Genomic DNA, 56552 nt, shown 5'->3' with positions numbered 1-56552 from the left:
CTCGACCGACCCCGGAACCTGGGGGTTCTCACTCGAAGCGGACACGCTCGGCCTCCGTCTCGAGCTGCGGGGGCAAGGCCGTGTCCAGCACGCCACGCGGGCTCAGGACTACCTCCTGCGGCGCCCCGGAGGACGAAGGAGTGGTGGCTTCCATGATCCCATCCGACCATCAAAGCCGGTTGGTCGCCTCACGTTCGTCGGCGTTCAGGCAGGCGGTGCAGCGCCTTGCACCCAGCCGACGACGATGACGGCGGCGGTTCGTCGTCTTCCAGGCCGGGCTCGAATCCACCTGATCGGCTCGGCGCTGGAGAAGGACAGCTCGCCGCGGGGCGGCAGCCTGTGCAAGCACCGATGCAAGCCGGGCCATTCCAGAGCTGGGGCTCGAAAACACCGGGATGGACAGGGCTCCCGGCTCGAGAGTGGCAGGGGATGACCGCGCAGCGGTGACTCCGACAGCAGCCGATCGCCTACGAAGACGTGTCCTTGGTCAGATGCCGAGCATGAGGTTGAGCTCGTCCAGGGACTTGACCGTCACGAGGCCGTAGCCGTCCGGCACCGGGTCGCAGCCACGGTCCAGGACCACCAGGTTGCGGAAACCCATGTCGTGCATCGGCAGAGGGTCATAGCGGGTGTGCGACGACACGTGCACGAAGTCCTCCGGCGATGCATCGAGCTGGTCGAGCATGTACTCGAACGCGGCGTACCGGGGCTTGTAGAAGCCTGCCTGCTCGGCGGTGTAGACGGCGTGGAAGTCGGCTCCGAGCCGGGGCACGCTCTCGGCGAGGAAGGAGTCGTCGGCGTTGGAGAGGATCACCAGCTTGTAGTGCTCGCCCATCTTCTTCAGCGGCGCGGGCACGTCCGGGTGCGGGCCCCAGCTCCTGACGCCGTCGGCGAAGCGCTTCCCGGCGTTGGGGTCGGCCTCGATCCCCCACTTGCGGCAGACCCGCTCGAAGGAGTCCTGCAGCACCTGCTCGTAGGGGTAGTACTCCCCGCTGACCTGGTCGTAGCGGTACCCGCGGAACTCGGCGACGAACTGGTCCCAGTGCTCCGCGGGGATCTGGTCACCGACCAGCTCCTTGGTGATGGGCGTCATCGGCCAGCTGATCAAGGTGCCGTAGCAGTCGAACGAGACGTACTTCGGCCTGAAGTTCGGGTGGCTCATCAGGGGGGTCCTCTCGGGTGCTGGGTTTACCGAAGGGACCGTATGGCCCTATCTCGTCGATTGTCAACAGTCCACAGTCTGCGGGCGATGTGCAGGTCCGGGGCCGCGATCCCTTGGGCTTGCCGCACCCAGGCGCCGCTGCGTCCCACGACAAACCGCGCGTGCTGCTGAAATTGTTGACAATCGACACCGACGCTCGTAGGTTGCGTTGGGAGCCCGGCGCGACCCGGCGGCCCGAAGCTCGAGCGCCGGCAACGAGGCCGACGGTGATCAGGGCGCCAGCGCCCAACTGTCTTGGGAGAGGACGAGCGGATGAGCACGAGTGGAGCCGACGTGGCCGTGATCGGCCTGGGGGCGATCGGGTCCATGACCCTGTGGCGCCTGGCGGAACGGGGCGTGACCGTCCACGGCTACGAGCGCTTCGGCATTGCGCACGACCGGGGTGCCTCTGCGGGTCAGACTCGCCGCTTCTCGGTACAGAGCCAGCGTGAGCCTCGCCTCACGCCGCTGGCCGTGGAGGCTCTCGGCTTGTGGCGCGAGCTGGAGGAGCACACCGAGCGCGAGCTGCTCCGGCAGACCGGCGGTGTGGTACTCGGGCCGGAGGGCACTCCGGAGATCCTCGCTGCGAACGCGTCCGCCCGGTACAACGGGCTTCCTCACGAGGTGCTCGACGCCGCCGCCCTCGGCCCGCGTTTCCCGCAGCACGTGATACGGGCCGGCGACGTCGGCGTGACCGACCCCCTGGCGGGATACCTACGGCCCGAGGCGAGCGTCGCCACCGCCGTGGAACGCGCGTCCGCCCTCGGTGCCGCCGTGAGCCCGTACACCGAGGTGGTCGCGGTCGAGCCGCGGGAAACCGGTGTCGCGGTCGTGACGCGGGGCGGCGAACAGGTCTACGACCGCGTCGTGCTCGCACCGGGTCCGTGGGCGGGCGAGCTCGTCCCCGGGGCGGGTCAGCGCGTCGTCCCCCGACGGATCGTGCAGGCCTGGTACCTCGCCCGGAGCCCGCGCGACTACCACCCGGACGTGTTCGGCGTCTTCGAGCGCGTAGGCGACATCCAGGCGTACGGGTTCCCCACGCTCGACGGTGCCACGGTGAAGGTCGGCATCAAGTTCGAGACGCACCCGGAGGTCCGCGATCTCGCCAACGTCGACCGCGTCGTCGACCCGGCGTTCGCATCCCGGGTGGCGGCCGCGGTCCGCGAATTCTTCCCAGGCCTGCACCCGGATCCGGTCAGCCTCCAGACGGGGGTCGAGGGGTTCAGCCCTGACAGCATGCCGCTGCTCGGTCCCGCCACCTCCGATGCTCGGCTCGTGGTGGCCTGTGGTTTCTCGGGCTCCGGCTTCAAGTTCGCCACGGTCATGGGCGAGATCGCCGCCGACTTCGCCACGAATGGTTCGACCGGCCGGGACGTGTCGTTCCTGGCGCCCGGCCGGCATCTGCTGGAGCCATCGACGAGCAGATGACCGGGATCCGGTCGTCCCGGGTGGCGCAGCGCAACGAAGTGACTGCCCCTTCCGGGGAGACTGGCCGGCGAGGAAGCTGCGGCTTCGAGCTCAGTCGCGACCGTTCAGGATCTCGATGACCCGCCTGGCGTTCTCCTCGACGTGGCTGCGAACCTGCTGGACTGCGGTGGCGGTGTCGCCGGACTCGATGGCCTCGAGGATCACCCGGTGCTCCGCGAGGATGTCGTCGGGGTGCTCGAACTCGCGATCCTCCAACGACAGCACGGTCAGGTAGAAGCGGAGCTCGACCATGAGCTCGGCGTAGAACTCGTCGAGGCGGCTGCTGCGCAACATCGCGACGATCGCGGAGTGGAATGCCAGGTCCAGGTCGACGATGCGAAGCGGGTCGTGCGAGGCCGCTGCCTCGACGAGCTCGTCGTACGCCGTCCTCAGTGCCGCCAGCTCAGGCTTCCCCGCCGGGCCGGAAACGGCCGCGGTCTCCAGCACCTCGCGGGCGGTGTAGAGGGCGTCGACCCTCTCCGGCGTAGGTGAGATGACGACGGCGCCGCGGTTGACCTGATACTGCACGAGCCCGCTCTGCTCGAGGATCCGGACCGCCTCCCGCACCGTGTTGCGGGCGACACCCAGCTCCGTCGCTATCGCGCTCTCCCGAAGCCGGTCGCCCGGCGCGAATGCGCCGGCGACGATGCGCGAGGCGAGGCCCGCGGCCAACTGCTGCGCGGCCGTGGACCGCTGTACCACCAGACCTTCGAGTGCTGACATGCCATGAAGAATAGTCCCTCCGAGGGTCTTGTGCACTACAGCGCAACTGTCCTACAGTTGCGCACATGGCAACGACGAAACCAACGGGCGACGCGCTCTGGAACCCGCAGGCACAGATGCCGACCGCACGGGCCAAGCGCCTCGTGCTGACGGGAGGTGAGGGTGCGTGGCTGACGAGCTCGACGGGGCGGCGACTCCTCGACGCCACCGCGAGCCTGTGGCACGCGAACATCGGCCACGGACGGGCTCGTCTCGCCGATGTCGCATATCACCAGATGCGGAAGCTGGAGACGTACCACACGTTCGGTCGCTTCGCGAACGAGCCTGCCCTCCACCTCGCCGACCGCCTCGCTGAGATCGGGCCGGTGCCGGACGCCAAGGTCATGCTCACCAGTGGCGGCTCCGACTCGGTCGACCTGGCGTGCAAGCTGGCGCGCCGGCACTGGCAGCTCGAGGGCCGCCCCGAGAAGACGATGATCCTCAGCCGCGTCGGTGCCTACCACGGTCTCCACGCCTACGGGACCAGCGTGGCCGGCCTCCAGTACAACCGGGACGGCTACGGCACCTCCTCGCTGGTCCCGGAGACGGCGCGGGTCGCCACCAACGACATCGCGGCGGTCCGACGCTCGGTCGCCGAGATCGGCCCGGAGAACATCGCCGCGATCATCGCCGAGCCGGTCATCGGCACGGGGGGCGTCATCGGTCCCGCCGAGGGATACCTCGAGGGGCTGCAGGAGCTCTGCCGGAGCCACGACATCCTGTTCATCGCCGACGAGGTGATCACAGGCTTCGGCCGGACCGGGAAGATGTTCGCGTCGCACCGGTGGGACATCCAGCCGGACATGGTGACGATGGCCAAGGGCATCACCTCCGGCTATGCCCCCCTGGGCGGGGTCCTCGTGTCGCCACGCATCTCCGAGCGGTTCTTCGAGGGCGCGGACGCGCCGATCTTCCGTCACGGCCTCACGTACTCCGGTCACGCCACGGCCTGCGCGGTGGCCCTCGCCAACCTGGACGTGATCGACGAGGAGGGCCTGGTCGAGCAGGCGGGCAGGCTCGAGACCGTGCTGGCGAAGGCGGTCGAGCCCCTGCGTGACCACGAGCTGGTCGAGGAGGTGCGTTCCGGAGCCGGCTTCATGGCGGGAGTCCACCTGCACGAGGGCATCAACGGCGACGCGATCGCCGAGGCCTGCACCGATGCCGGAGTGCTTGTCCGGGTCATCCACGACAACACCCTGCAGATCTGCCCGCCCTTCGTCACCACCGAGGACGAGGTCGAGCTGATCGCCGACACCATCACTCAGGCGCTCGACGCCTACCAGCACTAGGAGAAGAATCCATGCGTATCTCAGTGGTCAGGGAGATCAAGCCGGCCGAGCGCCGCGTGGCGCTGACCGACGCCGGGGCACGTGCTCTGGTCGCGGAAGGCCACGAGGTGCTCGTCGAGAGCGGGGCCGGCGTCGGATCGGGCATCCCGGACGAGGCCTACGAACGAGCCGGGGCCAAGATCGTCGGCACCGACGACGCGTGGGCGGCGGAGCTGGTGGTCAAGGTCAAGGAGCCGGTGGCCGCCGAGTACGGCCTGCTGAGCGAGGAGAGCGTCCTCTTCACCTACCTGCACCTGGCCGCCGACCGGCCACTGACCCAGGCGCTCCTCGACAACCGCGTCACGGCCATCGCCTACGAGACCGTTGTCGACGACCGCGGCGAGCTGCCGCTCCTCAAGCCGATGAGCGAGGTCGCCGGTCGCCTTGCCGCCCACGCCGCTGGGCAGTACCTCATGCATCCGTACGGTGGACCCGGCCTGCTCCTCGGGGGCTCGCCCGGCGTCCCGCCCGCCAAGGTCACCGTGCTCGGCGGGGGAGTGGTCGGCACCCAGGCGGCCTCGCTCGCCGTGGGCATGCGGGCCGACGTCACGATCCTGGACACCTCGTCGCGCCGGGTGCGCGAGCTCGAGGAGCACTTCGGGAGGTCCGCGCACGTTCTGCAGTCGGCAGGCGGACCGGCGATCAGCGCTCTTCAGGACGCCGACGTCGTGATCGGAGCGGTGCTCGTACCCGGAGCCGCAGCGCCGAAGCTCCTCACACGTAGCGACCTCGGCCTGCTCAAGCCGGACGCCCTCCTCATCGACGTAGCCATCGACCAGGGAGGCTGCTTCGAGACGTCGCGGCCCACCACCCACGACGCACCCACCTACGTGGTGGACGGCATCACCCACTACTGCGTGGCCAACATGCCAGGCGCCGTCCCGCGCACGTCGACCCGGGCGCTCACGAACGCGACGCTGCCCTACGTGCGCCGCCTGGCCGGGCTCGGCGTGGACGAGGCGCTGGAGCGCGACCCGGGCCTGCGGAGCGGCCTCAACACCCGAGCCGGGACCATCACCCACGACGCCGTCGCCGCGGCATTCCGCTGAGTGCGGAGAAGGAGACAGAAATGACCCGGACAGAAGTCGCCCCAGCACGCGTCGACGTGACCGACGTGCTGGCGGGCGTGCCACGAGACCTCTTCCTCGGCGGCAGGTGGGTGCCCGCCGCGAACAAGGATCGGATGCCGGTGGTCAACCCCGCCACCGAAGAGGTGCTGACGGAGGTCGCCGACGCCGGCGCACGGGATGCCCTTGCCGCTCTGGAGGCGGCCGAGCGGGCTCAGGAGTCCTGGGCCCGTACCTCCGCCCGGACGCGATCGGAGATCCTCTACCGCGCGTTCGAGCTGACCGTCGAGCGCACCGAGCAGCTGGCGCTCCTGATGACGCTCGAGATGGGCAAGCCGCTGGCCGATGCGCGCGGCGAGGTCGCCTACGCCGCTGAGTTCTTCCGCTGGTTCGCCGAGGAGGCGGTCCGGATCGACGGGGGCTACTCGCACCGCCCCGACGGGGCCGCGCGGAACCTGCAGGTCAGGCAGCCGGTCGGTCCATCCCTGCTGATCATCCCGTGGAACTTCCCGCTGGCGATGGGTGCCCGAAAGCTTGGTCCGGCGATCGCGGCCGGCTGCGTCAGCATCCTGAAGCCCGCCCCGCAGACGCCGCTCTGCTCGCTGGCGCTCGCGGAGATTCTCGCCGAGGCCGGCCTCCCGGACGGCGTGCTCAGCGTCGTGACCACCAGCCGGGCCGCGGACGTCGTCACGCCGATGCTGGAGAGCGGGGTCATCCGCAAGCTGTCCTTCACCGGGTCCACCGAGGTCGGCAAGCTCCTGCTCGCCCAGGCGTCGCGCAACGTCCTGCGCACCTCGATGGAGCTCGGCGGCAATGCGCCGTTCCTGGTGCTCGAGGACGCGGACCTCGACCGCGCGGTCGACGCGGCGTTCCAGGCGAAGATGCGGAACATGGGCGAGGCCTGCACGGCCGCCAACCGGTTCTTCGTGCACGCGACCGTCGCCGAGCAGTTTGCGGGACGGCTGGCCGAACGCATGGGCGCCCTGACGGTCGGTGACGGCACGCGCGACGGCGTCGACGTCGGACCGTTGATCGACGAGCCCAGCCGCGAGAAGGTGCGCGTGCTGATCGACGACGCCGTCGACCGTGGTGCGTCGGTTCTCGTCGGCGGCGGTCGCCCCGACGGACCCGGGTACTTCGTGGAACCGACGGTGCTGACGGGTACTGATCCCCGGAGCGCGCTGACTTCCACCGAGATCTTCGGGCCGGTCGCCGCGATCCAGACCTTCACGAGCCTTGACGACGCGATCCGCCGGGCGAACGACACCGAATGGGGCCTGGTCGGGTACGTCGCCACCCAGGACCTCGACAACGCACTCAACGTGGCTGAACGCCTGGAGGTCGGCATGGTAGGCATCAACTCCGGCGTCGTCTCGACGCCGTCGGCGCCGTTCGGCGGCGTGAAGCAGTCCGGTCTCGGGCGTGAGGGCGGTCGGATCGGGATCGACGAGTTCCTCGAGACCAAGTACATCTCGATCCCGGTGCGGCCATGAGCGGCCCGCGCGCGTACACCGTCGACGTGATCGCCGGCGACGGGATCGGCCAGGAGGTCATGCCCGCGGCGATCACCTGCATCGACGCGATCGCTCCCGCCCTGGGCTTCACGGTCACCTGGCGCGACCGGCAGTGGGGCTCCGACCACTACCGTGCCAACGGCCGGATGATGCCGGTGGACGGCCTCGACCAGCTCGCCACCGGTGACGGCATCCTGCTGGGTGCGGTCGGCGCCCCCGACATCCCGGACGACGTCACGCTCTGGGGGCTGCTGATCCCGATCCGCCGGGAGTTCCACCAGTACGTCAACCTGCGCCCGATACGGATCCTCCCGGGCGTGGTCTCGCCCATCGCCGGCCTGGACGAGCTCGACCTCGTCGTCGTCCGGGAGAACGTCGAGGGGGAGTACTCGGAGATCGGCGGCCGGGTCTACCGCGGGCGCCCGGAGGAGACAGCCATCCAGGAGGCGGTGTTCAGCCGGACCGGGATCGAGCGGGTCGCCAAGTACGCCGTCGACCTCGCGAGCCGGCGCCAGGGACGCCTCGTCTCCGCGACCAAGTCCAACGGCATCATCCACACGATGCCGTTCTGGGACGAGGTCGTCCGGGAGTGCGTCGACGCGAGCCCTGGCGTGACGCTGGAGAGCGTCCTGATCGACGCTCTGGCCGCGCGGGTCGTGCTCAAGCCCCGGACGCTCGACGTGATCGTCGCGTCGAACCTCTTCGGCGACATCCTCTCCGATCTGGCGGCCGCCGTCGCCGGGTCGATCGGCGTGGCCCCGAGCGCCAACCTGAACCCGCCTCGGCAATACCCGTCGATGTTCGAGCCGGTGCACGGTTCCGCGCCCGACATCGCGGGCCGGGGCATCGCGAACCCGGTGGGTCAGATCTGGGCATCAGCCATGATGCTCGAGCACCTCGGCGAGCCCCTCGGCGCCCAGATCCTGGTCGACGGCATCGAGTCGGCACTGGCAGACGGCGTCCGAACGGCTGACCTGGGCGGCACAGCCACGACGACCGAGGTCGCGGACGCCATCACGCGCCACTGCCTGGACGCGATCGCGACCAAGGGCGAGGACGCGCATGAGTACCAGCACTGATCTCGCCGACGAGGTTCGTCTCGAGCACGATCTGCTCGGCGGCTACGCCGTACCCGCCTCGGCGCTCTACGGGGTCCACACCGCCCGGGCGCTGGCGAACTTCGACATAACCGGTGACACGCTCGCGCGCTACCCGCTGCTGATCGAGGCGCTGGCGGCGGTCAAGCAGGCCGCGGCCGCGGCCAACCGCCGGTGCGGGCGGCTGGACCCGAGGATCGCGACAGCGATCATTGGCGCCTGCGAGCAGGTGCGCCGGGGTGAGCACCACGACCAGTTCGTGGTCGATCCCCTCCAGGGCGGTGCCGGCACCTCGACGAACATGAACGCGAACGAGGTCATTGCCAACCTCGCCCTCGAACGTCTCGGGCGGGACCGGGGCGCGTACGACGTCGTGCACCCGCTCGAGCACGTCAACCTCGGACAGAGCACGAACGACGTCTACCCCACGGCGGTCAAGCTTGCGCTGCACCGAGCCGCGGGAGACCTCCAGGAATCGTTGGAGCTCCTGCAGCGAGCCTTCGTAGTCAAGGCTGAGGATCTTGCGACGACGGTCAAGCTCGGTCGTACCCAGCTGCAGGACGCCGTCCCGATGACGCTGGGCCAGGAGCTCGGCGCCTTCGCCGGCATGCTCGCGAAGGAGAGAACTGCGCTGGCCGGTGCCCGCCGGCAGCTGTGCGAGCTGAACCTGGGAGGAACCGCGATCGGGACGACGCTCAACGCGCACCCCGACTTCCGGGTCTACGCGCTGGCGGAGCTGAGGAGCATCACAGGCATCCCGGAGCTGGGCTCAGCGGCCGACCTCGTCGAGGCCACCCAGGACACCGGAGCCTACGTCCACCTGTCCGGCGTCATGAGACAGGCGGCCGTCAAGCTCTCCAAGATCTGCAACGACCTGCGGCTGCTGAGCTCGGGCCCGCGTGCGGGTCTCCACGAGATCAGTCTCCCGGCCGTCCAGGCGGGATCGAGCATGATGCCCGGTAAGGTCAATCCGGTCATCCCGGAGCTCGTCAACCAGGTCGCGTTCGAGGTCATCGGCAACGACCTGACCGTGACGCTCGCGGCGGAGGCCGGGCAGCTCCAGCTCAACGCGTTCGGGCCCGTCATCGCACGTTCGCTGCTGGATGGTGCGGCGCATCTCGCCGCGGCCGTGCGTGCTCTCGCGGAGCGTTGCGTCGCAGGCATCACCGTCAATCGCGAGCACCTGGCGAATCTCGTGCCGGACTCCCTCGTCACCGTGACCCACCTCAGCCCGGTCCTCGGCTACGCGCGGGCAACCAAGCTCGCCGTCGAGGTGGACTCGGTGGGTGGGGGAGTCCTTGACCTGGCTGTGAGCAAGGGTCTGCTCGACGACGTCCAGGTCCGGCAGATCGAGGAAGCCGCAGCGGCGCTGCCTTGCGCCCCCGGCGCCATGGCGTGAACGCCATCTTTTGACGGATCGCGCCACTCGGGTGGGCAGCCACGTCACCACCTCGTAAGCGCGGCGTAAGACCGCCGTCATGGAACTGACGGCCCTCGCGCGGTTCGGTGGAGGAGGGCCGGCCACACGGGTCGGCCGGAGGGAGAATCATGAACCGCACACGCACGTTGACCGCCGTCGCCACCGCCGTCCTCGCGGCCGGAGCCGTGCTGCTGCCCGCCGCGGCCGCCCAGGCCGGTGTGAGCGGGGCGGCGTTCTACGTCGACGGAGTGGCGTACCGGACCGTCGCGACGCCGAACGACCTGTCCGGCACCGGGGCGCCGGCTCACTCGTTCGACGTCATCTACGACCTCGGCGGCCACCAGCTCAACGTGGCCCAGGCTGCGCCGGGCGACACCGACTACAACGGCGGCCGCTGGATGGTCCACGCCGTGTCGTTCCCGTCCGGCTACGACGACGCACTGGCGGCGGGCGACCTGGACGGCGACGACGTGCTCGGCAGCGCCGAGGAGGTCGCGGCCGCGATCGGCGCGGGCTTCGCCGTCGACGCCGGCGTGGTCGCGTCGTTCACCTGCCCGGTCATCCCGCTGTCGCGCGCCTGACCCGCTTGCGTCGGCGGCCTCTAACTACTGCTGCTGGAGGCCGCCGGCCACGTGCGCTTCGCCTCCAGTACCCAGAACGCTGAGAACAAGGCGATCTCCCAGGCCTCGAGCACGATCACCGTGTATTGCGATTGCAGAAACGCGAGAATAACGGCGAGCGGGATCCCGGCGAGCATCAGGAAGAAGATCGTGCGATAGCCGTTGACGCCCGGCCCTGTTCCGCCGAACGGGCCCGGCCAAGCGTGGCTGGCCACCGCCGCCGCGAGGCTCACGAAGAGCAATATGGCTGCGGCGACGTGCACGCCCTGGAAGCTGTCGTCCGCGAATCCGCGGAGGGCAATGAGAGCAAGAAACGCGATGCCGAGCACGTTCGTCGTTATGAACACCCATTTGGTTGCCCGCCGCTCCAGCAGGTTGGGGACAGTCCAGTGCCCGAAGCGCCATTCCAGGAGTGCGAAGACAACAGCGATCACGATGACAGCACCAATGGTGGTGCGTAGCGCGTATACCGCCTCTCGGCGTTCCTCGGTCCCGAGGGACGCGAGAGTCTCCGCGAGCCCCGTCGGCACGAAGGCGACGAAGATCGCATAGACGCCGGCGACATTGAGGGTGTAATCCTCGAATGGCGGAAAGCCTCGGTAGACGATCAGGCACACGCCGGTGCCCACCATGGCGCCAACAAAGACGTCGCGGATCGGACCCAGGTAGTAGGCGCTGATGGAGCCTTCCACCTGTCCGGCGAAGGAAAGGATCAGGATCGCGAGAAACATCAGCGCGGTCAGCGTCACCAGCATGAGTCGCAGGTGGCGGTAGGTCTCGCGTGCCAAAATATTGGCTGCGTCGCCAGCCGGGGGCTGAGCTGCGCTTGCCACAACGTCATTGGTGTCGGCCATGCATTGATGCTCACCCTGCCCGGCCGTTCTGTCCAGCGTGTCCGGATTAATCACCCGTCCACGCCGGATAAGTGTTCGTGATTCCGTCGCCCGGATTTCACCCGGGTGGTTGTGCATCTGGAACGGCTCACGACATTCTTTGTTGAGGCCGCCGACGCCGGGATGGGCATCGTCCTGTGGCTCGACTGAAAGTCGTCATGCCACAGTCGTGTGATCGCTCGCGCGGGGCGGCGGTCAGTCCTCGCGCCCGGGCTTCGACGAGCGCAGCCGCTTGGTCGCGGACCGCTGCTTCTTGGTGGTCAGCCGCCGCTCCTGCGAACCGCGGGTTGCACGCGTGGCGCGGCGGCTCCGTGGGGGAGGGGCCAGAGCGTCGACCACGAGGGCGGCCAGGCGCCGAGCTGCGGCGTCGCGATTGCGCCGCTGCTCCCTGTGCTCCGAGGCGACAACGGTGAGGACGCCGTCGACGAGGCGGTCCGCGAGCCGATCCATGATGCGCTGGCGCTGCACCTCGCTCAGGACTGCGGACCGGCTGGCGTCCCAGGACAGCTCGACGCGCGAGTCCGTCGTGTTCACGCCCTGACCGCCCGGCCCGGAGGAGCGGGAGAACCGCTCGGTGAGCTCGGCCCGAGGAATCGTCAGGGCGGGGCTGACCGTGAGACCAGGGCGGACGGGTGAAGGCATGTGCTCATCGTCTCGCCATCGGCGGCGTGGGTCACCATGAATTGGGCTCACTCCAGTCCCACCTGATCCCGGGCACTCCGAACCGTTCACTCCGGGCCGGGCAGGCCGAGGCGGGCCCTGGTACGGCACCAGGACCCGCCTCTGATGGATTCGCTCAGGATCAGGGCTGGATCGTGGGAACGAAGTTGTCCAGGAAGAACTGGCCCTCCGTGCCCGCGGGCACCTCGGCCATGAACCGGGTGACGACGCCCGTGCTCGCGGACCGGACGTAGACCTCGAACTGGATGGCCTCGACCGACGGGTCGGCCCAGCGCCCGTACTTCCCGGCCGCAAGTACGGCCTCCGAGGCGCCCTCGTGCGGGGTCGGCGACGGCGATCGTCGTCGAAACGGTCGTGAGGCCTACGACGAGGCCGGCCGTCAGCACGATGGAACGCCCCTTCGTATGTGTGTGTCTCATGGCTTCCCAGACGCAGCAGGCGGCCGGAGGGTTGTGCCCGTTCCAGAAGACGCCCCGAACGGTGCCCCGACGCTGCACGCGGTTCGGGCGGAGTTACTCCGACCGCTCATTTCGGGTGCACGGTTAGGGTAGCCTAACCTCCGGAAAGCTCCGTGACCGCGGGGCACTGCAACGAGATCAGGAGACCCCGTGGCCACCACTGGATCACGCACGCGCGCGGCGACGCTTGCCGTCGCTGTCGCTATCGGCCTCACCGGATGCGGTGCGTCTGAGGTGGTGGAGGCGGAGCGACCGGCCGCGACCGGTGAGGGTCGCACGGAGTACCCGCTCACGCTGGAGAACTGCGGTCAGGAAGTCACCATCGAGTCGGCCCCTGCCCGGGTCGTGTCCCTTGACCAGAACTCCACCGAGATTCTCCTGTCGCTCGGACTTGAAGACCGGGTCGTCGGTACCGCGTCATGGACGGACCCCGTGCTCGACTCTCTCGCCAAGGCGAACGAGGACGTTCCGAGGCTCGCGGACGATGCGCCGACCTATGAGGTGCTCCTCGGGGCGGACCCAGACTTCGTCACGGCGTCGTTCGGACGTCATTACAACGAGGGGGGCGTTGTCGAGCGCGAGCGTCTCGAGGAGACCGGTATCGGCTCGTATCTCTCGCCGACGGACTGTGACAACGGTCAGAGCATCAACGGTGGCGGCACCCGGACGGCACCGCTGACAACCGATGCGCTGTACCAGGAGATCCGGGAGCTGGCGGAGATCTTCGATGTCGCCGACCGTGGCGCGCGGCTGGTCGCTGATCTGCAGGAGCGCGCGGCGGCCGCCACGGAGGGCGTCGACTTCGAAGGGCGAACCGTCATGTTCTGGTTCGCCGACACCAAGACCCCCTACGTCGCGGGTGGGTTGGGCTCGGCGTCTCTTCTGGCGACGACGACCGGGATGGAGAACGTCTTCAAGAGCGAAGCGGATGACTGGCCGGCGGTGGGATGGGAGAGCGTGGTCGAGGCAGACCCTGACATCCTCGTCCTGGGCGACCTCCAGCGGGACCGTTTCCCGGGAGACCTCCTCGATGACAAGGTCGAGTTCCTCGCACAGGACGAGCTGACCAGCACGCTCGACGCGGTCGACCAGGAGCGGTTCATCGCGCTGCACGGCGCGGAGATGAATCCGTCCATCCGGTTCGTCGACGGTCTGGAGAAGATCCAGACGTGGTGGTCGGCGAACAAGGACGAGCTCTGAACGCCCTGACGCTGCCCGTCGCCGCTGATTCCCCTTCCCGGCGCGAACGGCAGTGGTCGCGCTACGGTGCGGCGTCAGTTCTGACACTTGGCGGGCTCATCGTCCTCGCAGTGTCGGTCGGTGTCGCTGTCACGTTGGGTCCGGCCGACGTGTCCCTCGTGAACGTGCGGGACATCCTCCTGAACCACCTGGGGCTGGCTGAGATCCCCGTGCGGGTCTCCGAGGACGCCATCGTGTGGCAGGAGCGACTGCCGCGGGCCCTCGTCGCCGCTGCCTGCGGCGCTGGGCTGGGCCTGTGCGGAGCGATCCTGCAATCCCTCCTGCGGAACCCCCTGGCTGATCCGTTCGTGCTCGGAGTCTCGTCCGGGGCCTCCACGGGAGCAGTCGCGGTGGGCATGCTCGGCCTCGGCGGGAGCTCGCTCGGGTTGTCAGGCGGCGCGTTCCTCGGCGCGCTCGTCGCCTTCGGCCTCGTTCTGCTGCTGGCACGCTTCGCCAGCAGCGGCACCTCCGGGGTGATCCTCGCGGGAGTGGCGAGCACGCAGCTGTTCTCGGCGCTGACCTCCCTCATCATGTTCGCGTTCGCGGACTCTGACGAGGCCCGCGGGGTGATGTTCTGGCTCCTCGGCTCCCTGGAGGGGATGCGCTGGAACGACGTCGGTCTCAGCACCGCCGTCGTCGGCGTGGGCGCCATCGTCTGCATCGCCTCGGCCCGCTCACTGGATGCCTTCGCCTTCGGTGAGGACGTCGCGGCGTCCCTCGGTATCCCGGTGGCACGGACTCGTGTGCTGCTGCTGATCCTCACGGCTCTGCTCACCGCGACGCTCGTGAGCATCGCCGGTGCCGTCGGCTTCGTGGGACTCGTCCTGCCGCACGCGGCACGGTTGCTGTTCGGGCAACGACATGCCCGGGTGATCCCGGCAACGATCGTCCTCGGCGCGGTGTTCATGGTCTGGGTGGATGCCGCCTCGCGAGTCGCTTTCGCGCCGACGCCGCTGCCGGTCGGTGTCGGGACCGCTCTCGTCGGCGTCCCGGTGTTCGTGCTGTTGCTGCTGCGCAGAAAGGGGCGCGCATGACGCTCAAGGCCCAACATGTCTCGTGGCGACGTGGAGGCACACTCGTCGTCGACGGCGTGACACTACAACCCGCGCCCGGGTCGACCGTCGGACTGCTGGGCCCCAACGGTTCGGGCAAGTCCTCGCTCCTGAGGCTGCTCCAGGGGATCGCCAAGCCCGACTCGGGGACGATCACGCTCGATGACACCGACCTGGCTCTCCTGCGCCGCCGCGAGGTCGCCCAGACCGTTGCGAGCGTTACCCAGCACGCCGACACCGATGTCGACATCGTGGTTCGCGACGTAGTCCGGCTCGGCCGCACTCCGCACCGTTCCCCGTTCGGCGGCGAGCTCGCGCGGGATGAACGCATCATCTCGGAGGCTCTTGAACACGTCGGACTCACGGCGAAAGCGGATCGCCTCTGGCACACGCTCTCCGGCGGGGAACGTCAGCGCGCGCACATCGCACGGGCGCTGGCCCAGGAGCCGCGGGAGCTCCTGCTCGACGAGCCGACGAACCACCTGGACATCCGCCACCAGCTCGAGCTGCTCGAGCTCGTTGCGGCGCTGCCAGTGACCGCGATCGTCGCCCTGCACGATCTCAACCTGGCCGCGATGTTCTGCGACACCGTCGTCGTGCTGCAACACGGTCGGGTCATCACCGCCGGCCCTCCGGCGGAGGTTCTCACCCCGGAACTCATCGCCGATGTCTACGGCGTCAGGGCACATGTGACTCGTGATGACTACACGGGCCGCCCGACCGTGACATTCCAGCCCGGACCGCCGAAGGGCGAGGTTCTGCGGCCCTTGCAGGCCTCGACGTCGGTCCGGAGTGCCTAGACGCGAGCTTGTCTCGGCAGGCCCACTCCTCTGAGCCGCCGCCTGGGCGCGCGAGCCAGCTCGCCAGAGGGGAACCTTTGAGCATGAGCGGCCGCCTGCCCGACGCGCCTGTGCGCCGACCGATGAGCCTCCAGCGTTGGGAGCACGTGGCGTTCGTCCACTGGCGATACCCAGCCTCAGCGCTGCGACGGTTCGTGCCGGCGGGCCTCGAGGTTCAGGAGATCGACGGATCGGCCTGGGTCGGGTTCGTGCCGTTCCTCTTTGCACGGCTGCGCGCGCCGGGCCTGCCGGCCGTCCCGGGATGGTCGACGTTCGCTGAGCTCAACCTGCGCACCTACGTGTCGGACGGCGAGCACGACGGTGTGCTGTTCCTGCGGGTGCTGTGCGCCCGGCGCCTCGTCGTCGGGGCGTTCCGGGCCGGCCTCGGCCTGCCGTACGTGCACTCACCGGGCTGGGTCGAGAGGACCGCGGACGCGACGTCGTACGAGGCGGCGGGTACGCACGCGCTCGTCGTGGTCGGGCCCCGGGAGGAACCTGACGCCCTCGTCACGTCGCTCACCGGCCGCTGGTCGACGTTCACCCGGCACCGCGGCCGGCTCTGGCGCGTCCCGGTCGAGCACCAGCCGTGGCCGCTGCACCGAGCTCGGCTGGAGCGCCTCAGTACCAGCATGCTGACCGACGCCGGGCTGCCGCCGCCGGAGGGCCAGCCGCTGGTCCACTGGTCCCCGGGCGTCGACGTGCGGTTGGGGGCGCCGCGGCCTGCGGCGTGACGAAGGTGGACCTGAGCTTTGGCCACGTTGCAGCCGAAGCGGAATGTGCGCGCTAACATTTCGCGCCGGCCAAAGCGGCCCGGCCACTTGAAGGTCCTGGGAGACCCCATGCGCACAACCCTGCACGACGGCGTGCCCGCCCGGCCGCGCCGCCTCCGAACCCTACTCGCGGGCGTTCTCGCCGCCGTCACGGCCACGATCGGCCTCACAGCTCTGCCCGGCGCTCCGGCCGCGGCCACGCCGACCGTGGGCCAGTGGTACGCCATCACCAGTGCCCACTCCGGGATGGCCCTGCAGATCTCAGGCGGCTCGACCGCCACCAGCGCCGAGCTGGTGCAGCAGCCCCGCACCGACGCGACGAGCCAGCAGTTCCGGCTCGTGGACTCCGGCGGCGGCTACTTCCGCCTGCAGGTCCGGCACTCGAACCAGGTGCTCGACGTCCTCGGCCGGAACGCCGCCGACGGCGCCACCGTCGGCCAGTACACGGACCTGAACGGCACGAACCAGCAGTGGTCGATCACCGAACAGTCGAACGGGACCTACAGCTTCATCAACCGGTTCTCGGGCAAGGCGCTGGACCTGTGGAACTTCTCGACGACGGCAGGCGCCCGAGTCTCGCAGTTCACGTACAACGGGCTGGCCGCACAGCGGTGGATCCTGAACCCGATCGGTACGCCCGCGCTGTCCAACCCGATCCGCTCCAACGGGGCCGACCCCTGGATCGAGTACTGGGACGGCTTCTACTACATGTCGACGACCACGTGGGACTCGACGGTGATCATGCGCCGCGCGACCACCCTGGCCGGCCTCAAGACCGCGACGGACACCGTGGTGTGGGACGACTCCGGCGTCTCGAACCGGTGCTGCAGCCACTGGGCTCCCGAGTTCCACCGGATCAACGGCACCTGGTATCTCATGTACACGTCGGGGAACTCGCAGACGGACTTCGGCGGCCAGCGGATGCACGTGCTCCGCTCCACCAGCAGCACGCCGATGGGTCCTTATGAGTTCATGGGCACCCCGCTGCCGAACCAGTGGAACATCGACGGGACCTACCTCGAGCTGAACAACAACCTCTACCTGCTGTGGTCCGAATGGATCGGCGACAACCAGTCGATCCGTATCGCGCAGATGTCGAACCCGTGGACCGTCTCGAGCAACCAGTACACGATCGCCCAGCCCAGCTACTCGTGGGAGACCGTGGGCGCGCGCGTCAACGAGGCCCCCGTCGTGCTGCAGCGCAACGGGCGGACCTTCCTCACGTACTCCGCATCGTCGTGCACCACGGCCGACTACAAGCTGGGGCTGTTGACCCTCACCGGGACGAACCCGCTGCTGTCCGCGTCGTGGACCAAGCGGTCCACGCCGGTGTTCCAGCAGGGCAACGGCACCTACGGGCCCGGGCACAACGGATTCTTCACCTCGCCGGACGGCACGGAGAGCTGGATCGTCTACCACGGCAACACGTCGTCCAGCCAGGGCTGCGGCTCGACGCGGGAGACGCGCGTGCAGAAGTTCACCTGGAACTCCGACGGCACCCCGAACTTCGGGACGCCGGTCTCGCGCGGCGCGACGCTGACGCCGCCGTCGGGCGAGTAGCCCGCGGGGGGCGGGGCGGTTCCGGGTCAGCGATCCCGGAGCCGCCCCGCCGCCGCCCGGTGTGCTCGCCCCACAGTGCGGACCAGGTCAGGTCGCGCGACCTGGCTACGCCGCCTCGGCCGCCGGGACGACGCGGTAGCGCAGGCACGTGCGCACTCCGACCTCCTGGACGCTCACCTTCTCCAGGGTCGCCGGCGGGTCGCCGTCGAACAGGCGCACACCGTCGCCGAACAGGACCGGCATGACGTCGACGGCCAGCTCGTCGACCAGACCCGCCGCCAGAAGCTGGTGGAACAGGTCGGCGCCGCCGATCAACGTCACGTCACGCTCCCCGGCAGCCTCGACTGCGCGCTTCACGGCCGCCTCGACACCGTCCGTGACGAACGTGATCCACAGCCGCTCGTTGCGCTTCGGCTCGACCGGCGGCGGGTTGTGCGTCACGACGAAGATCGGCACCTGGAACTCGTAGTCCACCGCGTAGCTGTCGGGGTCCTCGGCGAGGTCGAACGTGCGCCGGCCCATGAGCACCGCGCCGGTCTCGTCCTGCAGCGCCCGCATGTACGCGCTGCCCATCAGTTCGTCGTAGTCCGAATACAGCGCCGCGAAGCTCCCGTGGGCGTCCTGGACGAAACCGTCGAGCGAAACCGTCGCCCCCGCGATCACCTTGGCCATGGCGTTCTCCTCCTTCGCGCACGATGCGCGGTCAAGGGGAAGACCCGATCCCGGCGCACAACTCATCGGTCGACCTCCACTGCTTGGGTCCCGTGCCAGACTGCCGATATGCCCGTGCCCTCGTTGCTGCTCCCGTCACCGGTCGAGTTGCTCGAGGACGAACGTCTCGACGCCGCGGGTGTGCAGGTGCTGATCAAGCGGGACGATCTGATCCATCCAGATCTGCCGGGCAACAAGTGGCGCAAGCTGAAGTACAACCTCGAAGCAGCCCAGGCTGCCGGCGCCTCGCGCCTGCTGACGTTCGGCGGCGCGTACTCCAACCACATCCGGGCCGTGGCCGCGGCGGGCGCGTTGTGCGGGTTCGAGACGATCGGCGTTATCCGGGGCGAGGCATACGACCCGCTGAACCTGTCGCTGCGGTTCGCTGTGGACCACGGCATGCGCCTGACGTACCTGGACCGTCAGACGTACCGGCGCAAGACCGACCCCGACGTGGTCGACCGCCTCCACGCAGAGTTCGGCGAGTTCCACCTGGTGCCCGAGGGCGGCACCAATGCCCTGGCCGTACACGGGTGTGCCGAGATGGTCAGTGAGATCACCGAGGGCTTCGATGTCGTCTGCTGTGGCGTCGGCACTGGTGGGACCCTGGCTGGCATAGCAGCAGGGCTCAGGCCCGGACAGCGGGCGATCGGGTTCTCCTCGCTGAAGGGCGGGGACTTCCTGTCCGACGACGTAGGTGCGCTCCAGCGTGACGCGCTCGGAGAGGTGACCAGAAATTGGGAGATCGAGACCGGTTACCACTTTGGCGGGTACGCCAAGTCCAAGCCGGAGCTGGTCGCGTTCATCGACGACTTCCAAGCCCGCCACGGACCGCGGCTGGACTGGGTTTACGTGGCCAAGATGATGTACGGCGTCCATGAACTCGCCGCTCGGGGGAGGTTCCCCGCGGGGACGAGGATCGTCGCGGTGATCACCGGTCCCGACTTCGATACTCAGACCCGCTCGTAGTACTCCCGCTGTCGAGATCGAGCGGCCGCCTCTCGATGCGGTTCCCGGACCGCCGGTGCGGCACCGTGGATGAGGGTGCGCAGTGGGCACCCGGGTGCGACGATCGGAAGGCGGGGGCTGGACCGTCCCGAGAGGATGATGATCACGATGACCGCGTTCACCGTTTGGAAGTTCGACGATCCCGGGGGCGCCGAAGCGGCCGCGGCGAACCTCAAGCAGGCGGCGTCGGAAGGGCTGATCACCGTGGTCGATCACGCCGTGGTGTCCTGGCCCGAGGGGCAGGCGAACCCGACAACCAAGCAGGCGCACGACAGCGAGTGGCGCGGCACCGGATTGGGCGCGTTCTGGGGGCTGCTGCTCGGCACCTTGTTCTTCGTGCCGATCATCGGCGCTGCTGCCGGTGCGGCGATCGGCGCCCTGGCCAGGCACACCGAGGCCGTCGGCATCGACCGGAAGCAGCTCGAGACGATCCGGGAGCAGGTCACGGCCGGCACGTCCGCGCTGTTCGCCGTGACCCAGGAGGGGGACCTCGACCGCGTCGGCGAGCGGTTCCACGGCTTCCGCGGCAAGCTGATCGCGACCAACCTCACCGAAGCTGAGAGGTCCACCCTGCTGGAGACGTTCGGCCCCTGACCTGGTTGATCCGGCTGGAGCCGGCCGACGAGGTCCGGCTGTCCAGGGTGGGGCTTGAGCGGCGGTCGGCCGGGCGATCCCCGGCGCCGACCCGTGCTGACGCGCTACTTGGAGCGCTCGCGTGGCCGTCCGATGCGCGTCCAGTCACCCCTCGATTCCGGCACCTGACCCCGTGACGATCGGTGACGCGAGTCAACCGTTGTCGCAGGTCAGGTGCCGGGCAAGTGGTCCGAACGTCAGGGCTCCTGGGGCGGTCGTGGGGAACCCGGCGCCGTCGTCTCGGCCAGCCTGGCGGTGCGCTGGTACCGGGACCACAGGATGAACGCCGTGCCCGCGACGATCAGCAGGATCGCGACCAGCACCGCAGAACTGGTACCTGATGGGCCGGTCGCGGCGAGCTCACCGTCGTCGGGTCCGTCCGCGCCGTCCGTGGGCCCCACCGGGTCCTTCGTCGGCGACGGCTCGGGCTCCCGTCCGTCGCCCATGTCGGGCGGCGGAGCCGGGGTGGGCGGACCGGACGGCGGGGGCGTCGTCGGGCTGGGCGCCGGGCCGGGATCGGTCACGACCGCGGTGTCGCCGCCGAGATAGCCGGTGGTGCTGTCGATGTCGCCGTACCGCACCGTCTCCTTCGCCGACTGGCTCGTGGTGACCGGCATCTCCGGGTGTTCCGCCTGGAAGCGCAGCCGGTTGATGTTCTCCTTGGGCTGCTTGTCGAACATCACCCCGCCGGTGTAGAACTCGTACTCGAGCACCACGCCGTCCTCCTCGTACTCCCGCGTGAAGTGGAAGTCGCCCTCGTAGTACGACTTGCGATACTCGGCGAAGATCGCGTTCCGGTCCCATTCGACGCGTGACGGCCACGCGCTAGCGTCGTCGGAGCCGATGATCGAGTTGTAGGCACCGGCACGTTCCGCGTTGCGCTCCTTGACCCACTCCGCCGCCACGCGGGACGTGTAGACCGTCCGCAGGTCGGCGTACCGCAGGTCGGCGTTCACGATCTCCTCCACCTCAGGGGCGATGATCTCCTGGATCTGGCGGTCGTTGTGGTCCTGGACCCACTGCGGCTGGTCGCACGCCTGGCCGGGCAGCGAGTCCCACGGCTCGACGCTCACGTTCAGCGGGGCGTCGATGATGTAGAACCGGCCGTCCTCCTCGCGGACCTGCGCCGGGTGGGGCTCGATCCACATGCGGTACCCGCTCCAGCACGGGGCCCCGTTCTCGTGGGCGAGGGAGTCCCAGAAGCGGTCGCCGACCGGGTTGCCCGGCGCCATCAGCCGGGCGAAGTCGTGCTTCATCTCCAGGTCGGCCTCCAGCAGGACACGCCCCGCGTCCGTCTCCGCGAACTTGTCGTCGACGATCACGTCCGGCTGGTCGGGGTGCAGGTTCACCCAGAACCGGTTCGGGTGCAGCGCGAGCCAGGTGAAGAACGAGTCGGACGCCAGGTCGAGCTTGGCCTGGCCGCCCCAGGACGGGTTGGCCTCGTCGTCGTTCAGGCCCGCCTTGAAGGAGTACTCCATGCCTTCGCCCGCGGCGGGCTCGGTGATGTACCGCAGCTCCAGCGAGGTCCAGTCGATGCCACCCGGGGCCCGGACGGCGTTCATCGCGTTCGGCGCCCTGCGGAACGCGTCGGCGATGCGCCGGGCGTCGGTGGGGGTCTTGCCGGACTGGCGCGCGAGGTCGGCCACCGGGCTCTGGGGGAACATGTGCAGGTTCCCCCCGGGGATCCGTCGTATCTGGAACGCGCTCGGCTTCGCCGTGGAGCTGGTGGGCGTGTAGACCCTGCGCTCGACCGGGGCGTACGTGTGGTGCCCGATGCCCCGGCTGGCGAGCCGCTGTTGGTCAGCGGGGGTGATGCTCCGTCCGACGACGGTCGCTCGGGCACCGGTCTCCTTCGCGAGCTTCTGGTCGAACCGCTCCTGCCACGCGTTCGGTACCTTGCCGGCCTTCGCGTCCATCACGTGCTTGATGTTCTTGGTGGTGTCTCGGCGGGCGAAGTCGACCACCCGGTCCTTTTTCACGAACTTGTCGGCAAGCTTCCTGGCCTCGGCGTCGGTCTTGCCCGCCCGCTTGTGCCGGTCCATCTCGTCCTTGTGGATCTCGTCGCGGATCTTCTTGAAGAGGTCGGGGTGGTTGTTCCTGATCGAGTACTGGCAGAACCACTCGTCGCCGCCGAGCTCCATGAACTCCGCGACGTCCTGCTCGTATGCCGGGCCGCGGCGGCCGTTCCCCTCACCGTTGATGTAGCTGTGCGCGAGGTAGTCCTCCCACGTGCCGGGGTCCGTGCCCTTCTTCTTGTGCGCGTTCAGATGCTTCTGCCAGTACTGGTAGGCGTGCTCGATCGTCGCGTTGTCATACTTCTTCTTCAGGCTGATGTTGGCGAGATCTGCGGCCGTGGGTGCCTTCAGGCCGGACAGTGTCAGACGGGGCCAGTTGAGGTCGTACGTCCTCGCGACGTCCCCCCTGCTGCGGAACTCGTAGGCGCCCGGCGGGCGTTCGCCCGGCAGGGTGCCGGGCCGGGGCGGGTTCTTGATGTTGTACGTCTTGTCGCAGGTCCGGGGTACCTTCGGGGCGGCGAGCGGGTCGACGTCGTCCGGGTCGTCCTGAGCCGCGGGACGCTCACGCGTCCCACCCGGCTCGGTGGTGCCGTCGGTCGGGTCCGGCGTGCTGCCGACCGCCGGTTCGCCCTCGCTGCCGGAAGGGCTGGGAACGGTGGAGCCGTTCCCCGGGTCCGGCTCCTTGCCCCCTGGCCCGACCAGCCCGTCGAGAAGTCCGTCGAGGAGACCGTCCTGGTCCCCGCCCTGGTCGTCCGAGGCCGTTGTCTGCACCGAGCCGGAAGCTGACGCTGTCGCGACGCCCGGCGAGAGCACCAGCGTCGCTGCCAGGATGCCGACGAACCACCGTCTTGGCCAGCCGTCGGACCTGTCACTACTCCACACCATCACGCGCCCCTTTTCGAGGGCACCGCCAAGTCGCGCGCGATGTGCGTGCCCCCTCAGACAACACCGCCGCGAATCAAGTTAATGTAGAAATGACCGCATTGCCACGATATTGAAGGCTGCTCGACTGAACCGCGAATGCCTAGCAGAACACCTGCCGTTAGCTGGCAGACGACCTCGTACCCGGACGGGAACACATAGGCGCACGAAATGCTGCGCCAGGTCAGTGCCGCTCCGTCGTGTGGAAGCTGAACCGCGCCACCTCGCGCACCCACGCGCGGTAACTGCCCACCTCGGCGGGGACTCCCGCGGCAGCTGCGCGCTCCGCGACGCCGTGCATCCGCCGCCATGCCGCGCACGCGGCGCACCGCTCGTGGCCTGCGGACGCGTGCTGGCCGCCCAGGGTCTCGATCACGGCGGTGAGGTGCGCGGCGTCGGCCCGGTCCTCGAGCTCGCCGAGTAGTTGCGCGGTCTGCTCGGGAGCGCCCACGAGCAGGGCCAGCAGGAGGGCGGCGGGCCGCAAGTCGCCGTCGGGCCTCGTCGCGAACCGGACCAGCTGGTACAGCGTGAGCAGCTTCTTCGCCGCGCGCGGCGTGGTCACGGCCCCGTAGACCAGCGCCAGGAGCTCCGCCTCCCGGTCGCTCAGGGTGCACCCGGGGACACGTGTGGCGTCAGTCGAAGAGCGGCGCGACGGCGCCTATGACCGGCCACGCGCCCTCTGAGGTGTTGCCGACGACGGTGGCGGTGGTCCGCGTCCGGGGGTCGTGCGTCGAGCGGAACGAGACGCCGGCGTCGTAGCCCTCGATGACCAGGGCCGGCCCGCTGTGGTGCAGCCACAGGCCCAGGCCGTAGCGGAGGTTCTCGGCCGGCACGTCGTGGCGGGGCCGGCTCATCTCGGCGACCGTCCCGGGCGACACGATGCGGCCTGCCGTCAGTGCCTGCCAGAACGTGTGCAGATCGTTGGCGGTGGTGTAGATGCCACCGTCGCCGTTTCCGCGGACGGGAAGGTGCAGCACGTTCGTGCGGTAGCCGGTGGCGTGCAGGTAGCCGAGCGCGGCGTCGCCGGGCAGCTCGTCGGAACGCAGGAACCGAGTCGCCGCCAGCCGCGCTCGGTCGCACACGTCCTGCTCGACGAGCTCGTGGAAGCCGCGCCCGCTCGCCCGTTCGGCCAGCAGGGCCAGGACTACGTATCCGCCATTGTTGTAGGCGAACCGCTCGCCGGGCGGGAACGCCTGCGGGTAGCCGTCGAGGACGGGCACGAACGCTTCCGTCTCGGCGAGCGTGTGCACGGGCACCGGCAGGACGTAGTCGGCGGCGTCCCATTCGGCCTCCTCGTCGAGGTAGTCGCCGATGCCGGACGTGTGGGTGAGCAGCTGCTCGACCGTGACGTCGTCGTCGATGAGCGGCAGATCGTCGCCGAGCAGCGGGCGAACGCGGTCGCCGAGGCCCAGCACGCCCTGTTCGACGAGTCGGAGGACGGCGAGCGCAGTGAACACCTTGCTGCCGCTGGCGATGGCAAACCGTGTGCCGGCGGTGTTCGGGACCCGCAGCGCCCGGTGGGCGAACCCGTAGCAACGCTCAACTTCGCGGCGGTCGCCGACGTCGACGGTGACGATCCCGCTGAACGACGCCTTGGCCGCTGCCTCGTCGAGCACCTGCTCCTTGAGCTCCATGCCGCCGACGCTACGCGCGCAGCTCCATCCACGGATCCCTTTAAGGCTGTCGGGCAGGTCGGCACGGGCCCGAGAAACCACCCGCGATCCGGGCCTCCAGTGGTGGCGCCAACCTCTCGACTCCGGTTGACTGGCTTGCGCCGCTCTATCCCGACACGTAGAGATTGAGGCCATATGTCCGTCACGTCGGAGACTGATCCGCCAACCGCAGACCCGCCCGCGGGCGATCCGCCTCCCGTCAAGCGGCCGAAGGGCGGCTCTGCGGAGCCTCCTCGGCGCCGATCCAAGTTTTCCGAGCAGACGATCGGTGGCCTCATCGGCGCTGCGGCGACCGCGGTCGCGACGATCGTCGCTGCGTTCATCGGCATCAGCAACGAGACCATCATCGTGCCCGCGGTCGACAACCGGCCGATCGACGTCTTGAACGAGAAGATCGACGATCTCCAGACTTCAGTCGAGGACCTGTCCGGAGAGAACGAGGGACTGCAGGCGGAGGTCCAAGAGCGTGACGCAGAGATAGCCCAGCTCCAGACAACGGAACCGACGTCGCCGCCGAGCACGCGACCTGTCGAACCCGCGCCCGCGAGTACCGTCTACGCCGACCAGCGGGTCGCCCTGGTCGGTTCCGACGAGAGCGGGCGTATCGCCTTCGTCGAACTTGATGACGCTCCGGCCGCGGACACGATGCTCTCCTCCGAGTGGGACGAGACACGGTCGAAGGGCGGGCCCCTCGGCGACATCGGTACTTACGGCACCTTCCACGGCGACGAGCTCGCCTGGTCCCGAACCGGCACGTGGTACAGCAAGGTGAGCGCGCCGGCCGACCCCGCGGAGTGTCGGGAGGGCGCGAACGGCTCGGACGACTCTGACGTCACGCTCGAATTTCTCGCGGTCGGCGACGTGATCTGCCTCCTCACCACGGAGGACGGAGTTGCGCGGCTGACGGTCACGAAGGTCGATGCCGAGAGCTCGCCCGGAAGCGTGGAGTTCTCCGCGACCCTCTGGAAGTAGTCAATCGGGAGGCGCGTGTGCGCCGGCGCTGCGCGGCGCTCAGGACGGCGAACGAAGCGGCATCCCAGGACAGCTCGACAGGCGAATCCATCGTGTTCACCCGTTGGCCGCCGGGGGCGGAGGAGCGGGAGAACCGTTCCTTGAGTTCGGCCCGGGGATCGTCAGAGCGGGACCAGCCGCGCGACCGTGGCTGACGGGTGAGGAAATTCGCCCATGGCCCCATGGCCCATGGCCCCATGGCCCCATGACCTCGACCAGTGATGAACCGTTGGTACCCTTTGCGCGGCTTGTGGTCAGTGAACTGCGCAGCGCCTACTCGAACGGACCAGCATGAAGACAGTGAGGCACGCCGCGCGGCAAGGCGGGCGCAGATACCGGCTCATATGGGGCGCCGCGGTCGCGCTGACCGTCGTGGGCGTTCTCTTGTACTCGGTCATGACGCCGCTATTCGACGGCGCGGTCGACACCGCGCGGACCGAGGTCGTTCCTGTCAACGGCACCCCGCAGGTGAGCGACCCGACCACCACCGCGACGGGCACACCGACCCCCTCAGGCAGCCCGACCCCCACAGCCAGCCCGACTCCGAAAGCCAAGGCATCCGCCAAGGCGGCGCGGCCGTCGCCCACCGCGACCCCGCCGCCGCCGTCGACCACCGCCGTGTCCGCGGGACGGATCGGCCCCGGGACCACGTACGAGGGCGACGCCACCGTCTACGAGGCCGGAGACGGCAACGGCGCCTGCAGCTTCGGCCCGAGCGACGACATGATGGTCGTGGCGATGAACGAGACCGACTACGAGACCTCCAGGGCGTGCGGCGCCTACGTGCTCGTCCGTGCGGCGAACGGCAACTCCGTCACGGTGCGCGTCACCAACGTGTGCCCCCTGCCCTGCGCACCCGGGCAGCTCGACCTCAGCAAGCAGGCGTTCGCCGAGCTCGCCGATCCGATGCTCGGCCGGATCCCGGTCACCTGGAACCTGCTGAGCCCCGGTTCTGCCGGCACGATCTCCATCCGGTACAAGGACGGGTCGAGCCAGTGGTGGTGCGGCATCCAGGCGATCGACCACCGGAACCCGGTCGCGAAGCTGGAGGTCGACGCCGGGGACGGCTGGCGGGCGTTGCCCCGTACCGGGTACAACTACTTCCTCTCCGAGAACGGCAGCGGTTGCGGCGGCGATATCAGGATCACGGACATCTACGGCGAACGGCTGACCGTCAGAGGACTCCCGGTGCGCGCGGACGTCGTGCAGCCGACCGGGGTCCAGTTCGCCCAGCACTGAGGACGCGCCCCGCCCAGCACCGCGAGGCGGTGGCAGAACGGAATGCTTCGGTCATACCGCGAGCAGACTTCCGCGGCGGGCGAGGCCGCGCACGTGCGGGCGGGCGCGGGCGCGGTCGCGAACGATCAGCTCGTGCAACAACTCACGGACGATCGTTGAGTTGTGGACCCCGTCTGACGAGACCCTCTCGGCCTCCAGCAGGACCAGCGCCGCGGACTCGTCCTCACCACGTCGCACGAGACTGCGAGCCATGGAGATCAGCGCGGCCGACCTGCGCTCCACGCTCGGCATGCTGTCCAGGTCGAGCCGAGCTGACAGCTCGACGACGTCGTCCGGACGCCCGAGCGCGGCGCTGATCGCCAGCGCATGGATGTCGACGTTCCCGGAACCGAACTTGGTCCACGGGTCGCAGTAGTCCCGCCCGAGGGCATCAGCGGCATCCCGCGCGACGCGGTGCAGCGCCCAGGCGCGGCCGTCCTGAGCGGACTGCGCGGCGCAGACCGCCGCTGCCAGGTGCAGCATCCCGTACGCGCCAAGGAGGTCCTTGCGTGGGTTCGCCGGGTCGATGCGGGCGTGGAGCTCGTCGGCGGAGACGAGGCAGATCCGGGTCGCCTCGTCGTGGTGACCGGCGCTCCGGTACGTGCCCGACAGGGCCCAGGCGGACAACGCGATGAGGTACGGGTCGTCCGCCGCGCGGGCTATGTGGGCGGCGCGGTCCGCCACTACCCATCCCAGGTCTCCGGACGGGACATGGTGCAGCCACTGTCGCGCGATCTGGTAGGCACCCGCCAGGGTTCGAGCACCGCGCGCCTGGTCCGAGGACGTCGCATGGGCGGCGTGAGCGTCAGCCACGAGCGCGGGAAGGACCGCGCCTACCGCACGGTGCGCGGACGGCGACTCGTGCCAGATCCTCCAGGCCTCGTCGACGCGGGCGGCCACCTCAGCCAGGTCGGGTGCCGGGTCAACGACGGAGATCGGTCCGGCCGAGCGCATGATGACCTCGCGCAGCGCGGTCACGGTATCGGCCTGCGAGTGGCCGGCACCGGGAGTCAGGGTGTCCAGGGGCCTGCCGATCAGGTCATCGAGGGTGCAGCCGACCACCGATGCGATCTGGACCAGGTCCGTGAGCCGCTCGGCGTGCCGGCGGCCCTGCTCCACGGCGGAGACCCACTGGACGGACCTGCCTATGCGCTCGGCGAGCGAGAGCTGCGTCACGCCTACGGCGCGACGGTGGGCGGCGATCGCCGCTCCCACGCCACGCAACAGGTCCGCATCCCCTGCCATGTCTTCAACGATAGGCGGGCTGCGGGCGGACGAGGATAACGAAAGGGGCCTCAAACTGCTACGTGTGTAGCAGCCCGCACCTCCCTGGTGCCCTAGCGTCGTTCGCGATGGAAGCGCTACCACGGATCGGACGTGCCTTCGGCCGGGAAGGCTGGCCCGAGATGTTAACGCTCACCCTCGCGGCCCTGGTGATGACACTGGGCGCCGCAGTATGGCAGGCCGTGCGTCACGAGCTCACCGCAGCAGAGCGCCACGCGCGGAACGTCTATCCGCACTGAGCAAGGGAAGCAAGAACCATGTGGGAAGTCACAGCACACCGCGTCACCACGAACGGCGAATTCGAGATGCCAACGGCCTATCTCAGCGCACGGGTGTACGACATCCGGAACAACCGCGACGCGCGTACTGCGGCTAGCCACCTCTTCGGCCCGGACGTCCGCTTCGAGGTTCGCGCGATCGGCGTCGACTCGTGAACGCGCCGAGGCCGGTCGCCATCGGACACGTCTACGGTGCCGATGACCTCTTGGTGAAGCGGCAGCGTGCGGAGGTGACCAGGTATGTCGTGGCCGAGGGCCTCGCCCTGGCGGACGTCCTGCATGACCACGGTGACCGGCTGACCACCAGCCAGGTCGCGGACGCAGCCCGTCAGCTCGGCGCCGCTGTTGTGGTCCTCCTCAGCAGGTCCCGGCTCGCCGCCGCCTCCACGCGCCTGGCCTCCGAGCTCGAGCAGCACGGCATCCGATGCGTGCTGCTGGGAGCGGTCCCACGGCCGACCGTGCGGCCCGGTCGGCCCAGAAGATCGTGCTCGAGGTCAGCCGTGGCGGGGCTGGCTTCCGCATGAGCAGCACGCCCACGAACGCCTGGACGACGCCGAGCCTGGTGGCGCTGGACATCGACGGCACGCTGATGCACCCCAACGGGCACATCAGCCGCGAGGTGCGCCAGGCGATCGACCTGGCCCGCGCCGCCGGACATCACCTCGTCCTGGCGACCGGCCGGTCGCTGGCCGGTCTCATGCCCGTCGCCGCCCGGCTCGGACTCACCGACGGATACGCGGTGGCGTCCAACGGTGCGCTCGCGATCCGCCTCGACCCCGACGCGCCGGACGGGCACCGGTACCTGCGCGCCCGGTTGTTCGATCCCGACCCTGTGATCCGTCGCGCGAAACAGCTCGCACCGGAGGTCTGCGTGGCGGTCGAAGAACCCGGTTGGGGATGGCGGGTCAGCGGGCTGTTCGACCCGGACGCCCTCCACGGAGAGCACGAGAGCACCTCGGTCGCGGACCTGAGCGCGGCACACGCCGTGCGGGTAGTGCTGTCCGGTTCCGGGATCAGGCGTCATCTGGACGCGCTGCGCACAACCGGGATGACGGTCACGCCGGCCGGTCCGGACTGGCTCGACGTCACCGGCGTCGGCGTCTCGAAAGCCACGGCCCTGGAGTTCCTCCGGACGAAGCTCGGAGTCCCGGAGGAGGCTACGGTCGCGGTCGGCGACGGGGCCGACGACGTCGAAGCCCTGATCTGGGCCGCCCGTGGCGTCGCGATGGGCCACGCGTCCGCGACCGTCCGCTCGGCCGCCGACGAGGTCACCGGGACGATCACCGAGAACGGCGCCGCGACCGTGCTGGCCTCGCTGCTGCCGACGCCTGATCATTCGGCGGGTCGCACCCTCTGAATGCCCGCGGGCGCTCTTGTCGCGTCACCTCGTGCTCGGTGTCGCTAGCCTGGTGCGATGCTGATCGAGGGAGTGCAGGTCAAGCCCGCCCTGGTCGAGGAAGGCGTCTGGCCGTGGACGGTCCCGGCCGTTGCTGAGATCGCTGCCCACGGCGTGCGCCTCAACAGCAGCATCGTGGTCCTCATGGGCGCCAACGGCAGCGGCAAGTCCACCCTGCTGGAAGCGATCGCCGAAGGGTACGGGCTGGACGTCCGCGGCGGCCATGGCGGCCGGAAGTACGCCAGCACCCTGGAGAGGAGCCCCCTGGGCGAGGCGATCATGCTGGACCGCACCTCGGTCGGGTCGGGGATGACCCGACGCAACGCAAAGGGTTTCTACCTGCGGGCCGAGACCGCCTTCGGGATGCTCGAATACATGACCGGCGCCGGAATGCCCGGCTACGGCGACAAGCCGTCCTGGGAGGTCAGCCACGGCGAGTCCTACCTCCAGGCAATCCTCGGGCGGTTCAGCGGGCCTGGCTTGTATCTCCTGGACGAGGCCGAGGGACCGCTGTCGTTCGAGTCGACCCTGCAGCTGCTGTACCGCCTGCAGGACGTCGCGGCCGAGCGTGCCACGCAGGTCATCTACGCGACGCACTCGCCGATGGTCGCGGCTCTGCCCGGGGCGCAGATCCTGGAGATGACCGAGCACGGTGTCGCCGAACGCAAGTGGGCAGAGCTGGAGTCGGTGGCTCTGTGGAAGAGATTCCTCGGGCGGCCCGATCGGTTCTTCGACGCTACCTGATCGGTTGGTCGGATCAGCACCCGCTCCCAGTGCAGGGGACGCGGTCCGGCGCCGTCCGCGGAGACCGTCGATCCGGATCTGCACCTCGGATCGATCGGGCGACTGGAAACGTCAGATGTATATGGTCGCGTTGTCAGAGTGTGCGATCCGCACACGTCCCGATCGCCGCAGTGCGGGACGTGAAAGATCTGATGAAACTTGCGCCAGATATTGAAACATGTACAACGCGGGGATATCGTTATCCCAGGCGGCGTACCCGTGTCGACCGTCCTAGGACTGCGGTGGCCGGCGTCGTTCACCGCATGGCGCAAAGGAGCACCATGTCCGACCTACATCAGACCGAGTCCGGCCGCGGCCCGAGCTTCGGGCGGCGGAACCTCTTCAGGGGAGCGATCGTCGTCGCCGGCGGCTTGGCGGCCGCCGGAGCCGGCGGGATCGGTATCGCCCAAGCACAGTCCTTCACCCACCCCGGGCTGCTGCTCCAGGCCGACGACTTCGACCGGATGCGGAGCACCGTCCAGGCGAACCGGGAGCCGTGGATCTCCGGCTGGAACCGGCTGACCAACAACTCGCACTCCTTCTCCAGCTGGCAGCCCCGGGCGGTCGAAAGGATCATCCGCGGCAACAACGGCACCGATCCCGAGAACTATTGGCTGCTCATGAACGACATGCACGCGGCCTACCAGAACGGGCTGCGCTGGAAGATCAGCGGCGACACCGCCCACCGCGACGCGGCGATCCGGATCCTCAACGCCTGGTCGGGGACCCTGAGGGAGATCGGCGGCTGGACCGAGACCTCCCTGGCGGCCGGCATCTACGGCTATCAGGCGGCCAACGCCGCCGAGCTCGTGCGCGGCGAACCCGGTTTCGATCGGGCCCGGTTCCAGTCGATGCTCGCCAACGTGTTCTACCCGTTGAACAACGACTTCCTCGTCCGCCGCCACGGCACCTGCGACGGTCACTACTGGGCGAACTGGGACCTGTGCAACATGGCCGCGATCCTGGCCATCGGCATCTTCAACGACGACCAGGCCAAAGTCGACGAGGCGATCGAGTACTTCTGGAACGGCAAGGGCCAAGGCTCGATCCAGCACGTGGTCCCCTTCATCCACGGCGACCTCGCCCAGTGGCAGGAGTCCGGTCGCGACCAGGCCCACTCGATGATGGGCATCGGATTGATGGCCGAGTTCATGGAGATGGCCTGGAACCAGGGCGTCGACCTCTACTCCGCCCGCGACCACGCGTTCGCCAAGGCCGCCGAGTACGTCGCCCGCTACAACAACGGGCACGACGTGCCCTTCACCAAGTTCGTCTGGTACAACGGCCACAACTGCGCCTACAACGAGCAGACCGTGATCGGTGAAGGGGGACGCGGCCAGGGACGGCCGGTGTGGGAACTGGTCTACTCCCATTACTACGGCCGGCTCGGCCGCGCCATGCCCAACGTGTGGGAGATGCTCGGCAAGATCCGGCCCGAAGGCGGCGGGGGCGACTACGGCTCCACCTCCGGCGGTTTCGACTCACTCGGCCTCGGCACCCTCGCCTACGTGCAAGAACGGAAGCCGGTCGCGCTCAACCGGTTACAGTCCTACAACCTCCAAGATCGACACGTGCGGCACGCCTACTACGACGTCCGCTTGGACGCCTCGATCAGCCCCGCCGCCGACGCGCAGTTCCGACTCGTGCCCGGCCTCGCCGACAAGACCGGGGTCTCCTTCGAGGCGGCGAACGTCCCCGGCTACTACCTGCGCCACTACAGCTACGACTTCCGGCTGGATCCCAACAACGGCTCCTCCGTGTTCGCCGCCGACGCCACCTTCCACCCCGTGCCGGGCCTGGCCGACGGCTCGTGGACCTCGTTCCGGTCCCACACCCACCCCGACCGGTACATCCGCCACTACGACTACCTGCTGAAGCTCGACCCGATCACCACTACCACCGGCCGCGCCGACGCGACCTTCCGAATCACGAGCTGACCGGGCTGGACCTGCCCGAGGCGGACGTCGCCCGCGAGCTCGGCATCGCCGTCGGCACGGTGAAGGCGGCGAACTCGCGGGGGCTCGCCCGGCTGCGCGACCTGCTCAGGGCGGGCGCGGAGGCCATCGAGCCGCCGGCGCTCGACGAGCGCGCCGTGCTCGACCGGAGCCGCGCGGCTGTGGGGCCTGACCCCTGGCGCCGGCGTAACCAGCACGACGTCGATCCGGCTGTTCGACGACCTGGCCGGCGGGGAGGTCACCGGTACCGTGCTTCTCGAGATCGAGCACGACTCGTCGTCCGAGGTCGCCGTCTCGGACGACGTCATCGCGTGGACGGTCATGCCTGTCGGCGCCGGATCCGGTGCCCTCTACGTCTTCGACCGTGTCGGTGACGGCGACAGCGTCGTGCAGCTCCCCGACGGCGTCGTCGACGACCTCCGCGCGTCGGGCGGCCTGGTCTCGTGGACCAGTACCGACACCGCGGCCGAGAACCTGGCGGACGTGTCCTACCTGTATCGCGCGACGGCGTCGGCCTCCGGATACGACGGCCCTGACCTGGCCGGCTTCCCGGGCGGGTCGGTGACGGCGAGCCTGGCCGGCGACCGCACCGCTTGGCTCGAGAACGCGGGTACGCGCCAGTGGCTCGTCGGGGGCGCGGTCATCCCCGTCCTGGAGCGCGGCTGAGCCGGCGAGTTGACAGGGCTCCTGCCCGAAGGCTCAGCGCAACGTCGGCCCTTCCACCACCACCGGCCCTGGTGCGATGGGATGCTCGATCTGCAGGTTGAGGGTGCTGCGCGACGTCGGGATCACGGCGAGCTGGGCTTCGTTGCCGCTGTTGTCGATAGCGCGCACGTGCAGGTGCCCGTCCTTGAGGCGGATCGCGAACTGGTCGTCCCCGGCGACGAAGCGCACCTCGCTGTCGTCGTTGATCACGGTGGGGCCCGAGGGCAAGGTCTTCGGCATGGGTACAGCATGCCTGGCGCGGCGAGGAGGGCCCGTCGACGTGCCCGGCGGCTTCGTACCTATGCAGGGCAACGATCTGTATGACCCGCCGTCGATCGAGCTGCCCGGACCTTCAGGCAAGCTGGTCACCTTCCGGTTCGCCGACCAGGTCCCCGACGACTTCGCGGTCACCGACGATGTTCTGGCTGCTGAGCCCGCGGAGGCATGGTCCGGTTCGGGCTTTCGCCCGTGGTCCAGACGCCGCCAGGAAGCAGGGTCTTCGTCGTGGCCAGCCATGCGGGCGGTGACGGGGGCGAAGATCTGGTAGCCGGCCTGGTCCTGGATGACGTGGCGGCCCAGGGCCTGCCACTTGCTCGCGGCCCCGCATGGCCGAGGCCATGCTGCACTCGCACTTCCCGCTGCAGGCCCTGCTGTACGGCGTGGTGCTGCACCGCTACCTGCGCAGGCGGCTGCCCGGCTACGACCCCGACACCCACCTGCTGGACCAGCGACGACCCCCACGACGCCCGCCGGGCCCTGGGCGCGACGGGGCTGTTGCGCACCTTCAACGACGCCGGCGTACTCACCGCAACCGACGTGCACGTCGCGCGCCGCGCACGGCCGACGTCGTCGGCGAGGACGACGAGACCGTGCGGCTCGCCGTGGCGCTCGCGGTGCGCGCGGTGCGGCAGGGGTCGGTCTGCGTGGACCTGGGTGCGTTCGGGCCAGTGGGCTTGGTGCGGCTGCGGGGCTGAGGTGCAGCTCAAGACATTGACGACACTCGTCACATGTCATACCTTTGACGCGCCGTAGCCGACCCACTGTGCTCTCCCGGACGTCAAGGCCGGGGATGACACGTGCGACCGCGGCTGCCCGAATCAATGGAGATTCTCGAGAGGAACCGATATGGCTTCACTTTCTCGTGCCAGGCGGACACTGTCGTCGTTGCTGGCGTTGACGTTGTTCGCGCTCTTCCTCGCGGGTTCCGCGCAGTCGGCGGCAGCCGCCCCCCAGGCGACGTACTACGTCTCGCCGTCCGGCAACGACACCAACGCCGGCACCATCACGGCGCCGTTCCGGACGGTGCAACGTGCGCGGGACGTGGTTCGCACGGTCAGCTCGAACATGACCGGCGACATCCAGGTGTACCTGCGTGGCGGGAACTACCCGGTGACGAGCACGATCGAGTTCGGGTCGCGCGATTCGGGCACGAACGGCCACCGGGTGCTCTACTCCGCCTACGCCGGTGAGACACCGGTTCTCAACGGTGGCGTCCAGGTGAGCGGGTGGACGCAGCACAGCGGGAACATCTGGAAGGCCCCGCTCAACCGCGCCAACAAGCTCCGTGCGCTCTATGTCAACGACAAGCGCGCGTCCATGGCGTCCGAGACGATCACCTCGGCCGGCTGCTACGGGACCTACTCGGTCATGGCCGGCCAGGCCCCCTGGGCCTGGGAGTCGGGTTCACATTGCGACGGGGCCAAGTACAGCCTCTCCGACCTGCCCGCCGTCGCCGCCAACCAGGACGACGTCGAGATCAAGTCGGCCACGACCTGGACCACGGCCATCGTGGGCGTCCGTCAGATCACCACGAGCTCGGACGGCGCCAACCGTGTGGCCCTGTTCCAGCAGCCGGGTGCGGCCATCGCCCAGGCACCGCCGTACGGCCCGTTCAAAGCCGGCGGCAGTCATACGTTCATGAACGCGTACGAGTTCCTGGACGAGCCGGGCGAGTTCTACTTCAACAAGACCACCCACACGGTGTACTACTACAAGTCCGGCTCCGAGGACATGACCACGGCGGAGGTCTTCGCGCCGAACAACGTTTCCACCCTCCTCAAGATCGCCGGCACGTCGAGGACCGACCACGCGCGGAACATCACGTTCTCTGGGCTCACGGTCGAGCACTCCGACTGGAACCTGGTCAACGTCGCGGGCTCCGTCTTCCGGCAGTCAACGCAGGGCAACACCATCTCGACCGTGTACGCGAAGAAGAACTTCCACGCCTACACCTACCGCAACGTCGACCTGCCGCCGGGCATCATCCAGATCGAGAACGCCGACGGCATCACCCTGCGGGGCAACACGGTGCAGCACACGGGCGCCGACGGAATCAACATGATCAACGACGTGACGGACTCGCAGCTGACCGGCAACGTCACGAATGACATAGCCGGCTCCGCGATCACCGTGGGGCACCCCCAGCACGTGTACATCGGGGACTACACCTCGACCAACAACGAGAAGTACCTGGTGAACGTCGAAGGGATCTGCAAGAACATCTCGATCACGAACAACTACCTCTACGACAGCGGGGCGTTGTTCGAGGCCTCCGGCCCGGTGTCGGCGTACTTCGTGGACTCCCTGTCCGTGGAGCACAACCGGATCGAGAAGTCCCCGTGGGCGGGTGTCACCCTCGGCTGGGGCTGGTGGAACTTCGACGGTTCGACGAACTCCATCAATCCCGGGAACCCGACCAGCACGGCAAAGAACAACACCGTCCGCTACAACCAGATCGTCGACACGATGCAGACGCTCGGCGACTCCGCCCCCATCTACACCCTGGGAGAGCAGCCGGGAACCGATATCAGCAGCAACTACATCCAGGGCGTTCCGGCCGGCCACAAGTACGGCCTGCACCCCGATGAAGGCTCCGCCTTCATCAACTACCACGACAACGTGTTCGACGTCGACCCGGGCCTGGCGTACACCGTCAACTCCGGCACCTGGGGCCGGCAGCACGACCTGAGCATCACCAACAACTACGGCACCGTCAACAAGATCGCCGGCAGGAACGTCCCGAACAGCACGATCACGGACGTGCGGGGGTACGGGGACAATGTGTGGCCGTCGCAGGCGTACGGCATCGCCCTGAACGCGGGTCTGGAGGACGCCTACAAGAACCTCGTCCCCCAGAGCAGAGTGGCTCTCCAGGACTACACCCTGCCCGCGAGCACGTTCGCCGGCACGGGCGTGATGACCATTCCGGTGCGCAGCCCCAAGGACGCGACCAAGACGCTGTGGCTGGCTCCCGCCGGTACCACGACGTTCGCCGCCGGTCCCACCATGACCAGCGCGAGCGGCACCTCGACGAGCATCCGCGTCCCGCAGACGGCGGGTGACTACCGGCTCTACGTCGTGGACGCCCAGGGCAACGCGTCCCCCGGGTCGAAGGCCCTCGTGCGGCAGCGCTGGAACCACGTCGACGACAAGGCCGCGGGCGTGACCTACTCCGGGACCTGGTCGAACTGGAACGACACGAAGGACATGAACGGGTCCGAGAAGGTCACGAGCACCGCGGGCAACTACGCCGAGTTCTCGTTCACCGGCACGGGCGTGCGGTACCTGAGCATGACGCAGCCGAACATGGGCAAGGTGGACGTCTACATCGACGGCACCCTGGCCCAGGCGGGCATCGACGCCTACGCCCCGACGGTGACGAAGCAGGTGCCGCTGTTCGAGAAGACGAACCTGGCCGCGGGCCCGCACACGATCAAGGTGGTGTGCACGGGGACGAAGAACACCGCCGCCTCCAGCACCGTCTGCGCACTGGACGCGTTCGCCTCCATCCAGTTCCCCGCGAAGAACGCCAACTACAAGGTGGTCAACAAGAGCAGCAACAAGGCCATCGATGTGTCAGGCGGATCGCTGACCGCCGGAGCCAACATCATCCAGTGGACCGACTCCGGAGCCGGGAACCAGAACTGGCGCTTCGTCCCGGTGGGTGACGGCAGCTACGAGATCGTCAGCCGGAACAGTGCCCTGCTCATGGACGTCAGTGGTGCTTCCACCGCGGACGGCGCGTCCGTCATCCAGTCGTCCGACACCAACGCCGCGAACCAGCACTGGACCTTGGTCGCCACCGGAAACGGCTACTACAAGATCAAGAACGTGAACAGCGACAAGGTGCTCGACGTGTCCTCGGGCGGCACTCAACTCGTCCAGACGACGGACACGAACGCCGACAGCCAGCTGTGGAAGGTCGTCAACATCGACTGATCCGCGAGACAAAGGGGTGCGAGGGACGGTGCCGGCCAAACCCGGACCGGCGCCGTCCCCGCGTACCTCCATCACCGTGCATTCGAATCGAGCAGTACCACCTCACATCTGATGACCCCTACCAAGGGACGGGACTTGTGGACATAACCAGACGACAGCTCGGCCAGCTCGCCGCGGTCGGCACCGGGGCGCTCCTCCTGCCGAGCCTGCTGCCACCAACCAGGGCGGCGGCAGCCGTACCTCCCGCCGGCACGTGGGGTGACCAGGGCGACGGCACGTACGCCAACCCGATCATCCCCGCCGACCTCAGCGACTGGGACTGCATCCGGGTCGGCTCCGACTACTACGGCATCACCAGCACGTTCGGGTACTCGCCCGGCATGGCCGTCCTGCACTCGAATGACCTGGTCAACTGGCGCCCGATCGGCGGCTCGGTCGACGACGTCACCCGCATCGGGCCGGAGCTGAACTGGGACCGGATGAACCGCTACGGCCGCGGCGTGTGGGCCGGTGCCATCCGCTTCCACGCGGGGCGGTACTGGGTGTACTTCAACACGCCCGACGAGGGCTTCTTCATGACGTCGGCCCCGTCGCCGACCGGGCCGTGGGAGCCGTTGCACTCGATGTGGCGGACCTCCGGCTGGAACGACGTGTGCCCGTTCTGGGACGATGACGGCCAGGGCTACCTGGTCACCACGCACTACTCGGACGCCTACAAGATCCACCTGTACAAGCTGTCCGAGGACGGCAAGTCGCTGGTCGGCCCGGCCCCGGTGATCCACCAGTCGAACCGCAGCGAGGCCAGCAAGCTGTACAAGATCGACGGTGTCTACTACCACCTGTTCAGCGAGGTGAAGCCCGAGGGCCGGGTCCTCATGATGAACCGCGGCTCCAGCATCTTCGGCCCCTTCGAGACCCGGCAGCTGCTGCACGTCAACACCTCCGTCGACCGCGAGCCCAACCAGGGCGGGCTGGTGCAGACCCCGGGCGGCGACTGGTACTTCGTGACCCACCACGGCCACGGCAGCTGGGAGGGGCGCGTGCTGTCCCTGCTGCCGGTGACCTGGGTGGACGGCTGGCCGATCCTGGGTGAGGTGGGCGCGGACGGCATCGGCAACATGGCGTGGACGGGCCAGTTGCCCGCCGCCGGCACCCCCGGCCTCCCCGTCGACGCGCTGCCCGCCGTCGTGACCAGCGACTCGTTCACCGACACCCGCCTCAAGCCGCAGTGGGAGTGGTACTACCAACCCCGCGCGGGCTACTGGTCGTTGACCGAACGCCCCGGCTATCTGAGGCTGAAGGCGTTCGCACCGCTGGCCGGGGACAACCTGATGAAGGTGGGCAACACCCTCACCCAACGAGTGCTGCGCACCGCGGGCGGCGCCACGGTGACCGTCCGCCTCGAGCTGGCCGGCCTCGCGGACGGCCAGCACGCCGGGCTGTGCCACTACGCCGCCACCTACGCCGGACTGGGTGTCCGACGCTCAGGGACCACCACCACGATCGAGCACAACGCCGGCGGCACCCTGACCAACGGTCCGGCGATCACGCAGAACGCCGTCTGGCTGCGCACCTCGTGGGACGTCAACGGGGTCAGCCGGTTCTCCTACAGCCTCGACGGGAACACGTTCACCTCGTTCGGCAACACCTACCAGCTCACCTGGGGCGGTTACCGCGGCGACCGCGTCGGCCTCTACACCTACAACCCGAACGGCACCGGCTACGTCGACGTCGACTCGGTGCAGTACGCCATCGCGCCCACCAGGGCCTACACGTGCGTCAGCGTCCGCAGCGGCAAGGTCGCCGACGTCTCCGGTGGGTCCAAGGCGGACGGCGCCACCGTGATCCAGTGGCGCGACACCGGCGCACCGAACCAGCAGTGGGCCTTCCAGTCCACCGCGGACGGCTATCACACCATCACCTGCGTCAGCAGCGGCAAGGTGCTCGACGTGGCGGGGTCCTCGACGGCGGACGGCGCGGCGGTTGTGCAGATGACCGCCGACGGCCGGGCGAGCCAGCAGTGGCAGCTGCGCCCGCAGGCCGGTGGCGAGTTCGTCCTGGTCAACCGCAACAGCGGCAAGGTGCTCGACGTCAAGGGAGGCAGTACGGGCGACGGCGCCGCGCTGATCCAGTACCGCGACGCAGGCAGTTCCAACCAGCGGTGGACCTTCCACCGCGTTACCTCATAGGGGCGGTAGCAAAATGGCACACACATCGGGATGGTCGCGCCGGGGTTTCCTGGCGGCCACCGGTATCGCAGCGGCCTCGGCCGCGGTACCGGGTTTGACGGGGCACGTGCCGCAGGCTTGGGCGGCGGACCCTCAGACCGACCTGTCGAGACTGGTCGACCTGCGGTTCGGCATGTTCAACCACTTCAACCTCGGCACGTTCACCAACGAGGAGTGGGCGGCGGGCGGCCAGAGCCCGTCGAAGTTCGCGCCGCCGTCCGTTGACTGCGCGCAGTGGGCGGCGGCCGCTGCCGCCGCGAAGATGAGCTACGGCGTGCTCACCACCAAGCACCACGACGGCTTCTCCTTGTGGCCCACGGCGTTCGGCACCCAGAACGTGGCCTACTCCGGCTACCGGCAAGACGTCGTCCGCCAGTACGTCGATGCGTTCCGCGCCCGGGGACTGCGGGTCGGACTGTACTACTCGGTCTGGGACCGCACGCACACCATCGAGGCGTACGGCGGCTATCACGGCAAGGATCCGCTCCAGGCCATCGAGCCCGGCGACATGACCGTGGTGCTCGGCCAGATCCGCGAGCTGCTGACCAACTACGGCACGATCGACGTGTTCGTCACCGACGGCTACGCCTGGCAGATGGGCCAGCAGCAGATCTCCTACCAGGAGGTCCGCAACCTGGTGAAGTCGCTGCAGCCGAACTGCGTCATGGTCGATCACGGCGCCCTGTCGCAGCCCTGGCTCGGCGACGCGATCTACTTCGAGGCCCCGCTGGGCTACCGGGCGCCGGCGGGGAACACGTTCGCGGGCATCCAGGGCGAGACGATCAGCCGTGGTTGGTTCTGGCACCCGCACACGCCGACGGAGGCACCGCGCAGCGTGGACGCCATCGTGGCCGACCTCAGGGACCTGGAGCCCAAGTACACCTCGTACCTGTTGAACTGCCCGCCCAACCGCCAGGGCAGGCTGGACACCAACATCGTCGACCGGCTGGCGGAGGTCGGCGCGGCCTGGAGCCCGGACACCTCGCGTCCGCCGCTGCCCGCCCAGCCGCTGCGGGTCGAGTGGCCGGTGAACGCGGTGGCCGCCTACGCGTCGTCGTACAACTCCGGCGAGTTCGCGTACAACGCGATCGACAACCGCAGCGACAACAAGCTCGAGACCTGCTGGTCGACCTGGGGCGGCGGCCGCACGCTGCCGCAGACGATCACGATCGACCTCGGCGGGGTGTGGAGCAACGTCTCCACGCTGGAGTACCTGCCGAAGCAGTGGAACCGCAGCAACTCCACCGACGGCGATATCACCGCGGCCACCATCGCCACCAGCACCGACGGCGTCACTTTCACCACGGTGGCCACCGTGAACTGGGCGGCGGACGGGCGGTTCAAGCTCGCGGAGTGGGCCAACCGGGACGTCGGCTTCGTGCGCATCCACGTCACGGCTGCGTCCGGTGGGTACGTCAACGTCAACGGCGTGCATGTCGGGGGTCGCAGCGTCCGGCCCCAGCTGGTCTCGCGTTTCCCTGTGGCGAACACTGTCTACCGCATCGAGTCGAGGAGTAGTGGCAAGGTGCTCGACGTGCGGTCTTCCGGGACGGCCAACAACACCCCGGTGCACCAGTGGCCGTGGTTGAACAGCGCGAACCAGAAGTGGACCTTCATCTCCACCGGGGACGGGTACTTCAAGATCCGTGACCAGAACAGCGGCAAGCTGCTGGAGGTCGGTGGCCGGTCCCGGGCCAACGGCGGAACCATGAACATCTGGGGTGACGCGAACGTCCACCAGCAGCACTGGGCTGTCACGCCGGTTGGCGGCGGGTACTTTCTGCTCACCAACCGGCTGAGCCAACGGGTGCTGGAGGTGCCGGGCGCGTCCACGGCGGACGGCACCGTTCTCGACCAGTGGGACCACAACGGTGGTGGGCACCAGCAGTGGCGGCTGATCCCTTAAGAGCACGCTGGAGCGCGGACTGACCCGCAACGAGCTGTGCCCCGCGGTCACGGGAACGCGGGGCACAGCTCGTTGCGGGTACCTACCGCCCGAGCAGGCGCCAGATCTGGACTGGGCGTCTTGGTCCATACGCCGAGATCAGGCCACGAGCAGACCGCCGCGGCGGGCGAGCCCGCGCACGTGCGAGCGGGCGCGGGTGCGGTCGCGAACGACCAGCTCGCGCAGCAGCTCACGGGCGACCCTCGAGTTGTGGACCCCGTCGGAGGAGAGCCGCTCGGCCTCCAGCAGGACCAGCGGACAACAGCGAAACTCCTGTGAGACGGCTTGTCTTGGCGGACAGACCTCACTTAGAGGAGCTTCGCTGCTATGACCAGCACAAACACGGACTTGACACTCAACACCGGCCACCTAACTTCCCGGCATTGGTAATAGAACCACAGCGTGGCTCACCTCGCCCTGGTTCTACTTCGGCGCATGGGGAGGGCCGGGCGGGGTCGAGGCGCCAGACCCCGCCAGGTCGAGGCCGCTGAACACATTGATCGCGGCAGTGGTCGCGTCGTGCGACGTCGAGAAGACCCCGCCGTCCTGGACCTCAGCCGCGCCCGGGAGCGTCACCGGTGACCCGACCTGCCGGTAGTTGACGCCGTCGTAGGAGTAGGACGCCGCCACCTGATCGCCCGCGCGATCCAGCCGGACCCACACGGCGCGGTGCGTGTCGACCCGCGCCTGGCCGGCGCTGTCCAGGTAGCCGTCGCCATCCGAGTCCCACTGGAAGACGACGCCGTTGCGCGGCGTCACGGCAGCTATCGCATACCCGGACGATGCCCCGGGCGCGGTCATGTCGTTGCGGACCATGACCCCGCTCTTGGCCCAGGCGTTGGCGTCGTTGATCGTGTCCACGCGGACGGACACGCTCGACCCGGCCGAGAAGGAGCCCGCCCGGTAGATCGCTCCGAACTCGTCGTCCCGCTGGCCGCCCGCTCCCCACACGTCCGCGCCCGCGGCCGCTATGCCGAACGCGGTTCCCCGCTGCCCGAAGTAGCTGTCGCTCGCCGACGCCGCCGTCGTCTCGTACTCGTTGCTGACCGGAGCCTCCACCGGGCACTGGGCGAGACCGAACAGGTTGGCGTTCAGCGTCGTGCTGTACTCGGGCGCGACGCCGGCGTAGCACATGACCTCCAGCGCCCCTTGCGGCCAGCTGGTGCCCGAGACCGAGACGTTGTCGATGAGCTGGTTGTTCCGCTCTTCGGCGTTCGGGATCTGGGCGCCGCCGGAGTTGAACCAGTTCTCGCGGATCATGTTGTCGCTGGTGTTGTTGCCGTCGCTGTAGGCGTTGGTGAAGATCCACGGGCTGGTGCCCTGGAGCACGTTCTGCCGGTAGGTGGTGTACCGCGTCCCCTCGTCGAGGTAGAGGCCGACGCCGGAGACGTTGAACAGGTAGTTGCGCTCCACCACGGTGCCCGGGCTGGCCGAGAGGTTGTACAGCGACCCGCCGTCCGCGAACCGTGCCTTGGTGTGGTGCACGAGGTTGCCCGCGACGAGGTTGTCCTTGAGCGTCGTCGGGGTCGTGTACAGGGGGTGCCAGTTGTAGTAGCCGCGGCGGACGTACTCCTCGGAGCCGCCCGCATCGTTGATGCCCCAGCCGTAGCCCGTGTCGATGCCGTCGTAGGCGACGTTGGCGATCTCGTTGTGCACGATCTGGACGTTCGTCGCGTACGTGCTGAGAATGCCCGAGTTGTCCTTATACTCGATGGCTACCCGGTTGACCGTGTTGTTCTCGATGCGGATGTCCTTGTTGATCATCCGCGGGTCGCTCGGGTGGTGCGCGTCCTCCCGGACCCCGCCGACGGCGATCCCGTGCCCGCCGACCTCGTTGAAAATGTTCCCCACCACGTTGATGCCGCTGGCGCCAAGACCGACCCCCGAGAGCATCGCGTTGGCGTCGTTGCCGATGCCGAGCGCGGTCTGGCCGAGGTTCGTGAAGCGGTTGTTCGTCAGGGAGATGTCGTGGGCCGCGGAGACCTGCACCGCCGCCGGCTCCTGGTACCAGGCGTCGAAGCGGGCTCGTTCGAACATCTCGCAGCCCCGGGAGCAGCTCGTGAAGGCGTCGTCCGGGCGGTACTCGTACGCGTCCTTGATGAACGCGCCGTTCTGCTGGGTCGCGTAGCCGTGGGTGGACGGGCCCAGCCACGAGGTCCCGGTGAACTCGATGCCGTCGAACGCGAGGCCGGTCACCGGCTCGTCGTACGTGCCGCTGATGCTCACCAGCGACTCCACCTGCGGGAGCTCGACGTCCAGGTCGTCGGGGTCGACGCCGTCACCGGGCTTGTAGTACAGCTTCCCCGCGGACGGGTCGAGGTACCACTCGCCGACGTCGTCGAGGAACGCGAGGGAGTTCTCCAGGGACCACGTGGGCCGGGCCAGGAACGAGTTCTGTACGGTGTCCCAGCCCCAGGTGTTGTTGTCCCATGCGGGCTGCGCCATGGTGATCGTCGAGCCGTCGATGGACTCGACGGGGGAGTAGCGGTTGGTGAAGTCGCCGAGCGACTGGAACTCGATCCGTCCCTGGTCCGGCAGGCCGCTGAGGTAGCCGAGCTGCTGGTTGTTGATGGTCATGCCGGTCGCGGTGGGCGTGACGTCGGAGTTGGCCAGCGGCAGGGAGGCGCGCTGCGCGATGATCCCGTTCACGTAGAGCTGGCGGCTGTCGACGCCGCGCGGCGTGTCCGCGACGTAGATGCCGGCGTCCTCGTCGTGGACCGACCACCCGGAGATCGCGGTGGAACCGGAGATCACAGGGTGGGCACCGGGCGCGGCCGTCCACCGCACGGTGTGGCCGTCGCGGCCGCCGTCCTGCGCGCTGAACTCGAGGGGCTCGGTGACCCGGTAGGTCCCGTCCCCGAGCACGACGGTCACGTCCCTGCCCTTGCGAGCTTCCTGCCGGACCAGCTCCTGCGCGCGCTCGAGCGAGCACGCGTGCCTCACCTCGCAATCACCGATCTCCAGTCCGTCTGCCGCGGCAAAGTACGTGCGGTCCTTGCCCGGTGGCGCGGCCTGCGCTGCCTGAACGGGAACCAGCGTCGAGACGATCACTGCTACGGCACTCAGGGCAGCCATGGCTCCCGCTCTCTTCAATCGATTTCGGAACCGCGGTGTGCGTGACTTCAGTGTCATCGTTCCATCGCTTTCTGCTGAGGCGATTGGGCTACCTTGCCCGCCGCGAGAGTAGTCACACATATGATGTGTCCGCAATGGTCGAACAGGCCTCGAGGGATACCCGGGCGATACGATGAGCGATCGTGCGGCCCCTCGAGATCGCGCGCCGGAGAAGGAGAAACACGTGGTTCAGCAGGTACCGACCAGCACGCAGGTGACCCGAAACAGGCCGGCGCTCGCCGAAGCGGTCATCCGGGCGCTGGTGCAGGACGTCGTCACCGAGAAGTACGCGCCGGGTACCGCGCTGCCCTCCGCCGCCGCGCTGTGCGAGACGTTCACGGTGAGCCGCACCGTGATCCGCGAGGCGCTCACGGCGCTGGCGGAGAAGGGGCTGGTCGCCGCGCGTCAGGGCTGGGGCACCGTCGTGCTCGACCGGGAGTCCTGGGGACTGCTCGACCCGATGGTCCTGGAGGCGATCTTCCAGCGCGAGGACAGCCTGTTGTTCATGGACCAGCTCATCGGGATTCGAACGGCGCTAGAAGGCCTCATGGCCTCGTCAGCAGCCAGGCAGATCACCGACGAGGCCCGTGCCGACCTCGCGCGCCAGTTCGAGGTGCTGAGCGGTTCGCTCGACGAACCCGAGAGGTACGAGGACGAGGACATCGCGTTCCACGCCCTGGTGCACCGCATCTCCGGCAACGAGTTCGCGCGGGCGATCATCTCCAGCATCCAGGGCAAGGCCCGTCTCGTGGCCCAGTACACCGGCGCACCGCCGCAGGGGCACATGGAGCTGACGCACGAGGAGCACCGGCACATCTTCGAGGCCGTCGTGGGTGGCGACACAGAGGCATCCGCGGAGCTCATGCGCGCGCACATCTCACGGAGCTGGGCTCGCCGGCGACCCAAGAAGTAGATGTCATTCGTATGATAAGTTACCACCCATGAAGATCACGGGGTACCGGAGCCTGCTCACCGTGCACCGGTGGGGTCGGCCTGTCGGGGACGTCAACGGCGTGGTGCGCAGCGGCGTGACCGAGGTCCCGGTCGTCCTGGTCGAGACCGACGGCGGTCTCACGGGTGTCGGCCTCGGCAACCATGACGCGATCGACCGAGTCTTCCCGGCGATCGAGGGGGAGGACCCCCGCGCGGTCACCGCGCTGTACGACCGGATGCTCTCCTGGGTCTTCAAGGCCAGTCACGCCGGATCGACCTTCGCCACGATCGGGGCGCTGGACATGGCGCTGTGGGACCTCAAGGCGAAGATGGCCGGGGAGCCGCTGTGGCGCCTGCTGGGCGCGCGGGACAGGTTCGTGGCCGGGTACGCGTCGGGCCTCGAGTACGGCCTGGACGACGACGAGCTCGTGGACCTGTACTCGCGGTTCGCCGACCGCGGGTTCAACGGCGCCAAGGTCAAGGGCGGGCTCGACCTGCGCCGTGACGTGGCTCGTCTCGGCGCGGTGCGCGAGGTGCTGAGCCGCAACAGCGAGAACCCGGCGCTGATGTACGACGTGAACGAGAGCTGGGGCAGGCACCAGGCTCGGCGGCTGCTGGCGCAGATCGAGGCGCAGGTCGACCTGACCTGGATCGAGGAGCCGGTGCGCCGCTGGGACGTCGAGGGGCACCTGGCCCTGGCGAGGTCGACGTCGACCGCGCTCGCCACCGGCGAGAACCTCACCGGGCTGGAGCAGTTCCGGCCGCTGGTCGAGGCCGGAGCCGTCGACGTGGTGCAGACCGGGAGCGGCTGGGGCCTGACGCACTTCATGCGCGTGGCTGCCTTCGCCCACGCCCACGATCTGCCGGTCAGCCCGGTCGCGTACAACTGCAACCCGCTGGTCCATGCGGCCGCGATGGTGCCCAACCACCTCGTGACCGAGGTGCAGGACCTGTCGTTCCCCGTGGGCCTGACGGTCGACCAGTCCTTCGAGGACGGCGGGATCGTGCTGGGCGACGAGCCGGGCCTCGGCATCGCCGTGGACGAGGCGGCGATCGCGGCGAGCACCGGGACGGGCTCCTGGGCGACGCCCGCCGGTCCGCACGTACGTCCGCGCGAGGCAGGGCTGCGGCTGGCGATGCGCCGTGACCCGGCGGCTCCGCGCACGGTGGCATCGGTCGGCTGACGCCCGCTCAGCGGGCCAGCCAGCCGCCGTCCACGGCCAGCACCTGCCCGTGGACGTAGTCGGCGGCCGCGGAGGCGAGGAACACCACGGCCCCGCCGACGTCGGCGGGCCGGCCCCACCGGCCCGCCGGGATGCGGTCCCCGATCTGCCGAGAACGGACCGGGTCGGCCAGGAGCGCGGCGTTCATGTCCGTGTCCATGTAGCCGGGCGCCACCGCGTTGACGTTCACGCCCTGCGCCGCCCACTCGTTGCACAGCGCCTTGGTGAGCTGCGCGACCGCGCCCTTGCTCGCCGCGTAGGCCGGGACGGTGAGGCCGCCCTGGAAGCTGAGCAGCGACGCGAGGTTCACGATCTTGCCGGCACGGCGCTCCAGCATGGGGCGGCCGAACGCCTGGCAGAGCTGCAGCACGGCCCGGAGGTTGACCTGGAGCACCGCGTCCCACTCGTCGAGCGGGAACTCGACGGCCGGGTGCCGGACCTGCGTCCCCGCGTTGTTGACCAGGACGTCCACGGGGCCGTGCGCCAGCACCTGTTCGGCGGCCCCCTCGATCGAGCGGGGATCCGCGAGGTCCACCCGCACCCCGGAGGCGGTGCGGGAGTGCTCACGCGCGTGCGCGACGAGCTCGTCGGGCACCTCGCCGCGCGACAGGACTATCACGTCGGCGCCGGCGGCGCTCAGGGAGCGGCTGATGCCCAGCCCGAGCCCGCGTCCGCCCCCGGTCACGACGGCGGTCCGTCCGGTCAGGTCGAACGGGTTCACGAGCGCTCGCCCCCCTCGTGGGACGCGACCATGACCTTGAGATACTCCGCGGCGCGGGCGGCGGAGACCGCCGTCGCGGCCTCGGCGAGCGGGAAGACCCGGGTCGGCAGCCGGTCCAGGCCGAGGCTGCCGTCGACGACCAGCCCGATCGCGCGCCGCACGTCGTCCGACGTGTAGACGCGGACGCCGCGGATGACGAGCTCCTTGAAGCAGACCTCCCGCAGGTCGACCGGCGTCGGCTCCTTGTGCACCGCGACGATCACCACCGTTCCGCCCACTCGCGTGGCCGCGGTCAGGTCGGGCGCGACGGCGGGGTGGCCAGCCGCGTCGAAGGTGACGTCCGCACCCTCGCCGTCGGTCAGCTCGTGGGCCGTGGCCGTGAGCGTTCCCCGCGCGGGGACGACGGTCAGGCCGAGCCGCTCGGCGAGCGCGCGCCGCGCGGGGGAGGTCTCGCTGACGATCACGCGCCCCGCCCCGGCGTGCCGGGCGGTCAGCGCCGTGAGGATCCCGATCGGGCCGGCGCCCGCTACCGCCACCGTGTCCCCCTCCCGCAACCCGGCCAGGTCCACCGCGTGGACCGCTACCGCGAGGGGCTCGACCAGGGTCGCGAGCCGCAGGTCGACGCCAGCGGGTACCTCGTGCAGCACCTCGGGCGGGAGCGCCACGTACCGGGCGAGGCTGCCGGGTACGTCGATGCCGTAGAGGCCGAGGTCGCGGCACACGTGCGTGTCACCGCGGCGGCACGCACGGCAGTGGCCGCACGAGATGAGGGGCTCCACGACGACCGAGCTCCCGGCCTGAGGTCCGGTCGGCGCTGCCCGGACGACGCGCCCGGAGATCTCGTGCCCGAGGATCAGGCCGTGGCGGGCGCGGGGATGCTTGCCGTGCACGATGGCGAGGTCCGTGCCGCAGATCCCCGTGTAGGCGACCTCGACCAGCGCCCAGCCCGGGGGCGGCTGCGGGATGTCGACGTCGCGCAGCTCCAGCGTGTCGTCACCGGTCCAGAGGACCGCAGGCATGGTGGTCACCGGGCACCTCCGGCGATGTCGTGCGTCAGGGCCGTCCGGCCGGTGCCGAGCGCCTGTGGGTTCACGATGTTGCGCGGGTTGCGTCCCGCCAGGACCTCGACGACGTTCTCGATGGTGCGGCGCTTGAGCTCGCCGTAGGACTCCTCCGTGTACCAGGCAAGGTGCGGGGTCAGGACCACGTTGTCGAACCGGGTGAGGGGATGGTCCACCGGGAGCGGCTCGTCCTCATGGGTGTCGATCCCGGCTCCGCCGAGGCGGCCCTCGCGCAGCGCGTCGACCAGGGCGGGCACGTCAACCACACCGCCGCGCGCGGTGTTGACGACAATCGTCGTGTCCCGCATCAGCGCGAGCTGCTCGCCGCCGATCAGGCCGCGGGTCTCCGGCGTCAGCGGTACGTGCAGCGACACGACGTCGGCGCGTGCGCACAGCTCGTCGAGCGTGACCGCCGGCACACCGTGGTGGGTGGTGCCTGGCTCGACGACGCTGTCGTGCCCGATGACGTCGTAGCCGAGACCGGACGCCTTGCGTGCAGTTGCCGCGCCGATCCGGCCGAGGCCGATCACCCCGAACGTGCGTCCCCGGGTCTGGTACAGAGGTCTGACGGCGGGCAGGTCCACCCGCCCCTCGCGCAAGCCCCGGTCGGTGCGGGGGATACCCCGGGCCACGGCGAGCGTGAGACCGATCGCGTGGTCCGAGACGGCCTCGGTGCCGTAGTCGGGAACGTTGCAGACGGCGATGCCGCGCGCGGTCGCGGCGTCGATGTCTATCGAGTCCACGCCGACGCCGTAACGTCCGATCGCCCTGAGGCGGGGCAGGGCGTCCATGACGTCCCCGTCGATCCGGGCGTACTGCACCAGCAGCCCGTCGGCGTCCCGGCAGGTGTCGATCAGCTCGTCGCGAGTGCGGTTCTGGCGGATCAGCAGCTCGACGCCGCCCTCGCGCGCAACGGACTCCTCCTCCAGGAACGCGTCGTGGTCGCACTCGGTCACCGCGATGGTGGGTGGCATGGATGGCTCTCCTCCGTCGGAATGCCTGTCAGGGCCTGGGTCCGGCGGTCGGCAGACGCGTCCGGGGTGACACGTAGTATATGTGATGACCAATGGCACTTGGCATACATGTTATCTCTGGTAGAGTCTGGCGCGAGGCAAGGGGGCCGAGTCCAGCCTCCAGTCGCGCACTCCTCCAGTCACGTACTGTCGCTGATGAGATAGGAACAACGATGTCCTTGCGTACACGTTCAGCCGGCCGCACGCGGTTCGGGCGACTCGGCCTGGTGGCGGCCCTCGCGGTGCCCGCGCTGGCGCTCTCCGCATGTGGCGGTGGTGGATCCGGTTCCGGCGCCGACTCGCCCTACGGCTTCGAGGCCGAGGAGCAGGAGGCTGACAGCCCGATCACGGTGTGGGTCGACGCCTCGCGCGAGCCCGCCGTCGACGCCTTCACCAAGGCCCACCCGGACGTCCCGGTCAACGTCGAGACCTACGACGGCGGCGCGAACGGGTCGGGCAGCTTCCAGACCAAGATCACCGCGTTCGACCAGGCCGGTTCCGGCTGGCCCGACGTCGTCTTCTCCACGCAGAACAACGACGCGGCCTGGGCGGCCGTCGGCCAGACGCCGTTCGCTGCCCCGCTCGACCAGGGGTACTTCGACCAGGAGTTCCTGGACGGGTTCACCCCCGGCGCCCTCGACCCGACGACCGTCGACGGCACCGTGTACGGGCTGCGCAACGACCTCGCGTCCGTCGTGACGTGGTACGACCAGAGCCTGTTCGACGAGTTCGGGTACGAGGTCCCCACCACGTGGGAGGAGTACGAGGAGCTCGGGAAGCAGGTCGCCGAGGAGCACCCCGGCTACATCGTGGGGTCCGTCGGCGACGCCTGGGCGCCCGAGGTGTACTTCTGGGGAGCGAAGGCGCCGATCAACACGGTCACCGGGACTGACGGCTTCAGCGCCGACATGTCCGACCCCACCACCGTGAAGATGGCCGAGACCCTCGACAGCCTGATCGACTCGGGATCGGTGGTGCAGGACAGCGTCTTCGACGCCGAGTTCGTGAAGAAGTACACGGGGAAGGTGCTCATGCTGCCCGGCCCGATCTGGTTCAGCGGTGCGCTCTTCCAGAACGCGGACTCGCTCGACGCCCCCAAGGGCACCATCGCCGCGGGGCTGCCCCTGGCCTGGGAGGGCGAGGAGGCCGCCACCGGGAACGTCGGCGGCGGCACCTGGTTCATCTCCCAGCACTCCAAGAACCTCGAGGCGGCCAAGACCTTCCTGGAGTTCGTGACCAGCGCCGACGACTACCAGGTCGACCTCGCGCCGGGCCTCCCGGCCTACGCCTCCGCGGCGGACAAGTGGCTCGGGAACCAGGCCAAGTCCGGGTACTTCGCAGGGGACTTCGCCGAGGACGTCACCACGGCGTCCGGCCAGGTCTGGGACGGGTGGGGCTACCCCCGATTCAGCCAGGAGGCCGTGTTCGCGAAGACCGTCACGCCTGAGCTCGCCGCGGGCAAGAAGCTCGTCGACCTGCTGCCCGACTGGCAGACGGCCCTGGAGAACGAGGCCCAGGTGAACGGGTACACGGTCGAGTGATGGCGACGGCACAGCAGTCCGGCGCCGCTCCCGTTCCGGGAGCGGCGTCGCTGCGGGCACCGGGCACCCGGACGGCCCGGCACGGCAGCATCGAGCGGAGCCGCGGCCGGATGTCGTACCTCTTCGTCTCCGGCTACACGGTGCTCCTGTTCACGTTCGGCCTGGCCCCCACGCTCTATGCGGCGTACCTGTCCCTGACCAAGGAGGGGCAGTTCGTCGGGTTCGACAACTTCGTCCAGGTGATTCAGGACTTCCGGTTCGGGCCGGCCGTGCTGCACGTGGCGTTGTTCGTCCTGTTCTGGCTGGCCGGGCTGGTGCTCTTCGTCGTCGTGCTGTCCCTGCTCGTCCACGGGCTCGCCAGCCGCGGGCTGAGCACCGGGCTCCGGTTCGTCTACTACATCCCGGGTGCGTTGGCGGGTGCGTCCAGCGTGATGCTCTGGCTCTTCGTCCTCGACCCGACGGTCAGCCCGGTCTCCTGGGTGCTGCACGCGATGGGCATGCAGACGTTCGTGCAGACCGTCTCGCCCGCGAACCTGCCGGTGATCTTCGCGATCATCGCGTTCTGGACGGGAGCCGGTGGCTGGATCGTCGTCCTCTACGGGGCGCTGAACAACGTGCCCGGCGAGGTCATGGAGGCGGCGAAGATCGACGGCGCCGGTCGGCTGCGGACCGCGCTCAGCATCCAGCTTCCGATGATGCGCAAGTGGATCTCGTACATGGCCGTCATGTCCCTGGCCGCCGGCACCCAGCTCTTCGTCGAGCCGCGCATCCTGTCCCAGGCCAGCAAGGGGGTGGTCCCCGTGGACTACTCGCTCAACCAGCTCGCCTACCTCTACGCGTTCAAGCAGACCGATCACAACGGGTCGGCCGCGATCGCGATCCTCCTGCTCGTGGTCTCCCTCGGCCTGAGCATGTTCTTCGTCATCAAGGGAGGACTCTTTGAGCGCGACTGACCTGGGCTCCGCTGCCCTGACCACAGGTTCCGGCCCTCGGGGTCGACGAGGGGCCGAGACCGACCCCCGCTCGTGGCTGGGACGCGCCTTCATCGCAGTGGTGCTGACATTCTTCGCCCTGTTCTTCGCGGTGCCGATCCTCTGGCTCCTGAACGCCACGGCGAAGTCGCCCCGCGATCTCCTCACCACCGCGCCTTTCGCGCCCGGGACGTTCGGCGACCTGGCCGCGAACTGGGACGCGCTCGTGAGCTTCCAGGACGGCATCGTGTTCCAGTGGCTGGGGAACGCGGGCCTGTACTCCGGCGTCGCGCTCGTCCTGACGCTGGTGACGAGCATCCCGGCCGGCTACGCGATGGCGCTCGGCACGTTCCGGGGCCGCAAGGTGCTGCTGACCACGACCCTCGTGGTCATGCTCATCCCGAACACGGCGCTCGTGCTGCCGATCTTCCTCGAGCTCTCGGCGCTGCAGCTCGTGGGCACCGCGGCGTCGGTGATCCTGCCGTTCTCGTTCTTCCCGTTCGGCGTGTACCTGACCTACATCTACTTCTCCTCCAGCATTCCGGCGGACCTCCTGGCTGCCGCCCGGATCGACGGCTGCGGGGAGATGGCGGTGTTCACCCGGATAGCGCTCCCGCTCGCCAAGCCGGTGGTGGCGCTCGTCGGGTTCTTCAGCTTCGTGGCGAACTGGAACAACTACTTCCTCCCGTTCCTGGTGGCACCCGGGCCGAAGGCGCCCATCCAGGTCGGGCTGGCCGAGATGCTGGCGAACGTCCCGCAGTTCAATCCCACGGCTGCCGGCGTGACGACGATCGAGTTGCCCGTGCTCGCACTGGCTACCGTGCTGTCGGTGGCCCCGGTGCTGCTGATCTTCCTGTTCTCACAACGATTCCTGGTGGCGGGCATGACCGCCGGCGGGACGAAGGAGTGACCTTGACGATGGCTGTCGAGCGGCACGGTCTGGTGGTCGACGTGGTCCCGGAGAAGCGCGAGGAGTACCTGCGCCTGCACGCCGCCGTCTGGCCGCAGGTCGAGGCGACCCTCCAGGCGTGCAACGTGCACAACTACACGATCTTCGTGCTGGAGAACACGCTGTTCGCCTACTACGAGTACACGGGCGTCGACCATGAGGCCGACATGGCGCGGATCGCGCAGGACCCGACCACCCAGGAGTGGTGGACGCACACCGATCCGTGCCAGACGGCATTCGGGCGGGACGCCAAGCCGGGCGAGCGGTGGCGGGACATGCAGGAGGTCTGGCACCTGTCATGACGCGCCACCTCATCGATGCCCACCTGCATCTGTGGGAGCTGGACCGCCACCCGCAGCCCTGGATCGACCCCGAGTCGATGAGCGAGATCGACCGCGACTTCACCGCGTCGGACGCCGCCGGCGAGCTCGGCAGGCACGGGATCGTGGACGCCGTGGTCGTCCAGGCCGACAACTCCCTGTCCGAGACGGAGGACCTGATCGCCGCCGCCGCGACCGGATCGGTGGTCAAGGCGGTGGTCGGCTGGGTCGACCTCCTCGGCGACGTGCCGGCGCAGCTCGCGCGCCTGCGCGGACTGCGCGGGGGAGCGGCGCTCGTGGGCGTTCGCCATCTCGCGCATCTCGAGCCGGACCCCGCCTGGCTGCTGCGGCCGGACGTGACAGCGGGCCTCACCGCGGTGGCCGAGGCGGGCCTGGTGGTCGAGCTCGTGGTGCGCGCGCACCAGCTCCGCGTGGTGACCGAGCTGGTCGACGCGCTGCCCGCGGCGTCGTTCGTGCTCGACCACCTCGGCAAGCCCCCGCTGCTGGCGGGAGGCGCGGAGCTCGAACGGTGGCGTACCGACCTCGCTGATCTCGCCCGGCACCCCAACGTGGTGGCCAAGGTCTCGGGCCTCGGGCTGGAGGCCGACCACCTCGGCTGGACCGCGGCCTCGCTGCGGCCCGCCGTCGACCACGCGCTGGAGACCTTCGGACCGGACCGGCTGATGTTCGGCTCGGACTGGCCACTGGTCCGGCTCACCCGCGGGTACACCGCCTGGTGGGAGACGTATCTGCAGCTCACCGCCGCGCTCGGCGCGGCAGGACAGAAAGCGATCGACCATGGCACCGCACGACGCACCTACGGGATTCCGAGTGCCTGAATCCGCTGTGCCTGAATCCGCGGTGCCGGAGTCGACGGCGCCCGAGCTCGACCGGCGCGAGGTCGGCCGCACCGGCCTGCGCCTGACCGAGCTCGGGTTCGGGGCGGCCAGCATCGGCAACCTCTTCCGGGCCACGAGCGACGACGAGGCGCGCGGCGCCGTCGAGCGCGCCTGGGAGCGCGGCATCCGCTCCTTCGACGTCGCTCCCCACTACGGGCTGGGCCTGGCGGAACGCCGGCTGGGCGCCGTGCTGCGCCGCTACGACCGGGACGAGTACGTCCTGTCGACCAAGGTGGGCCGCCTCATCGAGCCCAACCCGCACCCCACGGAGCTGGACGACGACGGGTTCGTCGTCCCCGGTGACCTGCACCGCGTCTGGGACTTCAGCGCCGACGGCGTCCGCCGCTCGATCGACGACTCGCTGAGCCGACTCGGCGTCGACCGGATCGACATCGCCTACGCCCACGACCCCGACCAGTGCCGCCCCGATGCCGCACGCACCGGCCTGGAGTCGCTGCGGCAGCTCCGCGACGAGGGGGTGGTGAAGGCCATCGGCGTCGGAACCAACAGCACCAGCCAGCTCGCCGACCTGCTGGACGACGGGCTGATCGACGTCGTCATGCTCGCCGGGCGGCACACCCTGCTCGAGCAGGGCGCCCTCGACTCCGTGCTCGAACCGGCCCGGCGCGCCGGGGCAGCAGTGGTCGCCGTCGGCGTCTTCTACTCGGGCCTGCTGTTCCGCAAGGCCCGGGTACCGGGCGCGAGTTACGAGTACAGCGGCAGCCCGGAGGCGCTGGTCGCCAAGTCCGAACGGATCGAGGCGGTCTGCGCAGACCACGGCGTCGCGCTCGCCGAGGCCGCGCTGGCCTTCCCGCTGCTGCACCACGCCGTCGTGAACGTGACGCTCGGGATGCGCGACGCCGAGCAGGTCGACACGAACGTCGCGCTCGCCGAGGCCGTGGTTCCCGATGCCCTCTGGCAGGACCTGGCCGCCCAGGGGCTCGTCGACGAACGCGCCGTGGCCTCCTGAGCGGTGCCCGAGGCGGCAGTCGCCATCGAGTAGGGGGACATCCCACCTCGGTCGGCGGTAGGCCCCATGGTGGGACGGCCCGCTCACCCGAATGCTGGCAGCACGACAACCATGGCCCCCCACCGGTACGACCTCGGCACCGCCCGGGCGGACGTGCACTTCTGGAACGCCCCCGTCGCGCGCCGCACCTGGCGCCGGTACGGGTTCCTGTGGCTCGTGCTGCTGCTCGCGCCGTTCGCCCTCGCGTACGGGGCCCGCATCGAGGGCAAGGACTACGTGATGAAGGACGGCGACGTGGTGGAGTTCCGCATCAACGTGTGACCTGGCGCGTCAGGGAGCGGGCGGGATGTTCTGGTTGAGCCGGAAGACGTTGTCGGGGTCGTACCGGCGCTTGAGCGCCGTGAGCCGGTCGTACTTCGCCGGCCCATATGCCTGACGAACCCGTTCCGTGCCCTCATCCATCAGGAAGTTGACGTAGACGCCGGAGTGGTATGGCGCGAGCGCCGACCAGCAGCCGCGCGCCCACTCACGTTCGGCGTCGAAGCCGTCCGCCGTGTAGCTGTTCCCGTTGATGTTGAACGTGAAGCCGGCGTCGCGTCCGTTGAAGGCGGTCTCGTTCTCGCCGACGCGGGCGACCGCTCCCCCCATCTGCCACAGACCGAGGGTCGTGATCGGTGACACGATCCGCCGACCGTGTTCGACCATGATGTCGATCACGTCGTCGGTGAGTTCGGCGACGTCGCAGGCCCGGACGTAGTACCACCAGCCGTGCGGGTAGCTGGCGTCGAACATCGACTGGTGGATCAGGTACGGCTTGGGCGCGCAGA

At 69.1% G+C, this 56552-nt stretch carries 55 protein-coding genes (2 of these 55 cut by a window edge); 37 read left to right on the top strand and 18 right to left on the bottom strand.

Features of this window, described 5'->3' with window-relative positions:
* The 3 genes from IE250_RS02065 to IE250_RS02060 all read right to left on the bottom strand — a co-directional run.
* On the bottom strand, positions 1-45 hold the beginning of the coding sequence (locus tag IE250_RS02065; RefSeq protein ID WP_189667597.1) for a fatty acid desaturase family protein. It extends 1053 nt beyond the left edge of the window; the window shows 45 of its 1098 coding nt (coding positions 1-45); its start codon is at positions 43-45; its stop codon lies off the left edge, out of view.
* Entirely contained in the window at positions 29-154 is a 126-nt protein-coding gene (locus IE250_RS24770; RefSeq protein WP_268247767.1) for a hypothetical protein, read from the bottom strand. Before IE250_RS24770 ends, IE250_RS02065 begins: the two co-directional genes overlap by 17 nt.
* Positions 155-487: 333 nt before the next feature.
* Complete coding sequence (locus IE250_RS02060; protein WP_189667596.1) at positions 488-1162, bottom strand: haloacid dehalogenase type II; 675 nt, start codon at positions 1160-1162, stop codon at positions 488-490.
* 312 nt (positions 1163-1474) lie between these two features.
* On the opposite strand from IE250_RS02060, the gene solA reads away from it, so the two are divergent.
* The gene (gene solA, locus IE250_RS02055; RefSeq protein ID WP_189667595.1) at positions 1475-2629 is read left to right on the top strand and encodes an N-methyl-L-tryptophan oxidase; all 1155 of its coding nucleotides are present in this window, start codon (positions 1475-1477) and stop codon (positions 2627-2629) included.
* Between the two features lie 90 nt (positions 2630-2719).
* Here the strand turns inward: solA and IE250_RS02050 are convergent, their stop codons facing one another.
* Complete coding sequence (locus IE250_RS02050) at positions 2720-3391, bottom strand: GntR family transcriptional regulator (RefSeq protein ID WP_189667594.1); 672 nt, start codon at positions 3389-3391, stop codon at positions 2720-2722.
* Between the two features lie 65 nt (positions 3392-3456).
* On the opposite strand from IE250_RS02050, the gene IE250_RS02045 reads away from it, so the two are divergent.
* From IE250_RS02045 to IE250_RS02020, 6 genes are all read left to right on the top strand, one after another.
* Entirely contained in the window at positions 3457-4719 is a 1263-nt protein-coding gene (locus IE250_RS02045) for an aminotransferase family protein (protein ID WP_189667593.1), read from the top strand.
* Between the two features lie 11 nt (positions 4720-4730).
* On the top strand, positions 4731-5807 hold the full coding sequence (gene ald, locus IE250_RS02040; RefSeq protein ID WP_189667592.1) for an alanine dehydrogenase: 1077 nt from the start codon (positions 4731-4733) through the stop codon (positions 5805-5807).
* A 20-nt stretch (positions 5808-5827) separates the two neighbouring features.
* Positions 5828-7318 carry an NAD-dependent succinate-semialdehyde dehydrogenase gene (locus IE250_RS02035; protein WP_189667591.1) on the top strand — a complete coding sequence of 497 codons (1491 nt, stop codon included), beginning with the start codon at positions 5828-5830 and terminating at the stop codon, positions 7316-7318.
* Positions 7315-8418: a tartrate dehydrogenase gene (locus tag IE250_RS02030; protein ID WP_189667590.1), complete on the top strand. Its 1104-nt coding sequence runs from the start codon at positions 7315-7317 to the stop codon at positions 8416-8418. Before IE250_RS02035 ends, IE250_RS02030 begins: the two co-directional genes overlap by 4 nt.
* On the top strand, positions 8402-9835 hold the full coding sequence (locus IE250_RS02025; protein ID WP_189667589.1) for an aspartate ammonia-lyase: 1434 nt from the start codon (positions 8402-8404) through the stop codon (positions 9833-9835). Before IE250_RS02030 ends, IE250_RS02025 begins: the two co-directional genes overlap by 17 nt.
* A 149-nt stretch (positions 9836-9984) precedes the next feature.
* Positions 9985-10437, top strand: a complete 453-nt coding sequence (locus tag IE250_RS02020; RefSeq protein WP_189667588.1) for a hypothetical protein — start codon at positions 9985-9987, stop codon at positions 10435-10437.
* Between the two features lie 20 nt (positions 10438-10457).
* Here the strand turns inward: IE250_RS02020 and IE250_RS02015 are convergent, their stop codons facing one another.
* Entirely contained in the window at positions 10458-11330 is an 873-nt protein-coding gene (locus tag IE250_RS02015) for a hypothetical protein (protein ID WP_189667587.1), read from the bottom strand.
* 234 nt (positions 11331-11564) lie between these two features.
* Positions 11565-12011, bottom strand: a complete 447-nt coding sequence (arfB, locus tag IE250_RS02010) for an alternative ribosome rescue aminoacyl-tRNA hydrolase ArfB (protein ID WP_189667586.1) — start codon at positions 12009-12011, stop codon at positions 11565-11567.
* 647 nt (positions 12012-12658) lie between these two features.
* Between arfB and IE250_RS02005 the strand changes: the two genes are divergently transcribed.
* The 5 genes from IE250_RS02005 (at position 12659) to IE250_RS01985 (ending at position 17968) form a co-directional block, all read left to right on the top strand.
* Positions 12659-13708, top strand: a complete 1050-nt coding sequence (locus IE250_RS02005) for an ABC transporter substrate-binding protein (RefSeq protein ID WP_189667585.1) — start codon at positions 12659-12661, stop codon at positions 13706-13708.
* A 110-nt stretch (positions 13709-13818) separates the two neighbouring features.
* The gene (locus IE250_RS02000; RefSeq protein ID WP_229872057.1) at positions 13819-14781 is read left to right on the top strand and encodes a FecCD family ABC transporter permease; all 963 of its coding nucleotides are present in this window, start codon (positions 13819-13821) and stop codon (positions 14779-14781) included.
* Positions 14778-15599, top strand: coding sequence for an ABC transporter ATP-binding protein (locus tag IE250_RS01995; protein WP_189667584.1), 822 nt, complete (start codon positions 14778-14780; stop codon positions 15597-15599). The genes IE250_RS02000 and IE250_RS01995 overlap by 4 nt, the downstream gene beginning before the upstream one ends.
* An 83-nt stretch (positions 15600-15682) precedes the next feature.
* On the top strand, positions 15683-16369 hold the full coding sequence (locus IE250_RS01990) for a YqjF family protein (protein WP_189667583.1): 687 nt from the start codon (positions 15683-15685) through the stop codon (positions 16367-16369).
* Positions 16370-16477: 108 nt separating this feature from the next.
* Entirely contained in the window at positions 16478-17968 is a 1491-nt protein-coding gene (locus tag IE250_RS01985) for a family 43 glycosylhydrolase (protein WP_189667582.1), read from the top strand.
* 105 nt (positions 17969-18073) lie between these two features.
* Here the strand turns inward: IE250_RS01985 and IE250_RS01980 are convergent, their stop codons facing one another.
* Entirely contained in the window at positions 18074-18640 is a 567-nt protein-coding gene (locus IE250_RS01980) for a dihydrofolate reductase family protein (protein ID WP_189667581.1), read from the bottom strand.
* A gap of 108 nt (positions 18641-18748) precedes the next feature.
* Here IE250_RS01980 and IE250_RS01975 point away from each other — a divergent pair, with 108 nt between their 5' ends.
* Positions 18749-19648 (top strand): 1-aminocyclopropane-1-carboxylate deaminase/D-cysteine desulfhydrase, encoded by a 900-nt coding sequence (locus IE250_RS01975; RefSeq protein ID WP_189667580.1) that lies wholly within the window; start codon positions 18749-18751, stop codon positions 19646-19648.
* A 147-nt stretch (positions 19649-19795) separates the two neighbouring features.
* Positions 19796-20281: a DUF1269 domain-containing protein gene (locus IE250_RS01970; RefSeq protein ID WP_189667579.1), complete on the top strand. Its 486-nt coding sequence runs from the start codon at positions 19796-19798 to the stop codon at positions 20279-20281.
* Between the two features lie 236 nt (positions 20282-20517).
* Here IE250_RS01970 and IE250_RS01965 read toward each other — a convergent pair whose 3' ends face one another.
* The 3 genes from IE250_RS01965 to IE250_RS01955 all read right to left on the bottom strand — a co-directional run bounded on the left by IE250_RS01965 (position 20518) and on the right by IE250_RS01955 (position 24890).
* Positions 20518-23220, bottom strand: a complete 2703-nt coding sequence (locus IE250_RS01965; protein ID WP_189667578.1) for a hypothetical protein — start codon at positions 23218-23220, stop codon at positions 20518-20520.
* A gap of 220 nt (positions 23221-23440) precedes the next feature.
* The gene (locus IE250_RS01960; RefSeq protein WP_189667577.1) at positions 23441-23818 is read right to left on the bottom strand and encodes a hypothetical protein; all 378 of its coding nucleotides are present in this window, start codon (positions 23816-23818) and stop codon (positions 23441-23443) included.
* Positions 23819-23888: 70 nt separating this feature from the next.
* Positions 23889-24890 carry a serine hydrolase domain-containing protein gene (locus tag IE250_RS01955; RefSeq protein WP_189667576.1) on the bottom strand — a complete coding sequence of 334 codons (1002 nt, stop codon included), beginning with the start codon at positions 24888-24890 and terminating at the stop codon, positions 23889-23891.
* Positions 24891-25277: 387 nt separating this feature from the next.
* Between IE250_RS01955 and IE250_RS01950 the strand changes: the two genes are divergently transcribed.
* Both IE250_RS01950 and IE250_RS01940 read left to right on the top strand, forming a co-directional pair.
* A complete protein-coding gene (locus IE250_RS01950; protein ID WP_189667575.1) occupies positions 25278-25901 on the top strand; it encodes a hypothetical protein in 624 nt (207 codons plus the stop codon).
* Between the two features lie 330 nt (positions 25902-26231).
* Entirely contained in the window at positions 26232-27179 is a 948-nt protein-coding gene (locus IE250_RS01940) for an expansin EXLX1 family cellulose-binding protein (protein ID WP_189667574.1), read from the top strand.
* A 51-nt stretch (positions 27180-27230) separates the two neighbouring features.
* Here the strand turns inward: IE250_RS01940 and IE250_RS01935 are convergent, their stop codons facing one another.
* Positions 27231-28463 carry a helix-turn-helix domain-containing protein gene (locus tag IE250_RS01935; protein ID WP_189667573.1) on the bottom strand — a complete coding sequence of 411 codons (1233 nt, stop codon included), beginning with the start codon at positions 28461-28463 and terminating at the stop codon, positions 27231-27233.
* 344 nt (positions 28464-28807) lie between these two features.
* Between IE250_RS01935 and IE250_RS24765 the strand changes: the two genes are divergently transcribed.
* The 5 genes from IE250_RS24765 to IE250_RS01915 all read left to right on the top strand — a co-directional run bounded on the left by IE250_RS24765 (position 28808) and on the right by IE250_RS01915 (position 32896).
* The gene (locus tag IE250_RS24765; RefSeq protein ID WP_268247766.1) at positions 28808-28936 is read left to right on the top strand and encodes a hypothetical protein; all 129 of its coding nucleotides are present in this window, start codon (positions 28808-28810) and stop codon (positions 28934-28936) included.
* A 74-nt stretch (positions 28937-29010) separates the two neighbouring features.
* A complete protein-coding gene (locus IE250_RS01930; RefSeq protein WP_189667572.1) occupies positions 29011-29304 on the top strand; it encodes a hypothetical protein in 294 nt (97 codons plus the stop codon).
* Positions 29301-30137, top strand: a complete 837-nt coding sequence (locus tag IE250_RS01925) for an HAD family hydrolase (protein ID WP_189667571.1) — start codon at positions 29301-29303, stop codon at positions 30135-30137. Before IE250_RS01930 ends, IE250_RS01925 begins: the two co-directional genes overlap by 4 nt.
* A 57-nt stretch (positions 30138-30194) precedes the next feature.
* Positions 30195-30920: an AAA family ATPase gene (locus IE250_RS01920; RefSeq protein WP_189667570.1), complete on the top strand. Its 726-nt coding sequence runs from the start codon at positions 30195-30197 to the stop codon at positions 30918-30920.
* 320 nt (positions 30921-31240) lie between these two features.
* Positions 31241-32896: an AbfB domain-containing protein gene (locus tag IE250_RS01915; protein WP_189667569.1), complete on the top strand. Its 1656-nt coding sequence runs from the start codon at positions 31241-31243 to the stop codon at positions 32894-32896.
* Here IE250_RS01915 and IE250_RS01910 read toward each other — a convergent pair.
* Positions 32886-33023 (bottom strand): hypothetical protein, encoded by a 138-nt coding sequence (locus IE250_RS01910; RefSeq protein ID WP_189667568.1) that lies wholly within the window; start codon positions 33021-33023, stop codon positions 32886-32888. The genes IE250_RS01915 and IE250_RS01910 overlap by 11 nt on opposite strands.
* A 140-nt stretch (positions 33024-33163) precedes the next feature.
* On the opposite strand from IE250_RS01910, the gene IE250_RS01905 reads away from it, so the two are divergent.
* Entirely contained in the window at positions 33164-33580 is a 417-nt protein-coding gene (locus IE250_RS01905) for a hypothetical protein (protein ID WP_189667567.1), read from the top strand.
* A gap of 33 nt (positions 33581-33613) precedes the next feature.
* On the opposite strand, the gene IE250_RS01900 is transcribed toward IE250_RS01905, so the two are convergent.
* A complete protein-coding gene (locus IE250_RS01900; protein ID WP_189667566.1) occupies positions 33614-33859 on the bottom strand; it encodes a hypothetical protein in 246 nt (81 codons plus the stop codon).
* On the opposite strand from IE250_RS01900, the gene IE250_RS01895 reads away from it, so the two are divergent.
* The 6 genes from IE250_RS01895 (at position 33858) to IE250_RS01870 (ending at position 42289) form a co-directional block, all read left to right on the top strand.
* Positions 33858-34166, top strand: a complete 309-nt coding sequence (locus IE250_RS01895; RefSeq protein WP_229872056.1) for a hypothetical protein — start codon at positions 33858-33860, stop codon at positions 34164-34166. The genes IE250_RS01900 and IE250_RS01895 overlap by 2 nt on opposite strands.
* 58 nt (positions 34167-34224) lie before the next feature.
* A complete protein-coding gene (locus IE250_RS01890; protein WP_189667564.1) occupies positions 34225-34593 on the top strand; it encodes a hypothetical protein in 369 nt (122 codons plus the stop codon).
* A 190-nt stretch (positions 34594-34783) separates the two neighbouring features.
* On the top strand, positions 34784-37837 hold the full coding sequence (locus tag IE250_RS01885) for an RICIN domain-containing protein (RefSeq protein WP_229872055.1): 3054 nt from the start codon (positions 34784-34786) through the stop codon (positions 37835-37837).
* 137 nt (positions 37838-37974) lie between these two features.
* Positions 37975-40026: a family 43 glycosylhydrolase gene (locus IE250_RS01880; protein WP_189667562.1), complete on the top strand. Its 2052-nt coding sequence runs from the start codon at positions 37975-37977 to the stop codon at positions 40024-40026.
* Between the two features lie 13 nt (positions 40027-40039).
* On the top strand, positions 40040-41971 hold the full coding sequence (locus tag IE250_RS01875) for an alpha-L-fucosidase (RefSeq protein WP_189667561.1): 1932 nt from the start codon (positions 40040-40042) through the stop codon (positions 41969-41971).
* A gap of 120 nt (positions 41972-42091) precedes the next feature.
* Positions 42092-42289, top strand: coding sequence for a hypothetical protein (locus tag IE250_RS01870; RefSeq protein WP_189667560.1), 198 nt, complete (start codon positions 42092-42094; stop codon positions 42287-42289).
* Between the two features lie 144 nt (positions 42290-42433).
* On the opposite strand, the gene IE250_RS01865 is transcribed toward IE250_RS01870, so the two are convergent.
* Entirely contained in the window at positions 42434-45085 is a 2652-nt protein-coding gene (locus IE250_RS01865) for a right-handed parallel beta-helix repeat-containing protein (protein ID WP_189667559.1), read from the bottom strand.
* A 223-nt stretch (positions 45086-45308) separates the two neighbouring features.
* Here IE250_RS01865 and IE250_RS01860 point away from each other — a divergent pair, with 223 nt between their 5' ends.
* The gene (locus IE250_RS01860; protein WP_229872053.1) at positions 45309-46037 is read left to right on the top strand and encodes a FadR/GntR family transcriptional regulator; all 729 of its coding nucleotides are present in this window, start codon (positions 45309-45311) and stop codon (positions 46035-46037) included.
* Between the two features lie 28 nt (positions 46038-46065).
* Positions 46066-47241, top strand: a complete 1176-nt coding sequence (locus IE250_RS01855) for a mandelate racemase/muconate lactonizing enzyme family protein (protein ID WP_189667557.1) — start codon at positions 46066-46068, stop codon at positions 47239-47241.
* 7 nt (positions 47242-47248) lie between these two features.
* On the opposite strand, the gene IE250_RS01850 is transcribed toward IE250_RS01855, so the two are convergent.
* From IE250_RS01850 to IE250_RS01840, 3 genes are read right to left on the bottom strand one after another with little or no spacing between them, the layout of a single operon-like run.
* Entirely contained in the window at positions 47249-48001 is a 753-nt protein-coding gene (locus tag IE250_RS01850; RefSeq protein ID WP_189667556.1) for an SDR family oxidoreductase, read from the bottom strand.
* The gene (locus IE250_RS01845; protein WP_229872172.1) at positions 47998-49020 is read right to left on the bottom strand and encodes a zinc-dependent alcohol dehydrogenase; all 1023 of its coding nucleotides are present in this window, start codon (positions 49018-49020) and stop codon (positions 47998-48000) included. Before IE250_RS01845 ends, IE250_RS01850 begins: the two co-directional genes overlap by 4 nt.
* Before the next feature lie 5 nt (positions 49021-49025).
* The gene (locus IE250_RS01840; protein WP_189667554.1) at positions 49026-50036 is read right to left on the bottom strand and encodes a C-terminal binding protein; all 1011 of its coding nucleotides are present in this window, start codon (positions 50034-50036) and stop codon (positions 49026-49028) included.
* A gap of 212 nt (positions 50037-50248) precedes the next feature.
* On the opposite strand from IE250_RS01840, the gene IE250_RS01835 reads away from it, so the two are divergent.
* The 7 genes from IE250_RS01835 (at position 50249) to IE250_RS24305 (ending at position 56046) form a co-directional block, all read left to right on the top strand.
* The gene (locus tag IE250_RS01835; protein WP_189667553.1) at positions 50249-51616 is read left to right on the top strand and encodes an ABC transporter substrate-binding protein; all 1368 of its coding nucleotides are present in this window, start codon (positions 50249-50251) and stop codon (positions 51614-51616) included.
* The gene (locus IE250_RS01830) at positions 51616-52569 is read left to right on the top strand and encodes a carbohydrate ABC transporter permease (RefSeq protein ID WP_229872052.1); all 954 of its coding nucleotides are present in this window, start codon (positions 51616-51618) and stop codon (positions 52567-52569) included. The genes IE250_RS01835 and IE250_RS01830 overlap by 1 nt, the downstream gene beginning before the upstream one ends.
* Positions 52556-53497, top strand: a complete 942-nt coding sequence (locus IE250_RS01825; protein WP_229872051.1) for a carbohydrate ABC transporter permease — start codon at positions 52556-52558, stop codon at positions 53495-53497. Before IE250_RS01830 ends, IE250_RS01825 begins: the two co-directional genes overlap by 14 nt.
* 8 nt (positions 53498-53505) lie before the next feature.
* Positions 53506-53838 carry an L-rhamnose mutarotase gene (locus IE250_RS01820; RefSeq protein ID WP_189668280.1) on the top strand — a complete coding sequence of 111 codons (333 nt, stop codon included), beginning with the start codon at positions 53506-53508 and terminating at the stop codon, positions 53836-53838.
* Positions 53835-54695 carry an amidohydrolase family protein gene (locus tag IE250_RS01815; protein ID WP_189667552.1) on the top strand — a complete coding sequence of 287 codons (861 nt, stop codon included), beginning with the start codon at positions 53835-53837 and terminating at the stop codon, positions 54693-54695. Before IE250_RS01820 ends, IE250_RS01815 begins: the two co-directional genes overlap by 4 nt.
* Before the next feature lie 7 nt (positions 54696-54702).
* Positions 54703-55725 carry an aldo/keto reductase gene (locus IE250_RS01810; RefSeq protein WP_229872050.1) on the top strand — a complete coding sequence of 341 codons (1023 nt, stop codon included), beginning with the start codon at positions 54703-54705 and terminating at the stop codon, positions 55723-55725.
* Positions 55726-55836: 111 nt separating this feature from the next.
* Positions 55837-56046 carry a DUF933 domain-containing protein gene (locus tag IE250_RS24305; protein ID WP_229872049.1) on the top strand — a complete coding sequence of 70 codons (210 nt, stop codon included), beginning with the start codon at positions 55837-55839 and terminating at the stop codon, positions 56044-56046.
* A 9-nt stretch (positions 56047-56055) separates the two neighbouring features.
* Here the strand turns inward: IE250_RS24305 and IE250_RS01800 are convergent, their stop codons facing one another.
* Positions 56056-56552: the final stretch of an FAD-binding oxidoreductase gene (locus IE250_RS01800; RefSeq protein WP_189667550.1), read on the bottom strand. The gene runs 919 nt beyond the window's last position; only the last 497 of its 1416 coding nucleotides appear in the window; its start codon lies off the right edge, out of view; it ends in the stop codon at positions 56056-56058.

It is taken from the genome of Promicromonospora soli, from assembly GCF_014653785.1.
In the GTDB taxonomy this organism is placed as follows: Bacteria; Actinomycetota; Actinomycetes; order Actinomycetales; family Cellulomonadaceae; genus Promicromonospora; species Promicromonospora soli.
This window is presented reverse-complemented; position numbering and strand designations above follow the sequence as displayed.

Bases quoted from the DNA above. Each gene is read 5' to 3' on its own strand.
- IE250_RS24770 (WP_268247767.1), bottom strand. From the start codon at position 154: ATGGAAGCCACCACTCCTTCGTCCTCCGGGGCGCCGCAGGAGGTAGTC.
- IE250_RS02060 (WP_189667596.1), bottom strand. From the start codon at position 1,162: ATGAGCCACCCGAACTTCAGGCCGAAGTACGTCTCGTTCGACTGCTAC.
- solA (WP_189667595.1), top strand. From the start codon at position 1,475: ATGAGCACGAGTGGAGCCGACGTGGCCGTGATCGGCCTGGGGGCGATC.
- IE250_RS02050 (WP_189667594.1), bottom strand. From the start codon at position 3,391: ATGTCAGCACTCGAAGGTCTGGTGGTACAGCGGTCCACGGCCGCGCAG.
- IE250_RS02045 (WP_189667593.1), top strand. From the start codon at position 3,457: ATGGCAACGACGAAACCAACGGGCGACGCGCTCTGGAACCCGCAGGCA.
- ald (WP_189667592.1), top strand. From the start codon at position 4,731: ATGCGTATCTCAGTGGTCAGGGAGATCAAGCCGGCCGAGCGCCGCGTG.
- IE250_RS02035 (WP_189667591.1), top strand. From the start codon at position 5,828: ATGACCCGGACAGAAGTCGCCCCAGCACGCGTCGACGTGACCGACGTG.
- IE250_RS02030 (WP_189667590.1), top strand. From the start codon at position 7,315: ATGAGCGGCCCGCGCGCGTACACCGTCGACGTGATCGCCGGCGACGGG.
- IE250_RS02025 (WP_189667589.1), top strand. From the start codon at position 8,402: ATGAGTACCAGCACTGATCTCGCCGACGAGGTTCGTCTCGAGCACGAT.
- IE250_RS02020 (WP_189667588.1), top strand. From the start codon at position 9,985: ATGAACCGCACACGCACGTTGACCGCCGTCGCCACCGCCGTCCTCGCG.
- IE250_RS02015 (WP_189667587.1), bottom strand. From the start codon at position 11,330: ATGGCCGACACCAATGACGTTGTGGCAAGCGCAGCTCAGCCCCCGGCT.
- arfB (WP_189667586.1), bottom strand. From the start codon at position 12,011: ATGCCTTCACCCGTCCGCCCTGGTCTCACGGTCAGCCCCGCCCTGACG.
- IE250_RS01995 (WP_189667584.1), top strand. From the start codon at position 14,778: ATGACGCTCAAGGCCCAACATGTCTCGTGGCGACGTGGAGGCACACTC.
- IE250_RS01990 (WP_189667583.1), top strand. From the start codon at position 15,683: ATGAGCGGCCGCCTGCCCGACGCGCCTGTGCGCCGACCGATGAGCCTC.
- IE250_RS01985 (WP_189667582.1), top strand. From the start codon at position 16,478: ATGCGCACAACCCTGCACGACGGCGTGCCCGCCCGGCCGCGCCGCCTC.
- IE250_RS01980 (WP_189667581.1), bottom strand. From the start codon at position 18,640: ATGGCCAAGGTGATCGCGGGGGCGACGGTTTCGCTCGACGGTTTCGTC.
- IE250_RS01975 (WP_189667580.1), top strand. From the start codon at position 18,749: ATGCCCGTGCCCTCGTTGCTGCTCCCGTCACCGGTCGAGTTGCTCGAG.
- IE250_RS01970 (WP_189667579.1), top strand. From the start codon at position 19,796: ATGACCGCGTTCACCGTTTGGAAGTTCGACGATCCCGGGGGCGCCGAA.
- IE250_RS01965 (WP_189667578.1), bottom strand. From the start codon at position 23,220: ATGGTGTGGAGTAGTGACAGGTCCGACGGCTGGCCAAGACGGTGGTTC.
- IE250_RS01955 (WP_189667576.1), bottom strand. From the start codon at position 24,890: ATGGAGCTCAAGGAGCAGGTGCTCGACGAGGCAGCGGCCAAGGCGTCG.
- IE250_RS01940 (WP_189667574.1), top strand. From the start codon at position 26,232: ATGAAGACAGTGAGGCACGCCGCGCGGCAAGGCGGGCGCAGATACCGG.
- IE250_RS01935 (WP_189667573.1), bottom strand. From the start codon at position 28,463: ATGGCAGGGGATGCGGACCTGTTGCGTGGCGTGGGAGCGGCGATCGCC.
- IE250_RS24765 (WP_268247766.1), top strand. From the start codon at position 28,808: ATGCCAACGGCCTATCTCAGCGCACGGGTGTACGACATCCGGAACAAC.
- IE250_RS01925 (WP_189667571.1), top strand. From the start codon at position 29,301: ATGAGCAGCACGCCCACGAACGCCTGGACGACGCCGAGCCTGGTGGCG.
- IE250_RS01920 (WP_189667570.1), top strand. From the start codon at position 30,195: ATGCTGATCGAGGGAGTGCAGGTCAAGCCCGCCCTGGTCGAGGAAGGC.
- IE250_RS01915 (WP_189667569.1), top strand. From the start codon at position 31,241: ATGTCCGACCTACATCAGACCGAGTCCGGCCGCGGCCCGAGCTTCGGG.
- IE250_RS01910 (WP_189667568.1), bottom strand. From the start codon at position 33,023: ATGGCCTCCGCGCCCGCCCTGAGCAGGTCGCGCAGCCGGGCGAGCCCC.
- IE250_RS01895 (WP_229872056.1), top strand. From the start codon at position 33,858: ATGGGTACAGCATGCCTGGCGCGGCGAGGAGGGCCCGTCGACGTGCCC.
- IE250_RS01900 (WP_189667566.1), bottom strand. From the start codon at position 33,859: ATGCCGAAGACCTTGCCCTCGGGCCCCACCGTGATCAACGACGACAGC.
- IE250_RS01890 (WP_189667564.1), top strand. From the start codon at position 34,225: ATGGCCGAGGCCATGCTGCACTCGCACTTCCCGCTGCAGGCCCTGCTG.
- IE250_RS01875 (WP_189667561.1), top strand. From the start codon at position 40,040: ATGGCACACACATCGGGATGGTCGCGCCGGGGTTTCCTGGCGGCCACC.
- IE250_RS01865 (WP_189667559.1), bottom strand. From the start codon at position 45,085: ATGGCTGCCCTGAGTGCCGTAGCAGTGATCGTCTCGACGCTGGTTCCC.
- IE250_RS01855 (WP_189667557.1), top strand. From the start codon at position 46,066: ATGAAGATCACGGGGTACCGGAGCCTGCTCACCGTGCACCGGTGGGGT.
- IE250_RS01845 (WP_229872172.1), bottom strand. From the start codon at position 49,020: ATGCCTGCGGTCCTCTGGACCGGTGACGACACGCTGGAGCTGCGCGAC.
- IE250_RS01840 (WP_189667554.1), bottom strand. From the start codon at position 50,036: ATGCCACCCACCATCGCGGTGACCGAGTGCGACCACGACGCGTTCCTG.
- IE250_RS01835 (WP_189667553.1), top strand. From the start codon at position 50,249: ATGTCCTTGCGTACACGTTCAGCCGGCCGCACGCGGTTCGGGCGACTC.
- IE250_RS01830 (WP_229872052.1), top strand. From the start codon at position 51,616: ATGGCGACGGCACAGCAGTCCGGCGCCGCTCCCGTTCCGGGAGCGGCG.
- IE250_RS01820 (WP_189668280.1), top strand. From the start codon at position 53,506: ATGGCTGTCGAGCGGCACGGTCTGGTGGTCGACGTGGTCCCGGAGAAG.
- IE250_RS01815 (WP_189667552.1), top strand. From the start codon at position 53,835: ATGACGCGCCACCTCATCGATGCCCACCTGCATCTGTGGGAGCTGGAC.
- IE250_RS24305 (WP_229872049.1), top strand. From the start codon at position 55,837: ATGGCCCCCCACCGGTACGACCTCGGCACCGCCCGGGCGGACGTGCAC.